The organism is Stenotrophomonas sp. Steno-Z10-BAI (genome assembly GCF_056393115.1).
The window spans coordinates 57,197-114,867 of record NZ_JBWJOZ010000008.1 but is presented as its reverse complement, the minus strand read 5'-3'; the positions used below and the strand labels follow the sequence as shown (position 1 = coordinate 114,867).

45 protein-coding genes (2 of these 45 running past the window's edge) are annotated in these 57,671 nt (G+C 65.7%); 15 read left to right on the top strand and 30 right to left on the bottom strand.

What is annotated here, in order from left to right; translation table 11 throughout:
- The 5 genes in view from pelA to AC06E9_RS17375 are tightly spaced (at most 37 nt apart) and all read right to left on the bottom strand, a layout consistent with a single transcriptional unit that may run on beyond the window.
- Positions 1 to 1,015, bottom strand: the 5' portion of a protein-coding gene (gene pelA / locus AC06E9_RS17395) for a pectate lyase (RefSeq protein ID WP_478056506.1). The gene continues 143 nt to the left of window position 1, outside the view; the window shows 1,015 of its 1,158 coding nt (coding positions 1–1,015); the start codon lies at positions 1,013 to 1,015; its stop codon lies beyond the left edge, outside the window.
- Positions 988 to 2,271, bottom strand: coding sequence for a TRAP transporter large permease (locus AC06E9_RS17390; protein WP_121043820.1), 1,284 nt, complete (start codon positions 2,269 to 2,271; stop codon positions 988 to 990). The genes pelA and AC06E9_RS17390 overlap by 28 nt, the downstream gene beginning before the upstream one ends.
- Positions 2,272 to 2,274: 3 nt before the next feature.
- The gene (locus AC06E9_RS17385) at positions 2,275 to 2,805 is read right to left on the bottom strand and encodes a TRAP transporter small permease (RefSeq protein ID WP_121043817.1); all 531 of its coding nucleotides are present in this window, start codon (positions 2,803 to 2,805) and stop codon (positions 2,275 to 2,277) included.
- A 12-nt stretch (positions 2,806 to 2,817) separates the two neighbouring features.
- Positions 2,818 to 3,822: a TRAP transporter substrate-binding protein gene (locus AC06E9_RS17380; RefSeq protein WP_121043814.1), complete on the bottom strand. Its 1,005-nt coding sequence runs from the start codon at positions 3,820 to 3,822 to the stop codon at positions 2,818 to 2,820.
- Between the two features lie 37 nt (positions 3,823 to 3,859).
- The gene (locus AC06E9_RS17375; RefSeq protein ID WP_121043811.1) at positions 3,860 to 4,681 is read right to left on the bottom strand and encodes a 2-keto-4-pentenoate hydratase; all 822 of its coding nucleotides are present in this window, start codon (positions 4,679 to 4,681) and stop codon (positions 3,860 to 3,862) included.
- Between the two features lie 174 nt (positions 4,682 to 4,855).
- Between AC06E9_RS17375 and AC06E9_RS17370 the strand changes: the two genes are divergently transcribed.
- The 5 genes from AC06E9_RS17370 (at position 4,856) to AC06E9_RS17350 (ending at position 9,930) form a co-directional block, all read left to right on the top strand.
- Complete coding sequence (locus AC06E9_RS17370; RefSeq protein WP_121044027.1) at positions 4,856 to 5,824, top strand: alpha/beta hydrolase; 969 nt, start codon at positions 4,856 to 4,858, stop codon at positions 5,822 to 5,824.
- The gene (locus AC06E9_RS17365) at positions 5,817 to 7,439 is read left to right on the top strand and encodes a carboxylesterase/lipase family protein (RefSeq protein ID WP_121043808.1); all 1,623 of its coding nucleotides are present in this window, start codon (positions 5,817 to 5,819) and stop codon (positions 7,437 to 7,439) included. Before AC06E9_RS17370 ends, AC06E9_RS17365 begins: the two co-directional genes overlap by 8 nt.
- On the top strand, positions 7,439 to 8,302 hold the full coding sequence (locus AC06E9_RS17360) for a rhamnogalacturonan acetylesterase (RefSeq protein ID WP_478050137.1): 864 nt from the start codon (positions 7,439 to 7,441) through the stop codon (positions 8,300 to 8,302). Before AC06E9_RS17365 ends, AC06E9_RS17360 begins: the two co-directional genes overlap by 1 nt.
- 116 nt (positions 8,303 to 8,418) lie before the next feature.
- Positions 8,419 to 9,009, top strand: a complete 591-nt coding sequence (locus AC06E9_RS17355; protein WP_478056505.1) for a cysteine dioxygenase family protein — start codon at positions 8,419 to 8,421, stop codon at positions 9,007 to 9,009.
- An 81-nt stretch (positions 9,010 to 9,090) separates the two neighbouring features.
- The gene (locus AC06E9_RS17350; protein WP_478050136.1) at positions 9,091 to 9,930 is read left to right on the top strand and encodes a PhzF family phenazine biosynthesis protein; all 840 of its coding nucleotides are present in this window, start codon (positions 9,091 to 9,093) and stop codon (positions 9,928 to 9,930) included.
- A gap of 45 nt (positions 9,931 to 9,975) precedes the next feature.
- Here AC06E9_RS17350 and AC06E9_RS17345 read toward each other — a convergent pair whose 3' ends face one another.
- The 3 genes from AC06E9_RS17345 to AC06E9_RS17335 all read right to left on the bottom strand — a co-directional run bounded on the left by AC06E9_RS17345 (position 9,976) and on the right by AC06E9_RS17335 (position 20,162).
- The gene (locus AC06E9_RS17345; RefSeq protein WP_478056504.1) at positions 9,976 to 13,794 is read right to left on the bottom strand and encodes a LamG-like jellyroll fold domain-containing protein; all 3,819 of its coding nucleotides are present in this window, start codon (positions 13,792 to 13,794) and stop codon (positions 9,976 to 9,978) included.
- Positions 13,795 to 13,945: 151 nt separating this feature from the next.
- The gene (locus AC06E9_RS17340; protein ID WP_478056503.1) at positions 13,946 to 17,125 is read right to left on the bottom strand and encodes a TonB-dependent receptor; all 3,180 of its coding nucleotides are present in this window, start codon (positions 17,123 to 17,125) and stop codon (positions 13,946 to 13,948) included.
- A 262-nt stretch (positions 17,126 to 17,387) separates the two neighbouring features.
- Positions 17,388 to 20,162 (bottom strand): TonB-dependent receptor, encoded by a 2,775-nt coding sequence (locus AC06E9_RS17335; RefSeq protein WP_478056501.1) that lies wholly within the window; start codon positions 20,160 to 20,162, stop codon positions 17,388 to 17,390.
- A 271-nt stretch (positions 20,163 to 20,433) separates the two neighbouring features.
- On the opposite strand from AC06E9_RS17335, the gene AC06E9_RS17330 reads away from it, so the two are divergent.
- On the top strand, positions 20,434 to 21,450 hold the full coding sequence (locus tag AC06E9_RS17330; protein ID WP_478056500.1) for a sugar kinase: 1,017 nt from the start codon (positions 20,434 to 20,436) through the stop codon (positions 21,448 to 21,450).
- Positions 21,437 to 22,075 carry a bifunctional 4-hydroxy-2-oxoglutarate aldolase/2-dehydro-3-deoxy-phosphogluconate aldolase gene (gene eda, locus AC06E9_RS17325; RefSeq protein WP_088435287.1) on the top strand — a complete coding sequence of 213 codons (639 nt, stop codon included), beginning with the start codon at positions 21,437 to 21,439 and terminating at the stop codon, positions 22,073 to 22,075. Before AC06E9_RS17330 ends, eda begins: the two co-directional genes overlap by 14 nt.
- Before the next feature lie 19 nt (positions 22,076 to 22,094).
- Here eda and AC06E9_RS17320 read toward each other — a convergent pair whose 3' ends face one another.
- Entirely contained in the window at positions 22,095 to 23,978 is a 1,884-nt protein-coding gene (locus AC06E9_RS17320; RefSeq protein ID WP_461769741.1) for a sigma-54-dependent Fis family transcriptional regulator, read from the bottom strand.
- A 238-nt stretch (positions 23,979 to 24,216) separates the two neighbouring features.
- Here AC06E9_RS17320 and adh point away from each other — a divergent pair, with 238 nt between their 5' ends.
- The 4 genes from adh (at position 24,217) to AC06E9_RS17300 (ending at position 27,772) form a co-directional block, all read left to right on the top strand.
- Positions 24,217 to 25,746, top strand: a complete 1,530-nt coding sequence (gene adh, locus AC06E9_RS17315) for an aldehyde dehydrogenase (protein ID WP_121043786.1) — start codon at positions 24,217 to 24,219, stop codon at positions 25,744 to 25,746.
- Positions 25,747 to 25,832: 86 nt separating this feature from the next.
- Positions 25,833 to 26,861, top strand: a complete 1,029-nt coding sequence (adhP, locus tag AC06E9_RS17310; protein WP_046272245.1) for an alcohol dehydrogenase AdhP — start codon at positions 25,833 to 25,835, stop codon at positions 26,859 to 26,861.
- A gap of 81 nt (positions 26,862 to 26,942) precedes the next feature.
- Complete coding sequence (locus tag AC06E9_RS17305) at positions 26,943 to 27,320, top strand: DUF779 domain-containing protein (RefSeq protein ID WP_461769740.1); 378 nt, start codon at positions 26,943 to 26,945, stop codon at positions 27,318 to 27,320.
- 56 nt (positions 27,321 to 27,376) lie between these two features.
- Complete coding sequence (locus tag AC06E9_RS17300; RefSeq protein ID WP_152152778.1) at positions 27,377 to 27,772, top strand: hypothetical protein; 396 nt, start codon at positions 27,377 to 27,379, stop codon at positions 27,770 to 27,772.
- On the opposite strand, the gene ligD is transcribed toward AC06E9_RS17300, so the two are convergent.
- The 3 genes from ligD to AC06E9_RS17285 all read right to left on the bottom strand — a co-directional run bounded on the left by ligD (position 27,773) and on the right by AC06E9_RS17285 (position 31,773).
- Positions 27,773 to 30,334 carry a DNA ligase D gene (ligD, locus tag AC06E9_RS17295; RefSeq protein WP_461769739.1) on the bottom strand — a complete coding sequence of 854 codons (2,562 nt, stop codon included), beginning with the start codon at positions 30,332 to 30,334 and terminating at the stop codon, positions 27,773 to 27,775.
- Between the two features lie 6 nt (positions 30,335 to 30,340).
- A complete protein-coding gene (gene ku / locus AC06E9_RS17290; protein WP_152152782.1) occupies positions 30,341 to 31,282 on the bottom strand; it encodes a non-homologous end joining protein Ku in 942 nt (313 codons plus the stop codon).
- Between the two features lie 95 nt (positions 31,283 to 31,377).
- Positions 31,378 to 31,773, bottom strand: coding sequence for a hypothetical protein (locus tag AC06E9_RS17285; protein WP_121043771.1), 396 nt, complete (start codon positions 31,771 to 31,773; stop codon positions 31,378 to 31,380).
- Positions 31,774 to 31,917: 144 nt separating this feature from the next.
- Between AC06E9_RS17285 and AC06E9_RS17280 the strand changes: the two genes are divergently transcribed.
- Entirely contained in the window at positions 31,918 to 32,259 is a 342-nt protein-coding gene (locus tag AC06E9_RS17280; protein ID WP_102788774.1) for a hypothetical protein, read from the top strand.
- A 16-nt stretch (positions 32,260 to 32,275) separates the two neighbouring features.
- On the opposite strand, the gene AC06E9_RS17275 is transcribed toward AC06E9_RS17280, so the two are convergent.
- Positions 32,276 to 34,402: a TonB-dependent receptor family protein gene (locus AC06E9_RS17275; RefSeq protein ID WP_478056499.1), complete on the bottom strand. Its 2,127-nt coding sequence runs from the start codon at positions 34,400 to 34,402 to the stop codon at positions 32,276 to 32,278.
- Positions 34,403 to 34,578: 176 nt separating this feature from the next.
- Here AC06E9_RS17275 and AC06E9_RS17270 point away from each other — a divergent pair, with 176 nt between their 5' ends.
- The 3 genes from AC06E9_RS17270 to AC06E9_RS17260 all read left to right on the top strand — a co-directional run bounded on the left by AC06E9_RS17270 (position 34,579) and on the right by AC06E9_RS17260 (position 37,749).
- Positions 34,579 to 35,781 (top strand): amino acid aminotransferase, encoded by a 1,203-nt coding sequence (locus tag AC06E9_RS17270; RefSeq protein ID WP_282260103.1) that lies wholly within the window; start codon positions 34,579 to 34,581, stop codon positions 35,779 to 35,781.
- A 131-nt stretch (positions 35,782 to 35,912) separates the two neighbouring features.
- A complete protein-coding gene (locus AC06E9_RS17265; RefSeq protein ID WP_121043762.1) occupies positions 35,913 to 36,929 on the top strand; it encodes a class 1 fructose-bisphosphatase in 1,017 nt (338 codons plus the stop codon).
- Between the two features lie 109 nt (positions 36,930 to 37,038).
- Positions 37,039 to 37,749: a 2OG-Fe(II) oxygenase gene (locus AC06E9_RS17260; RefSeq protein WP_121043760.1), complete on the top strand. Its 711-nt coding sequence runs from the start codon at positions 37,039 to 37,041 to the stop codon at positions 37,747 to 37,749.
- A gap of 94 nt (positions 37,750 to 37,843) precedes the next feature.
- Here AC06E9_RS17260 and AC06E9_RS17255 read toward each other — a convergent pair whose 3' ends face one another.
- From AC06E9_RS17255 to dnaN, 17 genes are all read right to left on the bottom strand, one after another.
- Positions 37,844 to 38,164, bottom strand: coding sequence for a DUF4279 domain-containing protein (locus AC06E9_RS17255; RefSeq protein WP_147433926.1), 321 nt, complete (start codon positions 38,162 to 38,164; stop codon positions 37,844 to 37,846).
- Positions 38,165 to 38,672: 508 nt separating this feature from the next.
- Positions 38,673 to 39,635 carry an HNH endonuclease family protein gene (locus AC06E9_RS17250; RefSeq protein WP_147433925.1) on the bottom strand — a complete coding sequence of 321 codons (963 nt, stop codon included), beginning with the start codon at positions 39,633 to 39,635 and terminating at the stop codon, positions 38,673 to 38,675.
- Positions 39,635 to 40,966, bottom strand: a complete 1,332-nt coding sequence (locus AC06E9_RS17245; protein ID WP_183073824.1) for an AAA family ATPase — start codon at positions 40,964 to 40,966, stop codon at positions 39,635 to 39,637. The genes AC06E9_RS17250 and AC06E9_RS17245 overlap by 1 nt, the downstream gene beginning before the upstream one ends.
- Before the next feature lie 1,255 nt (positions 40,967 to 42,221).
- Positions 42,222 to 43,313 (bottom strand): PA0069 family radical SAM protein, encoded by a 1,092-nt coding sequence (locus AC06E9_RS17240; protein WP_121043751.1) that lies wholly within the window; start codon positions 43,311 to 43,313, stop codon positions 42,222 to 42,224.
- A gap of 286 nt (positions 43,314 to 43,599) precedes the next feature.
- The gene (locus AC06E9_RS17235; protein WP_121043748.1) at positions 43,600 to 44,343 is read right to left on the bottom strand and encodes a pyridoxine 5'-phosphate synthase; all 744 of its coding nucleotides are present in this window, start codon (positions 44,341 to 44,343) and stop codon (positions 43,600 to 43,602) included.
- Positions 44,344 to 44,347: 4 nt separating this feature from the next.
- Positions 44,348 to 44,608, bottom strand: a complete 261-nt coding sequence (locus AC06E9_RS17230; RefSeq protein ID WP_070474188.1) for a hypothetical protein — start codon at positions 44,606 to 44,608, stop codon at positions 44,348 to 44,350.
- 68 nt (positions 44,609 to 44,676) lie between these two features.
- Positions 44,677 to 46,137 carry a cardiolipin synthase gene (gene cls, locus AC06E9_RS17225; RefSeq protein WP_121044021.1) on the bottom strand — a complete coding sequence of 487 codons (1,461 nt, stop codon included), beginning with the start codon at positions 46,135 to 46,137 and terminating at the stop codon, positions 44,677 to 44,679.
- A gap of 115 nt (positions 46,138 to 46,252) precedes the next feature.
- Positions 46,253 to 46,666 carry an ExbD/TolR family protein gene (locus tag AC06E9_RS17220; RefSeq protein ID WP_046272258.1) on the bottom strand — a complete coding sequence of 138 codons (414 nt, stop codon included), beginning with the start codon at positions 46,664 to 46,666 and terminating at the stop codon, positions 46,253 to 46,255.
- A gap of 3 nt (positions 46,667 to 46,669) precedes the next feature.
- Positions 46,670 to 47,095, bottom strand: coding sequence for an ExbD/TolR family protein (locus AC06E9_RS17215; RefSeq protein WP_046272259.1), 426 nt, complete (start codon positions 47,093 to 47,095; stop codon positions 46,670 to 46,672).
- A gap of 57 nt (positions 47,096 to 47,152) precedes the next feature.
- A complete protein-coding gene (exbB, locus tag AC06E9_RS17210) occupies positions 47,153 to 47,911 on the bottom strand; it encodes a TonB-system energizer ExbB (protein WP_019184055.1) in 759 nt (252 codons plus the stop codon).
- A gap of 86 nt (positions 47,912 to 47,997) precedes the next feature.
- Positions 47,998 to 48,666 (bottom strand): energy transducer TonB, encoded by a 669-nt coding sequence (locus tag AC06E9_RS17205; RefSeq protein ID WP_088435269.1) that lies wholly within the window; start codon positions 48,664 to 48,666, stop codon positions 47,998 to 48,000.
- Positions 48,667 to 48,812: 146 nt separating this feature from the next.
- Positions 48,813 to 50,009 (bottom strand): heme biosynthesis protein HemY, encoded by a 1,197-nt coding sequence (locus AC06E9_RS17200; protein WP_121043745.1) that lies wholly within the window; start codon positions 50,007 to 50,009, stop codon positions 48,813 to 48,815.
- 142 nt (positions 50,010 to 50,151) lie between these two features.
- Positions 50,152 to 50,958 (bottom strand): M48 family metallopeptidase, encoded by an 807-nt coding sequence (locus AC06E9_RS17195; protein ID WP_121043740.1) that lies wholly within the window; start codon positions 50,956 to 50,958, stop codon positions 50,152 to 50,154.
- 73 nt (positions 50,959 to 51,031) lie between these two features.
- Complete coding sequence (locus AC06E9_RS17190; protein ID WP_282260073.1) at positions 51,032 to 51,883, bottom strand: CPBP family intramembrane glutamic endopeptidase; 852 nt, start codon at positions 51,881 to 51,883, stop codon at positions 51,032 to 51,034.
- A 73-nt stretch (positions 51,884 to 51,956) separates the two neighbouring features.
- Entirely contained in the window at positions 51,957 to 54,416 is a 2,460-nt protein-coding gene (gyrB, locus tag AC06E9_RS17185) for a DNA topoisomerase (ATP-hydrolyzing) subunit B (protein WP_282263488.1), read from the bottom strand.
- Between the two features lie 113 nt (positions 54,417 to 54,529).
- Entirely contained in the window at positions 54,530 to 55,627 is a 1,098-nt protein-coding gene (recF, locus tag AC06E9_RS17180; RefSeq protein WP_121043731.1) for a DNA replication/repair protein RecF, read from the bottom strand.
- 1,167 nt (positions 55,628 to 56,794) lie between these two features.
- Positions 56,795 to 57,671, bottom strand: the 3' portion of a protein-coding gene (gene dnaN / locus AC06E9_RS17175; RefSeq protein ID WP_121043728.1) for a DNA polymerase III subunit beta. 224 nt of this gene lie beyond the right edge of the window; 877 of the gene's 1,101 nt are visible here — the last part of the coding sequence; its start codon lies beyond the right edge, outside the window; its stop codon occupies positions 56,795 to 56,797.

Sequence of the window (57,671 nt, the reverse complement as noted above, 5' to 3'; positions counted from 1 at the left end):
CGCGGTTGGCCAGCAGCACGCCACTGTCGTGCAGGTCGTGGAAGCGCCCCCACAGCGGCGGCGCGCCCGCATCGGCGACCAGGCGGCGGTCGACCGTGGTGCGGTGGAACGCGAACTGTTCCGGCGTCGTTTCGAAGGTCTCCAGCCGCCACCCGGTCAACGCGTGGGTCTGGAACCACGCCATCGCGGCGTTGACCGAGACGACCACCTGCGGCGAAGGATCCGGGATCGACATCAGGTAGCGGACCACGCCGACACTCTCGTCGGTGACCAGCGCCGGCAGTTCGAATTTCCGCCCCTGCGCGGGCAGCAGGGTGGTGCGGTCGTACTGCCCGGCCCAGATCGTCGGCACGCCGTCCTGGCGCACCTGCAGGCGCAGCAGGCAGGCATCACCGGCGGTCACGGCCGCGTCCACGCGGGCACGTTGATCGGCGGTGATGAAGCCGAACGCCGGTTCACGCTGGATGCGCCGGAGCGTGGTCAGCACGCCGCTGGTGACGTCGTCAGCGAACGTGATGTGCCCGTGGTACGAGGTGCGCGAGGGCACCGAATGCGGCCAGCCGCCACAGCGGGGGACCTGCTCGGCGAGGATGAAATCCAGGCCGCGCACGGCCGCGTCGCGGTAGCGGGCATCGCCGCTGCGCGCGAAGGCCTCGGCCAGGTAGCTGACCTGGGTGTAGATGTTGCGGTTGTCGAAGCTGCCGCCCGGCGTGGCCTGGTCAGCCAGCACCTGTGCCTTGGCGGCATCGTCGAGGATCCGCTGCGGATCCTGGTTGACCGCCCAGCCGCCGCCATGGCGTTGCAGCGCCACCAGGGTGTCGGCGATCTGTCGGTACTGATCGGGGGCATAGCGCGGGTAGTCCGTGCCGTGCCCGCTCTGCCAATGGTTGATGCCGTCCTGGAAGCCGCGCAGCGGGATGTCCTGGCCCTGCGCCATGACGGCGCAGGGCAGGGCGATCCACAGCAGTACCGCGAGCCGCCGCACGCTTACGCGCGCAGCAGGGCGGGCAGCCACAGCGACATTTCCGGGAAGAAGGTGACGATCAACAGCACGCCCAGCGCAGCGAACCAGAACGGCCAGATCGAGCGCATGCTCTCACCGACGCTGATCTTGCCGATCGCGGTACCGATGAACAGCACCGAGCCCACCGGCGGTGTCACCAGGCCCAGGCCACCGGTCAGCACCAGCACCAGGCCGAAGTGGATCGGATCGATGCCGTAGGCCTTGGCCACCGGCAGGAAGATCGGCGTGCAGATCAGGATCATCGGCGCCAGGTCCATGAAGGTGCCCAGCAGCAACAGCATGACCACGATCATCAACAGCACCATGAACTGGCTGTGCGCGAACGACTGCAGGAAGTTGACCGCGGCCGACGGCACTTCCAGATACGCCAGCAGCCAACCGAACACGGCCGCCGTGGCGATCACGAACAGGATCACACCGGTGCTGCGCGCGGCATGGGTGACCGTGCCGAGGAACTCGCGCCAGTCCAGCTGGCGGTACAGCACGGTGGTCACCAGCAGCGCGTAGACCACGGCGATCGCCGCGCTCTCCACCGCGGTGAAGATGCCGGCACGGATACCGATGAAGATCAGCGCGACCAGGCCCAGGCCAGGCAGCGCCGAGACCAGGCGCAGCAGCACCGCACGCCAGCCCGGGAAGATCTCCACGCCGTAACCGCGGCGGCGTGCCACGAGATAGCCGGTGATCATCAGGACGACGGTCATCAGCAGCGCCGGCACGATACCGGCCGCGAACAGATCGGCGATCGACAGCCCACCACCGGCGGCGGCCGAGAACAGGATCAGGTTGTGCGACGGCGGTACCAGCAGCGCCACCAGCGCGGCGGTGATGCTGACGTTGACCGCGAAGTCGCGGTCGTAACCGCGCTTGACCATCTGCGGGATCATCGTGCCACCGACCGCCGAGACATCGGCGATGGCCGAGCCGGACACACCGCCGAAGAACAGCGAGGACAGGATCGACACTTGGCCCAGGCCACCGCGCATGCGCCCCACCAGCGAGGATGCCAGTGAGATCAGGCGCTCGGAGATGCCGCCGCGCATCATGATTTCACCGGCGAAGATGAACAAGGGAATGGCGATCAGTGAAGCCGAGCCGGTACCGGCGGAGATCTGCTGGACCAGCACCAGCGTCGGCAGATCCAGGTACCACAGGGTGGCCAGGGCGGCGGCGGCCAGCGCGAACGCGACCGGCACACCGAGCAGCAACAGCACCGCGAACACGGTGAAAAGAATCGTAATACCCATGACTCAGCGATCTCCCTCGGCAACGGCATCGGCCGGCCGTACAGCCAGCGCCATCTGGTTCGCGGCGAAGATCGCCATCAAGGCGCCACCGATCGACAGGGGCAGGTAGTTGATGCTCTGCGGCAGGTGGGCGCCGGCGGCCTTGATATCCAGGCCGTCCATCAGCAGCACGGCCGCCCACCAGGCGATGACCACGCCCAGCACGGCCACCACCAGCGCGGCGAACACGTCCACCGCACGGCGCAGGCCCGGGCCCATGTGGGCGGCCAGCAGGAAGAAGCCGAAGTGGCGGCGAGTATGCACGCCGGTGGCCGCACCCAGGCTCATCGCCGTGGCCAGCAGGAGCAGCGTGACCGGCTCGGTCCAGCTGGGCGAATCATTGATCACATAGCGGGCGAACACCTGCCAGCCCTGCACCACCACCAGGCCGAGCAGGGCGATGACGGCAATGTAGATCGCCACATCGGCGATCACGTTGAGCAGGCGCTGCGGCGCGGTGGGGGTGATGACGGTTTCGGAAGTCGAGTCGGACATCGCGTCGGAGCCTCAGGCGAAGTCGCGGATGCGACGGGTGAGGGCGGCCAGCTCCGGCTGCTGCAGGTAACGCTGCAGGAGCGGGTCGGCGGCCTTGCGGAAGGCCGGCATGTCGACCTCGTTGAATCTGATGCCGAAATCGGCCACGGCCTGGCGGGCGTTGTTTTCCGAGGCATCCCACTGCTCGCGCATCACCTGCACCGATTCACGTGCGGTCTCGATCACCAGGGTGCGGTCGGCCGGGCTCAGCGCATCGAAGCTCTGGCGCGACATCAGCAGCACGTCCGGTGCGTAGGAGTGATCGCTCTGCGACCAGTAGTGCGCGGCCTCGAAATGACGGCTGGAGTGGAAGCTGCGCATGTTGTTTTCCGCACCGTCGATCATGTGCGTTTCCATGCCCGAGAAGGTGTCGCCCAGCGACATCGGGGTCGGGTTGGCACCGAGCAGGCGCATCAGCTGGATGAAGATGTCCGAGGAGGCCACGCGCAGCTTGAGGCCGTGCAGGTCCTTGGGCTCCACGATGGGGTGCTTGGTGTTGTAGAAGCAGCGCGCACCGGAATCGTAGATGGCCAGGCCGACCAGATCGCGCGTTTCAAAGCCCTGCAGGACCGTATCGGCGACGCCGCCATCGAGCGCGCGGCGCATGTGCGCCACCGACTCGAACACATACGGCAGGCACAGGCCCTGGGTCAGCGGAAACGCGTTGTTGAGCGCGCCGGAGTAGACGCGGGTGATATCGATGGCGCCGAAGCGGGCCATGTCGATCGCCTCGGACTCACGGCCGAGCTGGCCGGAGTGGTACTGGCGCAGCCGCAGCCGGCCGCCGGTTTTTTCTTCCAGCGTCTTCCCGATCCATTTCACCGCGGTGACGGTGGGGTAATCGGCGACGTGGACGTCGGTGGCGGTCAACAGCTGCGCACCGGCCGGTGCGGCGTTGGATGACCGCGAACAGGCTGTCAGCGCGGGCGCGGCAAGCGCGCCCAGACTGGTAGCCAGGAAACTTCTGCGAGTGAACATCTGCGCCCTCCCAAGCGTGCTCGCCATGTCCGCGCGGTTATCCGGCGGCGATGGCCTTGCAGGTAATGTCGCCGTAGCCGACGAAACGGATCAATGCTTGCTGGCCCACGGCGATGTCGTGGATGCCGGTGGCGTTGCCACTGGCGATCAGATCGCCGGCCTTCAACGGCCGCCCACGCTGCGCCGAACGCCCCAGCGCGAACGCATAGGCGGTGCGCAGGCCACCGGGCAGCAGGGTCGCGCCACCGGTGCCGACCACCTCGCCTTCGATGCGGGTTTCCGCACGCAGGTCGGCGTCATCCAGGCGCGTCCAGTCCGCGATCTCGGTGCCCAGCACCAGGCCGTTGTTGTTGCCGAAGTCCGACACCACCACGCGCGGGCCGAGCTTGTTGATCGTCGCCAGCGGGCTGCTGGCCACTTCCACACCGATGAAAAGCCTGGCGGGCAGCGCCTCGGCCTCTTCGGGGGTCCAGTGCAGCTTGTCCGCCGGGGCGTCTTCCTGCAGCTGGATCACGTACTCGGCCTCGACCGCGCCGAACCCGCCGACGAACACCGGAATCTCGACTGTTCCACCGGTAGCATTCCAGAGCTGACGCGAGAAGATGGGGCCCAGCAGGCGATCATCGCCCGAGGCATCGCGGCGCTCGGCGGCGATGTAGCCGACCTTCCAGCCGACCACCTGGTCGTCCCACAGGCCGATGGCCTGGTCCTGTACCTGATAGGCGGTGACCAGGTCTTCCGGGATCGTTCCCGGGAAATCGGGCAGGGATTGGCCGTGTTGGCGGGCGCTGACGAAGTGCCGGGCGATCTCGCCCAACCCCTGGTCGGGCAGGTCCTGTTTGCCGTGGTCGTTGCTCAAGCGGGTCTCCCGGAAAAATTGTTGCACTGCCAATCGACAGCGGTTGGATGTGCTGTATATGGTAAACCGGTGTCATTGGCAATGTGCAGCGCATCAGAACGGCTGCCGGTCAGGCACGATGCCTGTTCCCATGCCCAAGGACGTACCCGGATGCGCCGCTTCCTCGCGTTGCCCATGCTGACTCTCCTGCTGCTGGCCGGCGGCCTGGCCCACGCGGCCGAGCGTGCCGTACCGGAAACCGAACCGGCCGCCGGCGCCCCCGATCGCATCGTGCTGTGGCCGGACGGCCAGGTGCCCGGCGAAGGCGGCCCGGCCACCGTGCCCAACGTGATCGAGCGCAGCCGCGATCCGGCGCTGACGGACCGCTACATCGACAACGTCAGTGCGCCCTACCTGGTCGTATACCGGCCGGCGCGCCCGAATGGCAGCGCCCTGCTGGTGGTGCCGGGCGGCGGCTATCAGCGCATCGTGCTCGACAAGGAAGGCACCGCGCTGGTGCCGGCGTTCGTCGAGCAGGGTGGGGTGACCCTGTTCGTGCTGCGTTACCGGCTGCCCGCCGGCCGCAGTGATCGCCAGGCCGCACTGGCCGATGCCCAGCGTGCGATGCGGGTGATCCGCGCCGATGCCGCGCGATGGCAGATTGATCCGCAGCGCATCGGGGTGATGGGTTTCTCGGCCGGCGGGCACGTTGCCGCGCGGTTGAGCAACGGCTTCGATGCACCGGCCTATCCGCATCGCGATGCCATCGATGCGCTCAGCGCGCGGCCGGATGTCGCGCTGCTGATCTACCCGGTGATCGACATGGGCACGCATGCGCATACCGGCTCGCGTACCCGTCTGCTCGGGCCGCATCCGGATGCGGCGCTGCAGCAGCAGTTTTCGATGCAGGATCAGGTCCGCGCCGATACGCCGCCGACCTTCCTGGTGCATGCGCAGGACGACAACGTGGTCTCGGTGCACAACAGCCTGGTGTATTACCAGGCGCTGCTGCGCGCCGGTGTCACCACCGAAATGCATCTGTTCCCGTTCGGCGGCCATGGCTTCGGCGTGCGCATCCCGGCCGGTTTGACCGCCGCGCAGTGGCCTGAGCTGGCGCTGCGCTGGATTCCCTCGCGCCACACGGAGCCCGCGCGCCATGACTGATTCCCCCGCCGACCTGCAGCGGCGCCGTTTCCTGCGCGACAGCGCGCGCTATGCCGTGATGCTCGGTGCGACCAGCCTGCCCCTGCTGCCCGCCTTCGCGGGCGTGCCCGGCCCGCGCCACGATGCCGCGCCGCTGGCGCGCGTGCGCAGTGGCCGCGTGCGCGGGCAGCAGGAGCAGGGCATCCACGTGTTCCGCGGCCTTCCCTACGGCGCCGATACCGCCGCCCGGCGCTTCCAGCCGGCCGTGCAGGAATCGGCCTGGCGCGGCGTGCGTGATGCGCTGGCGTACGGCAATGCCGCGCCGCAGGGCGGCAGCGAAGGGCCGGGCAGCGAAGACTGCCTCTACCTCAATGTGTGGACCCCGGCGCTGCGCGATGGCGGCAAGCGCCCGATCGTGTTCTACATCCACGGCGGCGCCTACAACAACGGCTCGGGCAGCGACCCGCTGTACGACGGCAGCGCGTTGTGCCGGCGCGGCGACGTGGTGGTGGTCACGGTCAACCATCGCCTCAATGTGTTCGGCTATCTGTACCTGGCGCAGCTGGGCGATGCGCGTTTCGCCGATTCCGGCAACGTCGGCCAGCTCGATCTGGTCCAGGCGCTGCAGTGGGTGCGCCAGCATGCGCCCGAGTTCGGCGGCGATGCGGGCAACATCACCGTGGTGGGGCAATCCGGCGGCGGCGCGAAGATCGCCACGCTGATGGCCATGCCCGCCGCGCGCGGCCTGTTCCAGCGCGCGTGGACCATGAGCGGGCAGCAGGTGACCGCGGCCGGCCCGCGTGCCGCCACCCAGCGCGCGCAGATCGCGATGCAGGCGGTGGGCGCAGCCGATGCCGACGCGTTGCGCACGATGCCGATGGAAGCGCTGCTGGCCGCCACCCGTGCGCGCGACCCTTCGCGCGTGGAGAACAGCAGTCTCTACGTCGGGCCGGTGCTCGACGGGCGTTCGTTGCCGGTGCATCCGTTCTGGCCGGAGGCGCCCGCGCAGTCCGCCGGGATTCCGATGGTGATCGGCAACACCCACGATGAAACCCGCGCTTTCCTCGGCAACGACCCGGCCAACTTCGCACTGACCTGGGAGACGCTGCCGGCCAAGCTGGAAAAAGAGCAGTACGTGGACCTGCTGCCCTCGGTGGTGATCGCCGAGTACCGCCGCCTGTATCCGCATTACACGCCTTCGGAAGTGTTCTTCGCGGCCACCACCGCCGGTCGTTCGTGGCGCGGTGCGGTGGAGGAACTGGAGGCGCGTGCGCGCCAGGGCGCACCCACCTGGGCCTATCAACTCGATTGGGGCTCGCCGCTGGACGGCGGCAAGTTTGGCGCTTTCCACACGCTGGATATCCCGCTGGTGTTCGATACCACCGATCGGCCCGGCTCGCGCACCGGTGACAGCGAAGCGGCGACCCGCGTGGCGGCCACGATGAGCGAGGCCTTGATCGCCTTCGCCCGCCATGGCGATCCAAATCACGGCGGACTGCCACGCTGGCAGACCTATTCGCTGGCCCGCCGCGAAACGATGCTGTTCGATACCCCCCCACAGCAGGCCGACGACCCGCGCGGTGGCGAGCGTCGCCTCTATCAGCAGGCCCCCTTCATTCAACGAGGTACGTTCTGATGCGGTGTACGTCCTGGCTGCTGGGCAGCGCGCTGTTCGGCCTGATGAGCGCGGCGCAGGCCGCCGTGGATCCGGCGGTGCTGGATCGCCCGGCCCCGACCCCGATCCGGGCCAGCAAGATCGTGCTGGTCGGTGATTCCACCACGGCCGTGCAGGGCGGCTGGGGCCCGGCCTTCTGCGCGCGGCACGTGACCTCGTTCCTGACCTGCACCAACCTGGCCCGTGGCGGCCGCAGTACCTACAACTACCGCGCCGAGGGCTCGTGGGCGCTGGCCGAGGCGGAGATGCGCACGCCCGGCTATGCCACCACATGGGTACTGGTCCAGTTCGGCCACAACGACCAGCCCGGCAAGCCGGGCCGCTCCACCGATCTGCAGCGCGAGTTCCCGGACAACCTGCGCCGCTATGTGCGTGAGATCCGTGCCGCCGGTGCGCAGCCGGTGCTGCTGACCCCGTTGACCCGACGCCAGTTCGCCGATGGCGTGCTGATCGATGACCTGGCCCCCTGGGCCGAGGCGGTCCGCGCCGTGGCGCGCGAGCTGGAGGTGCCCCTGGTGGACCTGCACGCGCGCAGCCGCGCGGTGGTACAGGCGCTGGGGCCGGTCGCGGCCATGCCGCTGGCGCAGGCGGCCGCCACGCCCGCCCAGGTCAGCGCAGCGCTGGAGGGCACGACTGTGGGCGCAGCGCCCGTGGCTGGCGCACCGGCCGCGCAGAACAACGCCGTCACCGAGCCCATGGGGCAGGCCAAGGTCGCGTTCGATTACACCCACCTGGGCCCGGATGGCGCGGCGCTGTTCGCCACGCTGGTCACCGAGGAACTGGCCGGGCAGGTCCCGTCGTTGCGACCGTTGCTGATTCCCTGATCGATAGGCGGACCCTTCGAATTCTTTCGAATAGATTGCTACGTCGGGGATTGTGGGTCGATTGGATGTGATTCAGGTCAAACACGCTGTTCACCGGGATCGCCTAGACTCGGGGCATGCAAGACCAATGCAACCCGTTTCCTCCGTTCCATGGCCGTGATCGATTGATCGCCGCCGTCGACCATGCCGTCCAGCACGAGCACGCGCACCAGATCGCCGCCACGCTGCGCGCGGCGTTGCGCGAGGCGATCGCCGACAGCCGCATCCAGCTGCCGGCCTGCGTGCACCACCCGATCGAGGATCACTATGCCCGCCGCGAGCTGTATCGCAGCCCGGAGCACGGCTACAGCATCGTCGCCATGAGCTGGGGGCCGGGGCAGGGCACGCCGCTGCACGACCACAGCGGGCTGTGGTGCGTGGAGGGGGTCTGGCTGGGCCAACTGGCGATCACCCAGTACCAGTTGCTGGAGCGCGACGGCGAACGCTTCCGTTTCCGCCCGGAGCAGCCCGTGCTGGGCGACTGCGGCAGTGCCGGCAGCCTGATCCCGCCGCACGAGTACCACACCATCCGCAACACCAGCGATGACGACCTGGCGATCTCGGTACACGTGTACCAGGGCGAGATGACCCGCAGCGCCGTCTTCGAACCCGAGGCCGATGACTGGTACCAGCGCCGCGTGCAGGTGATGGAAACCGACGCAGCCTAGGGTGCGACCGGGCGCAGCGCTCGACCCGACGCCGCGGTGCCGCGCATCATGCGCACTCCACCCGTTTCCCGACGTTCCGCCATGCCTACGCTGCCGTTCCAACAGGTCAATGTCTTCAGCCAGGATCCGCTGCGCGGCAATCCGCTGGCCGTGGTGCTCGATGCAGAAGGCGTGGACGACGCTCGCATGACCGCGTTCGCCCGCTGGACCAACCTGAGCGAGACCACCTTCCTGCTGCCGCCGACCGATCCGCAGGCGGATTATCGCGTGCGCATCTTCACCACGCTGGAAGAGCTGCCGTTCGCCGGGCATCCCACCCTGGGCAGCTGCCATGCGTGGCTGGCGCATGGTGGCGTGCCGAAGGGCGAGGAGATCGTGCAGGAGTGCGGGATCGGCCTGGTGCGGATACGGCGCAGCGCGTCCGGTCTGGCATTCCTGGCGCCGCCGCTGCTGCGCGGCGAGCCCTTGGCACCGGCACTGCGCGAACAGGTGCGCCGCGGTCTCGGCGTAGCCGCGGAGGACGTCGTGGACGCGCGCTGGGCAGACAACGGTACCGGCTGGCTGGCACTGCGCCTGCGTGATCGTGCGGCCGTACTTGCGGTCCAGCCGGACTATGCGCAGCTGGAGGGCGTGAAGGTGGGTGTGTTCGGGCCTTGGCTGCCCAGTGATGGAGACGAGGCCCAGTACGAGAGCCGCGCCTTCATTGCCGGCGACGGCGCGCCGGAAGACCCGGCCACGGGCAGCCTCAATGCCGGCATCGCGCGCTGGCTGCTGGCCACCGGCGAAGCACCGGATCGCTATGTGATCAGCCAGGGCACGGCGATCGGCCGTGCCGGGCGGCTGCGGGTGGAGCGGGTGGGCGATGCGTTGTGGATCGGTGGCGACTGTGTGACCTGCATCGAGGGGCAGGTCACGCTGTGAGCCAGACAGGGGCCGGGAGCCGGCAGCGCCATGCACCGCATGGCGTTACGGGTCCAGCGCCACCCCATTGTTGCGCTGGGTCACTTCGGCCGCACCGTCGGCCTGCATCACCCGTACGCGCAGGCCACCGCGATCCCCGGCCGGCAACGGCAGGCTGACAATCGTGGTCTTCGGCAGCAGGTCGCTCGGCGCCGCCAACCTCGGAATCTCGGCCCGGGCCAGCTCACGGCCCCTGGCATCTTCCAGCACTGCCACGCCCACACCGGTCGCGACATGGCCCAGGCTGTGCACGGTCACCTGCACCTGGCGCCCGTCCACGCGCACATCGCCGCGCCCGATGCCGAGGTCGGGCCGCTGTTCGACCGGGGTGCCAGCCTGCACCAGCTCGAACTCGAACACCTGGCTCTGGCCCGGCACGAACCGCAGCGTGGTCGAGGCACTGCGTTCCAGGGTGAGATCACGCGTGGTGGCCTTGCCGTCGATGGTGTCATCGCCGTTGCGGTCCACGCCGCTGGTCATCCGCCATTGCCCGGCGGTGACGTTCCAGGTGCTCATCTCCGCCTCCACCGCGTGCTTGCCCAGGTTGTAGGCGATCACCTTGAAGCGGTCCGGCGAGGGCGCGTGCACCAGCAGCGCGACCTGCTCGGCGGCCTGCGGCTGGGCGAAGCGCCAGCTCACGGTGTGGCCCGGCCAGCTCTGGTTGCGCTTGAGCGCGATGCCGCCCAGGCGTGCACGCTGCAGGAATTCGCTTGGCGCTTCGACACGGTCGGACCACCAGTGGCCTTCGGTGTTCATGTATTCGCGCTGCGCCTTGGCCTGGATGCCGTCGGCATGCAGCGCTTCCAGATACTTCTTGTCGCCGGTGGCCTGCCACGCCATCAGGCTGGCGAAGCCGGTGCTGCCACCCTCGGCATCGCTGATGAAGCGCGGGTTCCATTCGGCGCCGCGGCCGAGGGCCTCGACATAGTTCTCGCCCAGGTTGGACAGCGCCCCCGGCCCACCGCGCTCGACGCGGTAATCCAGCGCCTTGAGGTACTTGTCATCGCCCGTCCAGCGCCATGCCGCCCAGAAGGTATGCATGATGTCGCCGCTGCCCGAGCCGTTGTTGAGCTCACCGCCGCGGGTCTTGCCGGTTGCCCAGTTGATCTCGTTCGGCAGTGCCCAGCGGCCCTTGTCGTCGGTGTAGGCGTGGGCGAGATAGCCATCGGCCAGGCCGGTGACCAGCTTGCGGCCGGTCGGATCGGCGTTGTACTGGCCGATCAGGAACGCCGGGTGCAGCACCGGGAAGGAATACGGCTTCTGCCATTGCCAGTTCGGTTCGCGGTAGACCTTGTTGCCGCCGAACCAGTTGCTGGAGAACAGCAGATGGCCCTGCGGGTTGGGCAGGATGATGCGTTCGTCGAACGCCTTCACCGTTTCCATCAGGCGCTCGATGGTGAGCGGATCGCCCCAGTTGAGGTAGAGCATCGCGCTGTTGGTGTTGATGCCCTCCTCGTAGGAATGCAGTTCGTCGGTCTCGATGGTGCTCAGGCCGTTGCTGAACATGCCATTGCGGTACACCGCATCGGACAGCGCGGTCAGCGAGGCATTGAGCTTGTCCGGCTGCACGCCCATCAGGGCCAGCCCCGGCCACTGCTGGGTCAGGTCGGAATCGTCGGAGATGCCGCCGCCGAAATCACCGTAGGCGATCTGGCGGTTATCGATCCACCACTCGATGAAGCGACGCACGTACTTGAGATCTTCGGTCTGCCGGAACGCCCACAGCGGCACGCCGTTGGGTGCCGCGGGCTGGGTGAACGGCGGTTTGCCCTGGCTGTTGTAGCTGATGTAGTTCCAGTACAGGCGGCCGAGCTCGTGGTCCGGGTCCACCCGCAGCAGGTCGCCGAGATCGGCGTACACGCGCGCGTACAGGCGCTGGCGCTTGGAAGTGGTGTGTTCTTCGACCAGGAAGCCCCAGTTGTCGCGCACCTGGTTGAAGCGGTCGGCGATGTGTTCTTTCTTCGCCTCGTCGCGGTCCTTGTAGACCATGCGGATTTCCGCACCGTCCAGCGAGGTGGCGTTGAACCCCGGTGCGGCCGACGCGACGGAGATCCACAGGCTGTCGGCGGTCAGGATGCGATCGCGCAGGTCCAGCCACAGCGTGCGCTTCTGGCCCGGCTTGACCGAGACCGACACGTCGATCATGTCGCGCGCCGGCCACAGCGGGTCCTTGATGCGGATGTTGAGCGGGATCAGGCCGTCATGGGTCGCGGGCAGATCCAGCTTCGGCAGATCGATCGCGATGCCGTCCAGGCCGTCATGCATGTTCTCCCAGCTGTGTGCCCAGCTGCGGATCAGCGGCTGTGCGGCTGGGGCGTCGCTCACGCCGGAAGGGATCAGCACGTGCACGATCGGCATCGGCTGCGCGGGCAGCGTATCGGCCGTGCGCTTGCGTGAGCCGGCGCCCTTGGGCAGCGCCATCACCGTGCTGCGTTCGGCAGCCGGGTAACGGCCCTGGATGTACTCGCGCAGCGCCGCGATGTTGGTGTAGTCCGGCAGGGCCTGGCTGTCGATCAGGTAGCGCTGCTTGACCGTGCCCTCCGGCTCGGCGGCATCGCTGACCTGGTACGCCCAGATTTCCTGGATCGGGGTTTCCTGCGCGGTATTGCGGAAGTGCAGCACGCCGCCCGCCTGCGCAGGGATCTGGTTGACGCTGCGGACCACCCCCTGCGGGCGCTCGAACAGGGCCTGCGCTGGCTGGCCGTCCACACTGTGGCTCAACCCGCCGAAGGCGGCGCCGCGCACTTCGATGCGGTTGACGGTCTCACCGGCCGGCAGGGTCAGGTCGAGCTGCTGGCCACCCTCTACATAGGTATTCCAGTCCGGCAGCTGGAAGTAATCGTTGCGGCCCGGCAGCCGTGAACGGTTGTAGACACCCGGCCAGGTGGTTTCGGCGATGCCGTCGGTCGCCTTCCACATCCACTGCTTGTGGTCCTTGGTATCGGCGAATTCGATCTTGCGGATCGTGGTGGTCGGCGCGGTCAGCGCCGGCGGCGGCGCAGCGTCCCAGCCATGGCGATGGCGCCAGGCGCGCATCGGATCCGGTTCGGCCACTGCCGTGCGGGGCGCGGCATTGCGGGCCAGCGCGGCCATGCCGGCTGGGTCGAGCAGGCGGTCATAGACGCGGATCTCGTCGAAATCGCTGCCGCGCAGGAAGTTGTAGCGGCTCTGCACCTGGTAGGGGGCCATCACGCGCGCGGCCAGGCCGAGCTGATCGAGTGCGGCATCGTAGTCGGCGGTGGTCTCCTGGCGGGCGACCTCCCTGCCATCCACGTACAGCCGCACGCCGTGGTTCTCATCCCAGCCGAAGGCGATGTGCTGCCACTGTTGCGGCGAGGGGTTCTGGTCGAGCTTGAACGACACGCGCGTGCGCGCCAGGTTGGCATCGGTGACGAAGGCATCGAAGCCGTGGCCATTCCAGTCGATGCGCAGCCAGGCCATGTCCCAGCTGCTGTGGTCGGCATAGCCGACCCGGAAGATCACGAACGGCGCTTCACCCACCGCATAGCGCGAGCGCCAGAAGAAGCCGAGTGTGCCGCGCTGTGCCTGGATGTTGCCCGGTGCGTTCCAGGACAACACGCCATCATCCGCCCATTCGATCGCGCTGCCATGCGCGCCGTTGGGCACCCGCTTCACCTTGTCCACGAAGTTGGGGACCGGGTCACCCACAGCGGTATCGGCCTGCAGACTCTGGTCGGCCGACACGTGGAACAGCAGCTGCGGTGCGGTCTGCGCCCAGGCGGTACCACTGCCGGCGAGCAGCAGCGCCAGCAGGCTGGCGGACAGGCGGGAGGGACGGATCAAGGGGGCGACAGGGCGATGCATGGGACCTTCCTTTCGACAGCAGAAACAGTACAGCGGAACCACCAGCGGGCGTCAGCGGCTCACGGTGGCCTCCCGCCCCCGCACCGCGCCCGCCATCCCGGAGAGAAGGACAGGGACGGGCGCGATACAGGTGGCGGCAGGCGCAGCACGGTCAGAACTTGTAGCGCAGGCCGAGGTAGTACTGCCGCCCGGTATGCGTGTAGCGGTCCGGCAGCGACAACGCCGAATCGACATAGCGCTCATCGGCGGTGTCGAGCAGGTTGATCGCTTCGAAGGTCAGCGAGAGGTTCTTGTTGACCTTGTAGGACATGTTGAAATCCACGTTCTCCACGCTGTACTTGCCCTGCACATCAGCCGTGGCGAACTGGTTGCCGTCCAGGTCCCACACGTTCTCCTGCGACAGGATGGTGCTGATGTACGCGTCGCGGTAGCTGGTGGAGACGCGGGCGCTGAAGCGGCCGTCGTCGTAGTACAGCGTGGCGTTGTACGAGTTCGGCGAGAGATTCAGCAGGTCGTTCTCGGTGTAGGTGGTGACGATCGTGCTGCCGGTGCCCGAGCTGAACATGTATTTGATCTTGGATTCGACGTGCGTGTAGTTCAGCTGCACGCCGAAGTTGCGCCAGAAGCCGGGCAGGAAGCTGAAAGGCTGCTGGTAGGACACCTCATAGCCCTTGAGCGGGCCGCCCGGGGTGTTGAAGTAGCTCTGCACGTTGAACACGGTGTCCGGGCTGAAGCCGGTCGGCAGCAGATCCAGCGAGTAGCCCATGTCCGCCCAGGTGGTGAGCAGGCGGGTGCGCTGCACATAGCTCTCGATGTCCTTGTAGAACACCGCGGCCGACAGCAGCGCGCCTTCGTCGAAGTACCACTCCGCGCTCAGGTCGTAGTTGGTCGAGCGGAACGGATCGAGCTTGGGATTGCCCAGGTTGATCGAGTAGCTGCGGTCGTCATCGAAGTAGGCGGTGGGACCACCGCTGACGCTCGGCGACAGGTTGGACAGGGTCGGGCGGGCCATGGTCTTGGCCGCGCCGAAGCGCAGCACGAAGGTATCGCTCAGGTCCCAGGCCAGGTTCAACGAGGGCAGCCAGTCGTCGTACTTGTGGCCGACCCTGGTGCCGACCTGCAGGCGCTCGCCGGGATCGGCAGTGGCGCTGGCCACGCCGAAGAACGGCTCGCACGCCGAGGACAGATCATTGGCGTTGGTGGCCGTGCACGGCGCATAGCCATCGGCGGTGATGCGGGTCTGCACGTAGCGCACGCCCAGGTTGCCGCGGAACGCGCGGCCCAGCAGGTCGGTGTTGAAGTCCAACTGCAGGTAGCTGCCGTAGCTCTTCTCGTTGACGTCGAAGTTGTTGTTGGACGCCCCGAAGTGACCGACGCTGGCCAGGCGGTAATCACCGCCGAGCGTGCCGGTGTTGCAGTTGCAGTAGATGTCCAGCAGCTTGGCGATCTGGTTGAAGTCCGGCACCAGCCACGCGTTGGGCAGGTTGCCGTCCATGCCCTTGCCGAAGCCGCTCAGCGTGTTGCTCAGGTCACCCACGCCCACACCGGCCGGCAGCGCCTGCGACAGGCGGCCGTAGCTGATGTTGCGGTACTCCTGCGTGCTCATGTCGTAGTCCTTGTAGGCCAGACCGCCGCGCAGGGTGAAGGTGGGATTGATGTTGAACGTGAGGTCGACCTTGGCCGTGTCGAAGGCGTTGTCGACGTACTGCGGGTTCAGACGCACTTCGCTGATGTTGCCGCCACGCGCCGTGCCGTTGGCATTGACCGGCGTGCTGCCGTAGCCCAGCCACTTCCAGTTGTCGACCGCATTGAGATCAAACGGGAAGGACATCGCAGGCACCTTGCCGTTGCGCATGTCCAGCACGAAGCCATCGAGGTTGCTGTTGTCGAAGCTGACCATCGAGAAGACGGGCCGCTCGTAGTTGGATTCGGAGTGGCCGATCACCGCATCCAGGCGCACCGCGTCGTTGAAGCGATGTTCCAGGTTCAGGCTGAACTGCTTGAACTCGGTGCTCTCTTCGATCGCGGTGGATTCGGTGCGGAAATCCACGTTGTCGAACACGCCGTAGGTCAGGCGGTTCTGTTCATCGGCCTGTGCTTCGCGGACCACGATCTGGGTCTTGCCGCCGTACTGCGCGGTGCGGTGCAGGTTGGCGCCGATGGAATCTTCGCGCACGTTCTTGTCGAGCTTGGAATACAGCATGTCCAGGTTCAGCTGAGTGTCGTCGCTGACCTTGAACTGCAGCGCGCCGGTGACGCCCAGGCGCTCGATCTCATGTTCGGTGCGGATATAGCGCGGGTAACGCGGGATCCAGGCGTTGGTCGCGGTCTCGTAGGCGGCGATGTTCTCGGCCGTCGCCGCGGGGCGGTCCAGGCCGGGGCCGCAGTGGGTGGCATCGATGCCGTAGCTGCCCCAGCCGTTGCTGCGCGCCTGGTTGGCGGCGCTGCCGACACCGGCGGCGGTCTCGTTGGCCAGCGGATTGCGCGGGGTCTGCGGGTCGTAGCCGGCCGGGCTGCAGAAGCCGTAGGTGCCGTTGTTGGCCGCGGTGCTCTGGTTGGAGTTGCGGTAGTTGCCGTGCTCCCAGCGGACCGGGTTGTAGCCTTCCTCGAAGATGGTGCGCTTGCTGTAGGCCACCGACATCAGCGCGCCGACGCGGCCGTCGGCCCAGGTGTTGCTGATCAGCCCGGAGATGCGCGGGTCTTTATTCTTGGACAACTCGTTGTAGCCGTACTGGCCACCGAGCGATGCCTGGAAGCCCTCGAAGTCGAACGGGCGCGAACCGCGAAGATCGACCGTGGCACCCAGCGAGCCCTCGTCGGTCTGCGCCGACTGGGTCTTGTTGATCTTGACCCGGCTGAAGAGTTCAGAGGCGAAGGTATTGAAGTCGAAGCCGCGGCTGCGGTTGACGCCGGTGGTGCCGCTGCCGGCGGTGGACAGCGCTTCCAGACCGTTGATGCGCACGCGGGTGAAATCCGAGCCCAGGCCGCGCACGGAGATCTGCTGGCCTTCGCCACCTTCGCGATCGATCGAGACGCCGGCGATGCGCTGCATCAACTCGGCCAGGTTCAGATCGGGGAACTTGCCGATGTCTTCGGCGTAGATCGCATCGACCTGCTCGACGCTGTAGCGCTTTTCATCCAGGGACTGCTGCAGGCTTTCGCGGTACGTCGCTTTGACCTCCACTTTGTCCAGATCCACTGCATTGAGCGAGGCGGCCGCTTCGGGCGTCTGCTGTGCCGCGGCGATGCCGGCCACGCTCTGCAGCGCGAACGCGATTGAGACTGCAAGCAAGGTAACCGGTGTCTTTTTACGGGTGTCGAGTCGATCCATCGTGTGTAACCCCCTCCCAGGGTGCGCCGCCATGCGACTTTGATGTTGATGAGTCATGACGTCCGGCCTCCCCCGGAGCGTCTGTCGCGCATTGCCGCGTGACACCGCTGGTCATCCGAAACGTAACAAACCCTTCACGGGGCGGCATCTTGCGCCGCAGCAGCGTGCGTGTGCTGGCGAGGGTCGAGGGATGGCAACGATGGCGGCGTGCGCGCAGCCGGCGGCGTGATCGCTCACGCCGCCGGTGGGTACGGCCGTTGAATCAGAACTTGTAGCGCACGCCGAGCAGGAACTGGCGGCCGGTTTCGGTGTACTGCAGCGGCAGGCGACCGGTGGCCGGCGAGTAGACCCACTCGTCGGAGGCTTCGTTGGTCAGGTTGATGCCTTCCAGGCTCAGTTCGAGCTGGTCGCTGATCGTGTAGCGGATCGAGGCATCGAGGACCGTGGTGCCGGTCATGCCGTGATAACCATCGAGGTTGAAGCCGGTTTCCGTACCCGGTGCCTGGGTCAGGTAGTCATCGCGGTTGGTCGCCGAGACACGGCCGGAGAAGACCTTGCCTTCGTAGAACAATGTGGCGTTCCAGGAGGACTTGGACAGACCGGTCAGGTCGGTCTTCATCACCGGCTGGCCCGCGGCGTTGAGGTACTGGATCTGCGATTCCACCCAGGTGTAGTTCAACTGCACGCCGAGGTTGGACCACTTGCCCGGCAGGAAGGTGAACGGCTGGGTGTAGTTGGCTTCCACGCCGTGCAGTTCACCACCCGGGGTGTTGACCGGCCGGCTGTAGGTGAAGTCATCCGTGGGCGAGGCGCCGGTGCCGATCAGCAGCGAGGCAGGCAGGCCGCTGTCAGAGTACGGACGCACTTCGCGGGTGGTCTGCACGAAGCTCTCGATGTCCTTGTAGAACAGACCGATGCCGGCCATCGCGCCTTCGGCGAAGTACCACTCGAAGCCGAGGTCGACGTTGGTCGCGCGGATCGGCTCCAGGTCCGGGTTGCCGCTGGAGACGGTGCGTGCACCACCGGCCACGGCCACCGTTGCGCCAGGCGTCAGGCTGCCCAGGCCCGGGCGGCTCATCACTTTGGCCGCGCCGAGGCGGATCAGGAAGTCCGGGCTGACTTCGGCCACCAGGTTGAACGAGGGCAGGGTGTCGTTGTAGGTGCGGTTTTCGGTAGTGGCGACCGTACCGGTGGCCAGCGTGGACAGGCCGGTGGAGCTCTGCTTGGTGCGCACGTAGCGCACGCCCACGTTACCCGACAGCGGCAGGCTGCCCAGTTCGGTGGAGAACTCGCCCATCAGGTAGGCACCGCGGTCCTTCTCTTCGACGCTGCGCACGTTGTTGGCACGCGGGGCGACGGCGAAGATGCCGCTGTTGCTGTAGATGTCGAACTGATCGGCGATGGCGTTCAGATCCGGCACCACCCAGTTGGACGGGCTGCCGTTGATACCCTTCAGGCCGGCCTGCGCGGTCATGTCCACCGGCACGATCTTGGTGCCATCGGCGAAGTTGGGCACGGCCAGCTCGCTGGCGCGGCGCAGTTCGGTGGTCTTGAAGGTGTAGTCCTTGGCCAGCACGCCACCCTTCAGGCGGAAGCCGGGGCTGATGTTCCAGTTGAAATCCAGCTGGCCGGTATCAAAGTCGTTGTCCACGTACTGCGGACGCAGGCGGATCTCGGCCAGTTCCCAGCCGGCCGGGTTGGTCGGGTCGATACCGTAGTTCAGCGTCGGGAACCGGCTGTTGCCCCGGTAGTCGTAGCTGTAGTTGTCGACGTCGTACTTGTCCATGATGACCGTGGTCTGCACCGGGTTCTCGTGCTTGGAGCGCGAGATGCCGATCTTTCCGGACAGGGTGAAGTCGTCACCGAAGCGGTGCTGGCCGTTGAGGCTGAGCTGCTTGAACTCGGTGCTCCACTCGTCGTGACGGTTCTCCGAGCGGATGTCGACGTTGTCGAACTCGCCGTAGACCAGGGCGTTGTTTTCGATCACGCCGTTCTTGACGATCATCGACGGCTTGCCGTCGCGGTCGGGGCGACGCAGCGCGCCGGTGGCCGAATCGCGGTTGCGGCTGAAGGAAATCGCCTCGATGTAATGTTCATCGCGGGTGGCGTCGATCTTGGAGTAGAGCGCATCCAGCGAGAACTCGGTGGCGTCGCTCGGCTTCCACTGCAGGGTACCTGTCACGCCCAGGCGCTTCTGCTCATGTTCCATCTGCACATAGCGCGGGAAGCGCGGGTGGTAGACATCGGCCGAACGCGCCGCGGCGAACGGCGAGGTGGCGCTGAAGCCGCCGTTGCTGGGGCCATTGGCCCAGCGGCCGGTGTTGGAGCCTTCCTCCAGCGCCTGGCGCTCGGAATAGGCCACCGACAACAACGCACCGAAGGTGCCATCGGCAAAGGTGTTGGAGATCAGCGCGGCCATGCGCGGGTCGGCCTTTTCGGCCATCGCGTTGTAGCCGGCCTGGCCGCTGGCGGCGAAGGTGAAGCCGTCATAGTCGAACGGGCGCGCGGTGCGCAGGTCGACCGTGGCCCCGAGCGAGCCTTCCTCGACATCGGCCGAGGCGGTCTTGCGCACCAGCAGCTGCGAGAACAGGTCGGAGGCGAACACGTTGAAATCGAAGCCACGGCCGCGGTTGGTGCCGCCGCTCTGGTCACCGGCGCCGACGGTGGTCAGCGCTTCCATGCCGTTGATGCGCACGCGGGTGAAGTCCGGGCCCAGGCCACGCACCGAGATGTTGCGGCCTTCGCCGGCCTCGCGGGTGATGACCACGCCGGGGATGCGCTGCAGCGATTCGGCCAGGTTCAGATCCGGGAACTTGCCGATATCCTCGGCCACGATGGCATCGACCACGCCGGCTTCGCCGCGCTTGATGTCCAGCGCCTTCTCGACACTGGCGCGGTAGCCGGTGACGGTGACGGTATCCAGGTCGGTGGGGTTGGTGCCCGCATCCTGGGCCAGCGCGGTACCACTCAGCGCCAGGCCGATCGACAATGCCAGCAAGGTAACCGGTGTCTTTTTCTGCGTGTTCTGGACTTGCATGTTTTCCCTCTCCCAAGGTGCTACATGAAACAGCTATCCAACGACATGTCAGTGCAATGACACCGCTGGTCAGGGCGGACGTTAACAGCCCGTTACTGATCCGGCATCTTGCACCGCAGCAGACCTTGAATGTCCCGCAGACGCTTGCAGGACAATGGTTCCGACATTCGGGACAGGTGGACGGGGCGGCGTCCATCGCTAGAATGACACCGCTAGCCATTGCTGCGGGGCGTCCTTGCGGCGTCCGCAGCCCTCACAAGGATCCAGGACCATGAGTCGTGTTGTCTGTTTCGGAGAGTTGTTGCTGCGCATGAGCGCACCCGGCCGCGAGCTGCTGCTGCAGCGCGGCCAGCTGGCGGTCCACGCCGGGGGCGCGGAGGCCAACGTCGGTGTCTCGCTGGCCCATCTTGGGCATGCGGCGGCGGCGGTCAGCACGGTGCCGGCGAACCCGTTGGGCGAGTTCGCGCTGGGCGAGCTGCGCCGGCATGGCGTGGACACCAGCGCCGTGCGCCGCACCGACGGCCGCATGGGCCTGTACTTCCTGACCACCGGCGCCGTGCAGCGCGCCAGCGAAGTGGTCTACGACCGTGCCGATTCGGCCTTCGCCAACAGCAGCGCCGCCGATTACGACTGGGACACGCTGCTGGCCGGCGCCGACTGGCTGCACCTGTCCGGGGTCAGCCCGGCGCTCAACCCGGCCATGGCCCAGGCCACGCTGGCCGCGGCCCGTGCGGCTTGCGCGCGGGGCGTGAAGGTGTCCTTCGATGGCAACTTCCGCCCGTCGCTGTGGGCGCGCTGGCAGGGCGATGCGCCCGGCATCCTGCGCGAGCTGTTCGCCTGCGCCGATCTCGTCTTCGCCGACTACCGCGATATCGGCGTGGTGCTCGGCGCGGAGTTCGAGCAGGCCGATGTGCGTGAGCGCGTCGACGCGGCCGCGGCGCAGGCCTTCGCCGCGTTCCCGCGGTTGCAGTGGATGGCCTGCACGCAGCGCACGCCGCACAGCGTGGACAACCACGCACTCGGGGCGATGCTGATCGGCCGCGACGGCGCCCGCGCGGTGGCGCCGACCCGCGAGATGATCGGCATCGTGGACCGCATCGGCGGTGGCGATGCCTTCGCCGCCGGCATCCTGCATGGCATGATGCGCGGCTTCGCGCCGGACGCGATCGTGCGTTTCGGCCTCGCCGCAGGCTGCCTGAAGCACTCGATCCCCGGCGACTTCAACCCTGTCAGCGAGGCTGACATCATGGCCCTCACGGGCGAGGAGCGATTCGATGTCCGGCGCTGATCCGCGCGTACGCGCAGTCCTGAAACTGGCCCCGGTGATTCCGGTGTTCACCCCGGAAAACGTCGACGATGCCGTCGAGGTCGCACGCGCACTGTTCAACGGCGGCCTGCCGGTGATCGAAGTGACGCTGCGCACGCCGATGGCGATGGACGCGATCCAGGCGATGGTGGAGGCGGTGCCCGATGCCGTGGTCGGCGCCGGCACCGTGCTGACCGCCGCGCAGATGGAGAAGGTCAAGCAGGTGGGCGGGCGCTTCGCGGTGTCGCCGGGCGCGACCCCGCGCCTGTACGCCGCCGCCCGCGATACCGATCTGCCGTTCCTGCCGGGCGTGGCGACCTCGTCGGAGCTGATGCTCGGCCTGGAGCACGGCCTGGATACCTTCAAGTTCTTCCCGGCCGTGCAGGCCGGCGGCGCGGCCATGCTGTCGGCATGGAACGGCCCCTTCGGCGATGTGCGCTTCTGCCCGACCGGCGGCATCAGCGCGCAGACCGCACGCGATTTCCTGCACCTGCCCAACGTGCTGTGCGTGGGCGGGTCCTGGCTGACCACCCGGGCGCTGTTGCAGGCCAGGGACTGGGCCGGCATCGAGCAGCTGGCGCGCGATTCGGCCGCGCTGGTCGGCTGAGCCCACACGGCCTGCCGTCTCAGTGACGGCGGGCCGTCGCCCCGACACGGCGATACAGCGTGCTGCGGCTGATGCCCAGCGCGCGCGCCGCCTGGGCGACATTGCCATGGCTCGCGCGCAGTGCCTCGCGCATCGCGGTTTCGGTCATCGCCTCCAGCCCCTCGGCCGCGGACGGCATCACCGGGGCAGGCGCGGCCTGCAGATAGGCCGGCAGCATCGCGTGCCCGATCACCTCACCCGGATCGCTCAGCGCCACCAGCGTGCGCAGGCAGGAACACAGCTGCCGCAGATTGCCCGGCCAGGCATACCCGGCCAGCGCCTCCAGCGCCGCGCTCGCCAGTTGCCGGCCCTGGCCGAGCCGTTGCCACAGCCCCTGCACCAGCGCCGCGCGTTCGGCGTGCTCGCGCAGGGCCGGCAGGCGCACGCTGTGGTCGGCGATGCGGTAGTAGAGGTCGCTGCGGAAGTCACCGGCGGCCATCGCCTGATCGAGATCGCGGTGGGTAGCGCAGATCAAGGCGAAATCCAGTTGTACCGGCTTGCCGCCACCCAGCGGTGACAGCGTGCGCTCCTGCAGGACGCGCAACAGGCGCGGCTGCAGCGCCAGCGGCATATCGCCGATCTCATCAAGGAACAGCACGCCGCCCTGGGCCTGGCGCAGCAGGCCGGTATTGCCGCTCTTGCGCGCCCCGGTGAAGGCACCTTCCTCGTAGCCGAACAGCTCGGCTTCGATCAGGCCTTCCGGCAGCGCCGCGCAGTTGACCGCCACGAACGGTTTGTCGGCACGCGTGCTGCGCCGATGCAGTTCACGTGCGAACACCTCCTTGCCGGTGCCGGTCTCGCCCTGCAGCAGCACGGGCAGCTGCGCATCCAGCACGCGGCAGGCGCGCTCGAGCACCTGCTGCTGGGCCGCGTCGAACAGGGGGCTGGCATCCGCCCGCACCGCCGCTGCGGCGGCACGCGCGGGTGCGGCGGGGGTCGGACGCGCGGGCAGCGGCGAGCGGACCGTGGCGCCGCCGGCAGGGCTCACGTGGCCGTACAGCGCGCGGCCCTGGCGATCCACCAGCGCGCCGTCATCATGCAGCCGTGAGGTTGGACCATCGAACAGCGCCTCGTAGGGCGCCCTGCCGATGTCGCCGTGGTCCAGCCCGAACAGGGCCAGCCCGGCACGGTTGGCGGCCACCAGGCGGCCATTGCGGAAGCCCAGCACGCCTTCGCGCGCGGTACCGAGCAGGCCGGCGTCGTGATGCAGGCGGACCACCTCGCAGTCGCCCAGTCCCGCCTCGAAGTAGCGGTGCTCGATATGCGCCACCGCCTGCCGTGCCAGCACGCGGGCGTGCAGGTGCTGCTGGCGCGCGTCGCCGGAGATGTCGAGCACGCCCACACGCTGCCCGTACGGATCGAAGATCGGTGTTGCCGAACAGGTCAGGATCGCGTGCGGCGCGAAGTAGTGCTCGCCGCCACGTACCTCCACCGAGCGACCTTCGACGATGGCGGTGCCGATCGCGTTGGTGCCCACCGTGGTTTCATCCCACCGCACGCCTGGCATCAACGCCACCCGCCCGGCTTTGTCGAGGAAACCCGGGTTGCCCTCCGCATCCAGGATCCAGCCGGCTTCGTCGGTCAGCAGCGCGATGCTGCCGGTCGCGGCGATGTCGGCGGCCAGGCCATCCAGCTCCGGTCGCGCCAGCCGCCACAGCGTTTCCTGGCGCTGGCGCAGCTCGCGCAGGCGGGCGTCCGGCAGCGGTTCGACCTCCGGCTGTGCATCGACCGATAGCCCGCCGCGCTGGCAGCGCTGCCACGACTGCAGGATGGTGTCGGGCACGCTGCCGACCGGCGCCGCGCCACGCTCGAAAAAGGAGCGTCGCGCATTGCCGACACGGTGCTGGAGCGGGAGCTGGGACACCTGGATTCTCCAGTGTCGCAATCTGCGACAGTTGTAGCGGGGCCTGTTCCGATAAACACCACACCCGGCGTTACCGTGCAATGACCGGCCGTGGTGCACCGCATCAGTTTCCGAGCCCCGCTCCAATCGGTACGCCGGGTGACGCCTTGCCGCACTGCACCACACGGAACCTGGCATCGTCCTTGCGCCATGGAACAGACCCTTATCGGGCCTGTCCACCGCCATCCGGAGATGCACCATGAATGCCGTCACGTCTGCCAAGCCGCACGCCACCGACCCGCAGTCCATCTTCAAGCCGCGCTACGGCAACTACATCGGCGGGGAGTGGGTGGCCCCGCGCAGCGGCCAGTATTTCGAGAACACCACGCCGGTGACGGGCAAGGTGTTCACCGAGGTCGCCCGTTCCAACGCCGAGGACATCGAAGCGGCGCTGGACGCCGCCCACGCGGCCAAGACCGCCTGGGGCCAGACCTCGACCACCGAGCGCGCCAACATCCTCAACCGGATCGCCGACCGCATCGAGCAGAACCTCGAGCTGCTCGCCCATGCCGAAACCTGGGACAACGGCAAGCCGATCCGCGAAACGCTCAACGCCGATGTGCCGCTGATGGCCGATCACTTCCGCTACTTCGCCGGCGCGGTGCGCGCGCAGGAAGGCAGCCTGTCGGAGATCGACAAAGACACCATCGCCTACCACTTCCACGAGCCCCTCGGCGTGGTCGGGCAGATCATCCCGTGGAACTTCCCGATGCTGATGGCGGCCTGGAAGCTCGCGCCCGCGCTGGCCGCCGGCAACTGCGTGGTGCTCAAGCCGGCCGAGCAGACCCCGGCGTCGATCCTGGTGCTGATGGAGGTGATCGGCGATCTGCTGCCCAAGGGTGTGCTCAACGTGGTCAACGGCTTCGGCGTGGAGGCGGGCAAGCCGCTGGCCTCCAACCCGCGCATCGCCAAGATCGCCTTCACCGGCGAGACCACCACCGGCCGCCTGATCATGCAGTACGCCAGCCAGAACCTGATCCCGGTGACGCTGGAACTGGGCGGCAAGTCGCCGAACATCTTCTTCGCCGATGTCATGGCCGAGGACGATGACTTCCTCGACAAGGCCGTGGAGGGTTTCGTGCTGTTCGCCTTCAACCAGGGCGAGGTCTGCACCTGCCCCTCGCGCGCGCTGATCCAGGAATCGATCTACGAGAAATTCATGGAACGTGCGCTCACGCGCGTGGCCGCGATCAAGCAGGGCAATCCGCTCGATCCCAACACGATGGTCGGTGCGCAGGCCTCCTCCGAGCAGCTGGAGAAGATCCTTTCCTACTTCGACATCGGCCGGCAGGAAGGGGCGCAGGTGCTGATCGGCGGTGAGCAGGCCAAGCTGGAGGGCGACCTGGCCGGCGGCTTCTACGTGAAGCCGACCGTGTTCAAGGGCCACAACAAGATGCGCGTGTTCCAGGAAGAGATCTTCGGGCCGGTGGTCTCGGTGACCACGTTCAAGACCGAGGAAGAAGCCCTGGAGCTCGCCAACGACACCCTGTACGGCCTCGGTGCCGGTGTGTGGAGCCGGGACGCCTCGCGCCTGTACCGCATGGGCCGTGGCATCCAGGCCGGGCGCGTGTGGACCAACTGCTACCACGCCTATCCGGCGCATGCTGCGTTCGGTGGTTACAAGCAGTCGGGCATCGGCCGCGAGAACCACAAGATGATGCTCGACCACTACCAGCAGACCAAGAACCTGCTGGTCAGCTACTCGCCCAAGAAGCTGGGCTTCTTCTGAGCCTGCCCCGGGCTTGATCCCGATCAAGGCGCCGGCATGCGGCCGGCGCCACAGTGCTGTCATTGGCCATCCACGGAGATCCACGCATGAACAAGACCATGAAGGCCGCTGTTGTCCGCGAGTTCGGAAAGCCGTTGCGTATCGAGGAAGTCGAGGTGCCGCGTCCGGGGCCCGGCGATATCCTGGTGAAGATCGAAGCCTGTGGCGTGTGCCACACCGACCTGCATGCGGTGGACGGGGACTGGCCGGTCAAGCCGAACCCGCCCTTCATTCCCGGCCACGAGGGCGTCGGCCACGTGGTCGCGGTCGGCGCCGGGGTCAGCCATATCCGCGAAGGCGACCGTGTCGGCATCCCGTGGCTGTATTCGGCGTGCGGCTACTGCGAGCACTGCCTGGGCGGCTGGGAAACGCTGTGCGAAGCGCAGCAGAACACGGGTTACTCGGTGAACGGTGGCTTCGCCGAGTACGCGTTGGCAAACGCTGCGTATGTCGGGCTGCTGCCCAAGGGCGTGGGCTTCATCGAGGTGGCGCCCATCCTGTGCGCCGGCGTCACGGTCTACAAGGGCCTGAAGGTCACCGATACCAAGCCCGGCCAGTGGGTGGTGATCTCCGGCATCGGCGGGCTCGGCCACATGGCCGTGCAGTACGCCAAGGCGATGGGCCTGAACGTGGCCGCGGTGGATATCGACGACGGCAAGCTCGCCCTGGCCGAGCGGCTGGGAGCGACGATCACCGTCAACGCGCGCAACACCGATCCGGCCGCGTTCCTGAAGAAGGAGATCGGCGGGGCACACGGGGCGCTGGTCACCGCGGTCTCGCCGAAGGCCTTCGAGCAGGCACTGGGCATGGTCCGTCGCGGCGGCACCGTCTCGTTGAACGGCCTGCCGCCGGGCAACTTCCCGCTGGATATCTTCGGCATGGTGCTCAACGGCATCACCGTGCGTGGCTCGATCGTCGGCACCCGTCTGGACCTGCAGGAATCGCTGGAATTCGCCGAGCAGGGCAAGGTGGCCGCGACGGTGACCAGCGATTCGCTGGAGAACATCAACGACATCTTCGCGCGCATGCAGGCCGGCAAGATCGAAGGCCGCGTGGTGCTGGACATGAGCGCGTAAGCACACGGCGCGCTGCCGAGCCATCGGCAGCGCCTGTTTCACGGTAGTGCCGGCCGCTGGCCGGCTCGGAGAGCCACGATCATGACCGACCTCCCGCTCCAGGTATTGGCCACCCTCCCGGCGCTGCAGCTGATCGAGACCCTGCAGGCACGCCACGGCGATCTGCTGTTCCACCAGTCCGGCGGCTGCTGCGACGGCTCCTCGCCGATGTGTTTCGCCCAGGGCGATTTCATCGTGGGCGACCGTGACGTGCGCATGGGCGAGATCGGCGGGGCGCCGTTCTACATCAGCCCCGCGCAGTTCGAATACTGGAAGCACACCCAGCTGATCATCGACGTGGTGCCCGGCCGGGGCGGCATGTTCTCGCTGGAAAACGGCGAGGGTGTGCGCTTCCTGGTCCGCTCGCGCTTGTTCAGCGATGAGGAGTTCGCCCAGCTCCAAGCCGCCGGCCGGGTCTGAAATTCCCTGCGGCAACCCGTCCATAATGGCGGCTCTCCCGCCGTGACGCCCCTGCCATGCCTGTGTGGTCCGCCCTGAAGAATCCACTGCTGTCGGTGCTGGCCGTCGTGTTCGCGTTCGCGGTGATGGTGCTGGTCAACAGCCTCGGTTCGTGGCTGGTGCCATTGCTGCGCATTCCGCCGGGCGGCGAGCCCCAGCTGGCCTGGGACCTGGCCTGGACGATCCTCAGCGGCATCGCCGCGATCGCCTTTGCCAGCCGTTATGCGCCGACCTGGCCCCGTAGCCACGGCGGCGTGGTGTGGGCGGTGATCGCGGCCGCATCGATCTACACCGCCTGGGATTTCGGCAGCGATTTCCCGTTCTGGTTCGTGGTGATCCTGCTGGTCTCGCTGCCGGTGCAGGCATTCTTGGGGGTGTGGGTGGGCACGCGGTTCCGGCCAGGGCGCGCCTGATCAGCTGCCAGGCAGCACCTGCTTCACCTGCTCGATGCCCGCCCACGGGTCCTGCTTCAACCGCTCCGCGCGCTGCAGCGCCTTCGCCATCGGGAAAGCGTCCGGCGCTGCGATGCGACCCAGTTCTTCCCAACGCAACGGCACCGCCACGCCGGCACCCGGCCGCGCCCGCAGCGACCACGAGCTCACACTGGTGGCGCCGCGCGCATTGCGCAGCCAATCGATGAAGATCACCCCGTCGCGCTTGGCCTTGCTCATCGTCGCCACGTAGCGCTCCGGTGCCTGCGTGGCCATGGCCTGCGCGAAGGCCTCGCAGAAGTCCTTGGCGTGCGCCCAGTCGGCCTTGGGCTGCAGCGGCACCACCACGTGCACACCCTTGCCGCCGGAGAGCCGGACGAAGCTCTCCAGCCCGGCTTCCTGCAGGCGCGCGCGCACATCGCGTGCGGCGGCCTTGATCTGGGTCCAGTTCACGCCTTCGCCGGGATCCAGATCGAACACCAGCCGGTCCGGATGTTCGGGATCCTCGACGGTGGCCCCCCAGGGATGCAGCTCCAGGGTGTTCATCTGCACCAACTGCAGCAGCCCCTCCACATCCTCGATGTAGAGGTAGTCCTCGCGCCCGCTCTTCTGCTCCAGCGGGATCGCCTTGACCGCACCGCCCAGCCCGGTGCCATGGTGCTTCTGGAAGAAGCAGGGCTTGTCCACCCCGTCCGGGCAGCGCAGCACCGACAGCGGACGGCGCGCCACCTCGGGCAGGATCCAGCGCGCCATGCGCCGGTAGTAGTCGGCCACTTCGCCCTTGGTGATCTTCGCCTTGGCGAACACCACGCGTTCGGGATGGCTGATCGCCACGGTGCTCTCTTCCTGCGCAGCCGCGGCCTTCTTCCGGCCGCTGGTTTTCGCCGCCGGGGCGGAGGCGGACGCAGCGACGGTAGTGACGTTGGCTGCCGCGCCCAGATCCTTCGGCTGTTTGTCTTCGCGCAGCCGCTTGAAGCTGGCCTGGCGCAGCAACCCTTCCTTGGCCCAGCCGCGGAAAGCGACCTCTGCCACCAGCACCGGCCTCACCCAGTGCACGCTGCGCGCGGTGAACGGCACATGCGCGGGCAGCTCCACCACCGCGTCCTTCACGGTCAGCGGCGTCAGTTGCTTGGTCAGCGCGCGCAGCGCGGCATCATCGAAGCCCGTGCCGACGCGGCCGACATAACGCAATCCGCCCTTGTCCGGGGTGGCCATCAGCAGCGAGCCGAAGCCGCTGCGCGATCCCTTGGGCTCGGTATAGCCGACGATGAGGAACTCATCGGTGTTCTCGTGCTTGATCTTGATCCAGTCGCGCGAGCGTGCGTTGACGTAGGGCGCATCGATCCGCTTGCTGATGATGCCTTCGAACCCGGCCTCGCCACTGGCGGCGAACACCGCCGGGCCGTGGTCGCGCACATGGTCGCTGTAGGCCAGGGTGTCCGGCTTGCTGCCCAGCAGATCCTTGAGCAGCGCCTTGCGCTCCAGCAGCGGCACCCGGCTGACATCCACACCGGCGATGCCCGGCATATCGAACACCACATAGCGCAGTGGCTGTTTCGCGGTGCCGTCGATGACCTTCTGCAACGCGGTGAAGTCACTGCGGCCCTGCGCATCCAGCACCACCAGTTCACCGTCCAGGCGTAGATCGCGCACCGGCAGCCGTTCGATCGCCTGCACCACCTCGGGGAACTCGTCGGTCCAGTTCAGCCCGCCACGCGAGCGCAGCGCAACCACGCCTTCGCGCACGTCGGCGAGCAGGCGATAGCCATCCCATTTGATCTCGTGCAGCCACTGCTCGCCGTCCGGCGCGGTGGCGCGATGGTCGGTCAGCTGCGGCTTGAAATCGTGCGGGTAGGGCCTCTCGCGTGCGCCTTCAAGCGCCAGCGCGCGTTTGGACCAGCGCGCATCGGCCTTGCGTGCGACGCGGGTCGTCACGGCCTTGGCGGGGGCGGTTTTCCTGGCCGGGGTGGCCTTCGTTGTGTTGGCAGCGGCGGCCTTCCTGGTGCCCGTGCGCTTGGCGGCCTCCGGTGGCGCCTCCAACAGATCATCGGCCTCCATATCCCTCGCCTCATCATCATCGCGTTTGATCAGCAGCCACTGATGCTGCTTGCCCTTCATCGCGGTGCGCACCAGTTTCCAGCCGCCCTTGAGGCGCTCGCCGTGCAGCACGAAGTCCACCTTGCCGGCCGCGATCGCCTCCAGGGGGTCGCCATCGCAGGCCCAGGTGCCGTGGTCATAGACATCCACATGGCCAGCGCCGTAGTGCCCGCTGGGGATATCGCCGGCGAACGTCGCATAGGACAGGGGATGGTCTTCCACCTCCACGGCGAGCCGTTTTTCGCCGACACGCAGCGAGGGGCCCTTCGGTACCGCCCAGCTCTTGAGCACGCCGTCAGCTTCGAGCCGGAAGTCGTAATGGCGCGAGCTGGCATGGTGCAGCTGCACCACGAAGATCGGCCGCCGCGCCGGCGCACCGCGGCGCTCGGCGTCCGGCTCGGGGGTGCCGTCGAAACGGCGTTTACGGCGGTATTCCTGCAGGGACACGGCGGCTTACCCGGCCTTGCGCGCGGGTGCACGCTTGGTGGTTTTCTTGGTCGCTTTGCCTGCTGTCTTGGTCGCCTTTTTGGCCGCCGTGGGTTTGGCGACCTTGGCCGTGGCCTTCTTCGCCGCTGTCTTTCTGGCGGCCGGCGTGCGCTTCTTGGCATCCAGGCTCTTCTGCAGCAGCGACATGAAGTCGACCACGTTGGTCGCATCGTCCTCGCGCGGGACCGGCTCTTCCTCCACCTTGGTGGTGCCGCCCTTGGCCTTGATCCGCTTCTTCAGCAACGTGTGCAGGCGCTCGCGGAATTCATCGTGGTACTCGTCCGGCTTCCACTCGCCGGACATCGAGGCGATCAGCTGCTCGGCCATGGCCGTTTCCTTGCTGTTGATGCGGTACTCGGACAGGCTGCCGCTGGGCAGCTTGTAGTCTTCCGGGTCCACCAGTTCCTGCGGATAGCGCAGGATCATCAGCACCAGCGCATCGCCGTGCGGCATCACCGCGCACAGGTACTCGCGGGTGCGCACCACGACCCGCGCGATGCCGACCTTGCCGGTGCTGCGCAGCGTTTCGCGCAGCAGCACGTAGCCTTTTTCGGCTTTCTTGGCGGGCACCAACAGGTAGGGCTTCTCGAAATAGCGCGGATCGATGGTGCCGGCATCGACAAACGTTTCCACCTCCACCGCCTCATGGCTTTGCGGTGCGGCCGAGCGGATGTCGTCTTCCTCCAGTACGACGTAGCTGCCCTTGTCGTACTCGTAGGCTTTGACGATCTCTTTCCACGGCACTTCCTCACCGGTATCGGCGTTGACCCGTTCGAAGCGGATCGGCTTGCGGTCGCGCGAATCGAGCATCCGGAAGTGCAGATCGACATTGCGTTCGCCGGACATCAGCGACACCGGGACATTGAGCAGCCCGAATGACAGCGTGCCGGTCCAGATCGGTCGGGCCATGGTGGCGCCACTCCAACGCTACAGGGAGGGCAGCTGTACCGCGCAGCACGTGAAACGCCTGTGTCCGGGCTGTGCAGGCCGGCTGCACGCCGCAGCTACTGCAGCAGGCCGTGCACCGCCGCGGCCGGCATGTGGTCCAGCGCCAGCCACGCGTCTTCGACCACGGCGCGGGCCTGGTGCCAGCCCAGTCGCGACTGCCCGCGCATCTGTTCCCAGTGCTCGGCCAGCTCGCCATCGGTGTCATCGGCACCGCGCGGCCAGTCCGCATAGTGCGTGGTCAGCGCGAAGGCGTAGGCGGGATAGAGGTCGCGCCAGCTGCGCCGGCCGTGACTGCGGCGCTGCTCGTAATCGCTGCGCATGTACTGCAGGTAGTCCTGTGCAACCGCCTGCGCGTCCTCGGCACGGTCACGGCGCGCACGGCGCCCGCTCCGTTCCGGCTGCAGGTAGGCGTTGAACAACGCGGGTGCGGCACGGCGGTCCAGGCGGGGCATGACACGACTCCGACAGCGGCGGGGCAGGCAGGAATAGACCCGCCACCGTTATCGAGCCGTGACAGATTCGTTGATGCACCGGGATTCGCGGCGACTTCACCCGCCGCGCGCTGTAGTGGGGTGCACAGCTACTGGAGAACTCCCATGCCCCGCGATCCCCTGCGCGACGCCACCGCCCCGGTCCCCGGCGAGCAGCGCGCCAAACATGACAATCAGGACGCCGAAGACCGCGGCGCCGGCATGTCCGTGCCCGACGACGCACCCGATCACCTGCCGGTGGCGGTTACGCCGGATCCCGTTCCGCGCGACCGCAAGGATTCGGCGGCCGGCGAGAAAGGCCCGGCCGGTCATCATCGCCGCGAAGATGAATACCAGCGCCGACAGCGCAAGGAGCACGCCAGCGACAACCAGGACGAGGCGCTGGAAGAGACCTTCCCGGCCAGCGACCCGACCTCACCGTTCGTGCCGGCCAAACCGCCCCGGTAGGTCCAGGTCCAGTGGATCAGGGCGCCCACTGCCACTGCAGGCCCACGTTGTAGCGGCGGTCCGGCCCCGGCTCGAAGAAGCGCTGGTTGCCGTCGTTGACGATCACCGAGCCGATGTAGCGCTGGTCCAGGGCGTTGTCGATCCGCGCGAAGGCACGCAGCGTGCCCTGTGCGGTGGTCCAGCGCCGCGATAGTTCCAGATTCAGCAGCGCGTAGCCCGGCGCGCGCTCGGTGGCCAGATCGTTGACCACGGTGTCGCTGGAGGCCACCACCTCGGCGGCCCACTGCCACGGGCCCGGGCGGTACTGCACCCGCGCGTTCCACTGCTGCCTGGGCACGCCGGGCAGGCGTGAGCCGGCGGTCACCGTGTTGCAGCCAGCGGCCGCGCACAGCGCGTACGGATCACGCACGGTGGCTTCGAGCCAGGTGTAGGCCAGCGAAAGATCCGCCTGCGCCCCCAGCGGCTGCACATAGCTGGCCTCCGCGCCCTGGCGGCGCGTGCGGCCGATGTTGCGGTAGGTGCTGCGGCCGCCGCTGTTGCTCGCCACGGCCAGCTCGTCATCGGTATCGGCGCGGAACAGCGCGGCTTCGACCTGCGCGCCATTCTGTCCATGCCACTTGCTGCCGACTTCCAGGTTGCGGCTGCGGGCCGCCGAGAGATCCAGCGCCAGCCCGGCCTGGCCATCGGCGCGATAGCCCAGCTCGTTGAAGGTCGGGGTCTCGAAGCCACGCCCGGCCGAGGCATACAGCCGCCAGGCATCGGTGGCGCGGAACACCACGCCGGCCACCGGGGTGGTCGCCTCGTAGCGACGCGACCCGCTGTCGTCGGGATTACCCGCGGTGATGTAGTGGTCGTTGGAGCGGAAACGGACCGTGCTGTGGCGCACCCCCAGCAGCAACGACCAACGCGGCGCCCACTGCCACCACGCCTGGGCGAACTGGTCCACGTTTTCGACCCGGTCGCTCTGGTCGCGGCGCAGGCGGCCCTTGATACCTACCTGATCACCCACGAAATTCTCGTAACCGCGGCGATCCTGCTGCTGGCGGTCGGCATTGGCGCCGATCACCACATCCAGCGGGCGACCGGCCCAGTCACCGTGCCACGCCCAGCGCGCGTCGAGCCCACCGTAATCGCCGTCCAGATCGATCACTCCGCCGGCATGCAGCGGGTTGGCCTGCGGCCCCGGCGGGATCGCCAGGTACTGCTCCACGCTGCGCTGACCGGCATAGCCCATCGCACGCCAGGTCTGCGCGCCTTCCGTTCGGGTGAACACCAGCCCGGCCTGGGCCTGGCGCACGGATTTGCGGGTGTTGTACTGGGTCGCCACGGCGGTGGCCTGGCGCGGGTTCTCGCGCACCTGCGCGCGGGTCAGGCCGAGCGGATCCTGTGCGTCGGGCGCATCGAAGTAGTTCAGGACCAGATCCAGCTGGCCGCCACCGACATCCGTGCCGAGCCGGGCGTTGAGCGACTCGCGGCGGGCCTGGCTGTGGTCACGCCAGCCATCGGTGCGGAAGTGGTTGGCGGCCACGTTGTAGCGGACCGGGCCCTGCACGCCGCGCAGCTGGGCGCCGGCGCTCACGGTGTTGTCGCTGCCGGTATCCACCCGCAGGCGCCATGGGTCGCCTTCGGCGCCGTCCGCGCTCCAGACCTGGACCACGCCGCCGGAGGAGTTGCCGTAGAGCGCCGAGAACGGCCCGCGCAGCACTTCCACGCGCTGCGCCGAGAGCAGGCTGGCGTGGGAGAGCTGGCCCTGGCCGTCGGGCATGGTGGCCGGTACACCGTCCACCAGCACGCGCACGCCGCGCACGCCGAAGGTCGAGCGCGCGCCGAAGCCGCGGATCGAGAGCTGGGTGTCCTGCGCGTAGTTCTGACGATCGCGGGCAACCACCCCGGGAATGCCGTTGAGCGCCTCGGAGAGCTGCGCCAGCGGCCCGGTGCGGTCCTCGTCCACCCAGACCGTGGTCAGCGAGGCCGGCAGGTCGATATCGGCCACCTGTGCCACGCGCGCGGCCTGGACCTGGACCGTGGGCAGCCGCTCGATCGGCGCGGACGGGGCGGGAGTGTTCTGGGCCTGCGCCAGCGATGGCAGCAACACGGCCGAGGCCAGCGCACAGTGGCGGGCCAGCGGGGTAAGACGGAGCATGCGGGGCGGGATCCTCGGTGAATGGGCGTGCCGCACGCCATGGTACGGAAGCGTACGTGACGACAGCCTCGGCGCCCTCGGCGGGGCTTTGTTACGATGGGTCGGTTTTGGCTGATTCTGCCGCCAACTCCGCGTCGCGCCACCCTCCCCCTTCCGTCATCCGAATGAGTACCGCCGTGTCCTTCTTTGCAAATGTGGAACTGGTCCCAGGCGACCCGATCCTGGGCCTGACCGAGGCTTACAACGCCGACAGCCGCCCGATCAAGGTCAACCTGGGCGTGGGCATCTATTACGACGAGAGCGGCCGCATCCCGCTGCTCCGCGCCGTGAACAAGATCGAACAGCAGCTGGCCAATGACGCCAAACCGCGCGGCTACCTGCCGATCGACGGTCTGCCGGCCTACAACCAGGCCACCCGCGAGCTGGTCTTCGGCAAGGACTCGCCGCTGCTGGCCGCCGGCCGCGTGGCCACCTCGCAGACCATCGGCGGCAGCGGTGCGCTTCGCATCGGCGCGGACCTGCTGCACAAGCTGTTGCCGCACGCCACCATCGCCATCAGCAACCCGAGCTGGGAAAACCATCGCGCGGTATTCGGCGCGGCCGGCTTCGACGTGGTCGATTACACCTACTTCGATGCCGCCACCCACGGCGTGGACTTCGACGGCATGCTGGCCGACCTGGCCAAGCTGCAGCCGGGCACCGTGGTGCTGCTGCACGCGTGCTGCCACAACCCGACCGGTGCCGACCTCACGGTCGCGCAGTGGAAGCAGGTGGCCGAGCTGCTGAAGGATCGCCAGCTGTTCCCATTCATCGACATGGCCTACCAGGGCTTCGACAAGGGCATCAGCGAAGACGGCGCCGCCGTGCGCATCATCGCCGAGGCCGGCATCGACAGCTTCGTGGTCGCCAACTCGTACTCCAAGTCGTTCTCGCTGTATGGCGAGCGCATTGGCGCGCTGTCGGTGGTCGCCCCGGACGCGAACGCGGCCAAGGCCGTGCAGTCGCAGGTCAAGCGCATCATCCGCACGATCTACTCCAGCCCGTCCAACCACGGCGCCGCGCTGGTGGCCGGCGTGCTCAACAGCGTTGAGCTGCGCCAGGTGTGGGAAGCGGAACTGACCGAGATGCGTGAGCGCATCCACGCCCTGCGTCATGGCCTGGTGGAGAATCTGGTCGCCGCCGGCGCACCGGAATACGCCTTCATCAACGACCAGGCGGGCATGTTCTCGTACTCGGGCCTGAGCCGCGCCCAGGTGGACCGCCTGCGCGACGAGTTCGCAATCTACGCCGTCGGTACCGGCCGCATCTGCGTGGCCGCACTCAACCAGGGCAACCTGGCATACGTGGCCAAGGCCGTGGCGACCGTCAGCAAGGGCTGAGCGATATCGCCCCTCTGAAGCAGAACGGCCGCCATGCGCGGCCGTTCTGCTATCTGGCGCCGCCCGCGCCTCGTAATGGCTCCGGCGAAGGGCGACAATAGGCGCTTCCCCTCTGAAGGCCGCCTGATTCCATGTCCCAGACGTCGCTGACCCGCTATCTGATCGAAGAGCAACATGCCGGCCGCATCAACGCCGATCTGCGCCAGCTGATCGCTGTTGTCGCCCGCGCCTGCACCAGCATCTCCATCGCGGTCAGCAAGGGCGCGCTGGGCGGTGTGCTCGGCGAAGCCGGTACCGGCAACGTGCAGGGCGAAGCGCAGAAGAAGCTGGACGTGATCAGCAACGAGATCCTGCTGGAAGCCAACGCCTGGGGCGGCCACCTCGCCGCCTGCGCCTCGGAAGAAATGGATCACTGCCAGCCGGTGCCCGACACCTACCCGCGCGGTGACTTCCTGCTGCTGTTCGATCCCCTCGATGGCAGCTCGAACATCGACGTCAACGTGTCGGTCGGCACCATCTTCTCTGTGCTGCGCTGCCCGCCGGGCACCGAGCAGCCCAACGATGCCAGCTTCCTGCAGCCGGGCACCGCGCAGGTCGCCGCCGGCTACTGCATCTACGGGCCGAGCACGCAGATGGTGCTCACCGTCGGCCACGGCACCCACGCGTTCACCCTGGACCGCGAGAAGGGCGAGTTCGTGCTGACCACGCCGGACATGCAGATCCCGGCGGACACCCAGGAATTTGCGATCAACATGTCCAACCAGCGGCATTGGGAAGCCCCGATGCAGGGCTACGTGCAGGACCTGCTGGCCGGCAAGGAAGGCGCGCGCGGCAAGAACTTCAACATGCGCTGGATCGCCAGCATGGTCGCCGACGTGCATCGCATCCTGACCCGCGGCGGCATCTTCATCTACCCGTGGGACACGAAGGATCCGTCCAAGGCCGGCAAGCTGCGCCTGATGTACGAAGCCAACCCGATGGGCCTGCTGGTCGAACAGGCCGGCGGCGCCGCCACCACGGGCCGCGAGCGCATTCTCGACATCCAGCCAGATCAGCTGCACCAGCGCGTGCCGGTGTTCCTCGGCTCGCGCAACGAGGTGGAGCAAGCCACCCGTTACCACCGCGAACACGACAGCGCGGTGGGTTGATTTCCTACACAGGGCTGGCCGTCCGGTCAGCCCTGTTGTGACGTGGCAACGGCGTGACATCGGCCACGGCAGCGGTCACCATCGGCCATTCGTGCCCACGGATGACCCCATGACTGCCGACGCACCGCTCGATTTCATCGAAGTAATCCACAACGCCGTCCCCAACGAGGTCTGCGCGGCCCTGCAGGCCCAGATGCGATCCAGTGCGCAGTTGCAGCCGGGCGAAGTGGGCAGCGGTGTGTTCCCGGAACTCAAGCACAGCAAGGATCTTCGCATCAGCGGGCGGCCCGAGTGGCGGCAGGCGGAAGCAGTGCTGCAGCAGGCGGTTTTCAAGGGTTTGCTGACTTATCTACGCCGTTATCCACAGGCCCTGATCTCGCCGTTGATGTTGCAGATCCAGGACAGCGACGGCCAACCGCGCCGGTTGGCAGCCGAGGATTTCCCCGACATGGACGACGCCACGCTGTCCGACCTGGCCCGCACCTGCCTGCGGCCCGGCGCCATCAATCTGCAATGGTATGCGGCGGGCGAGGGCGGCTATCCATACTGGCACTGCGAGCTGTACCCACGCGATCCGGCCGGCGAAACGCTGCACCGCCATCTGCTGTGGACGCTCTACCTCAACGACGACTTCGACGCCGGCGAAACCGAGTTCCTGTTCCAGGGCCGCAAGGTCGCGCCGCGCACGGGCAGCCTGTTGATCGCACCGACCGCGTTTACCCACACGCACCGGGGCAACCGGCCGCAGGGTGGGGACAAGTTCATTGCGACGAGCTGGGTTCTTTTCCAGAGTGCGCAGAAGTTGTTCGGTGGGAATTGAGCGCCCTGCCTGGTGATCGCCTCTTGCCGCGTTCAATCATCACGTGAGCGGACACAACCTGTGCGAAAGGGCGAGCCGCGCGTAGTTGTCGGTATCAGTAGATATCGACAGAAAGCTCCAACGAAAGACTGGCCAACTCGATCATCACGTGCGGCTCAAGGGTGAACCCGACCGAATCCTCTTTGAAGACACCGACAAAGAGTTCCGTGCGGCCACCGTCGAGCACGGTCTGCGCGAAGAATCCGCGATACCGCTCAATGCGCCTCAGCAGCTCACTCAGCACATCCGTAAAGACACCCGGTGTCTTCTCGACGAGCGGAAAGCCGCGGTAGGTGCAGCGGGTAGGGCCTTCAAGGCGATCGCCAAATGGAGTCCTCTCTTGCGTTCCAATGCTGTGACTGACCTCTGGTTTCAAGCATAGCGTCTCGCTGGCTACCTATAGCTTGGTGTAGATGAAGAAGTTGCCACCACCCTAAATCGCTTGTTCGGACTCCATTTACTACGCAACGAGCAGGCTCGCACTTGTGGCGTGCACCTTTCAGAGCAGATTGCCTCAGCTCTCTTTCGGGCTCTCCATCAATATAGCGTCAAGCGCTCTCCCCAATGGCTGCTGTTAGACTGAATACGAAGCATCATCCAATGACTTTACCGCTCTGAACACTCGTAAGCCGCCAGCTATCTGATTGCCGATTTGGCTTTGCGTCAATCGTACAATTTTAGTTGAATACAGTCTCAACCGCTTTTCGTTTATCTCTTCAGATGAAGCAAGAGCGACGCACTTAAGCCAAGGTCAGGCCCAAAGCGCATTCGCGCTACTATGCGCCGATTGCTCCGCCTTAGATGCAGTATCGCCGTAGCTTTTCCGAGAAAGGCAGACAGAGTTTCAAGCCGCGTTGCTGCACCGCGATCTTGGGATACGCTCACTAAGCTCCTAGGCGTCTTGAGAAGTCAGCGATCCACGTTTTCGCCATCTCCGAGTAAGGCGATGTTGGCTGAGCCATCTCCCGTATACGGCCAAACAATGTGTCCTGCACCAGTCGCAAACGACCTGGAATGTCAGAGACGGACGAGCCGCGCGGTCCAACCGACACGTGCCCCGACTCCAGATCCTCGATGATGCATCCGAGTTCCAACACTAGTGCCCCCATGAACTCCAGTTGGCGTAGCGAACGCGTTCGCTCTTGCACAAGGCCAAGCCTGTTCAAGCCATACACTTCGATCGACGTTTTTCCCCTTAGGCTTCCTCCGGGCGCTGGCCCAACCAATGCGAGCTGGCCCGCAGCAGCCACATGAAAGCACAAGTGTTGAGCTGGATCGTCGACAGATGGATCTAAAAGTAGAGGGTTTTCAGTGGAAAGAACCCCGGTCTCCGTACTAATGTGAAGGCTTCCGTCTTCTATCGGAAAATGATCCTGCTTACCTGACTGCACCCAGCTCCACCCGACTGACGCTGGTACAGTCGCTTTGATCAAAGTAATCGCGCAGGACGGATTCCACTGGCCGCGTCGCCGGTTGCAGTCGATGCAACTCGGCAGAAGATTCTCCCAACGCATAGCTAGCCACCAGTACCCGGGGTGATCTTTGACCCCATCGACGGATCCCTTCGGTCGATAGTGCTCAACATCCACTGGCGATGAAGCTGAATAGAACGTCTCGCAGTAAGCACATTTGCCATGGAAGAGGGTTGCAAGCGCGCGCTTCACCTCACCCTTTTTGTACGCAGAGTACTCAAAGGAAGGCTTGGGCTTCTGAGGCGTCTTGGCATTCTTGGCCCTCTTAGCGGCAGCTTGATGCGCCTTTGCACGCTGATATTCCGTTTTTCCCTTTTTGTCCTTCGCCACAAGACAAAGCGGGGCAGGCACGCTGCTGCGATTAACCTTGCGCATCAGCTTCCTCCGCGGAGAGCATCGATTATTCGCTTCTTAACGCTTTCCCTCAGCTGCGACATCTGGTTCGCCTGCTCTTGCGTACGCTGTTGCAAGTACTCCGCTACAGCTTCCTGCACAATGCGTTGAGCCTCCGACGTACCGACTGGCATTGCGGCTGAGACGTCATTCTTGAATGCATCAATAGTCTGTTGTTGAGCATCAGTGACATCCGTAGACGCCAGCAGACTGGAAATCTCTGACATCCTTGCTTCAACCGCAGGATCATCTGTGGAGTTAAGTTGGAATAGATCAGAGGTAAGAAGTTGCTCGATTCGAAAGCAGCTTACTGCAGGTACATCTTTGAGTATCTCTACGCGGCTACGCATACCTCTGGCGGTACGGCCACTTTTCAAGCGGGCACGGCGCAGGACGATTACTTCATTGTCATCCATACCGCGCAGACACAGCGGATCGTGCGTTGTCACAATGAAGGTCACGTTGGGAAGCGCTTGGCGAAGCGCACTTACAATCGCGATCTTCCATCGCGGATGCAGATGTGACTCTATCTCATCGATTAGCACTACCCCGCGTGACGTGTGCAAGCTTTCGAATTTCGGATTGAAGCGGCGATTCATCATTCCCTGCATGACATCGCAGGTCATCGCGAGCACGGAGCGAAAGCCCGAAGACGCCGTCTGAAGTGGCGTAGCGGACAAAGGGCGTCCTTGCTCATCAACGTCGCTCACAAGCAGGCATCGACGCTCACTTTGATCGCGGAGAATCACGTCGAATTCTCCTTCAATTGAGAAAACTGTGCGAAGCGCACGCGTCACCATTGCGAAACGCTCTTCGCTCAGGTCCAGCAACCATTTCTCAGGGTTCGGAAGATCACTGGCATCGAACAAATTGCGAATGTGTTTAGACGCTGAGCCTACCGGCGACCTCATTCCATATTTTCTGAAAGCGCCGTAGGCGAAAACAGGGATGGCATCTTCAGACTTGGCTGTTCTTTGATTGCTAAATGAGATGCCAAGTTCCATGTTCCGCGTGAGTAGTTTGCCCTCCTCTAGGAGTTGAAGTGAGATACTCGCGGAGGGAGGGGGGGATACATCGAATTCACCAAAGTGATCTGGTGACAGAATGAGCTGGCGATCGGGAATCCCTAGTGCGAGGTTCGCTTCTGAGCTGGCCAACGCCATCGTGATCGCTTCGAGGATAGAACTCTTGCCCGTTGCATTCTCGCCCAGGATTACAAGTGCAGGTGTTCTCTTGCCACCCTCTGCCGGATCGGAAGGAGCAGGAATCTCGAACCGGAGATGCTCGATCGATCGAAAGTTCTCGATTTCCACGGCTACCAATTGGGCTTGGCTTGGTCTACGCGCTGGAATTCGGGGTTCGGCTGGCGGGGGACTGAGGACTCGTTCTAGCCTCAGCTCACACTTATTAAATAGGTGAAAACCATCGGATCTACTGCAAAGACGAAGGAAGGTTTTTTTAATGTCTCTGCGCGAGAGAGATAAGTGGACACCGGTCTCTGCTGCCATTATAGCCGCCAATCTTCGGAGCAATAAGTACCATGTCCCGCCAAACTCCAACCCTTCAAACTTGAATAAATCCTCGGGCATTTCATTCACGCTTTTATACTGGAGCGTATTGCGTATTCTACCTAAGTGATGCATGTTTGCTTTTCGACGTGCCTCGACCAGGACGGGCCTATTTAGATTAAAGTGATTGATGGTTATGCTACCGCGCCGAGAGGCACCTTGGAGATCACCTTCCAATCCAATCCAGATATGCCTTTGGAAGTCCCGATCTTCGCATGGATCAAGCAATAGAGGAGATTCTCGTGGAGGGTACGAATCCGGAGGCCAAAGGCCGTTGTCTTGCTCCGAGTACCTGAAAAATAAGTCGTGATGCGGAACCTCCGCACGACCGCCATTCACCGGAAAGTACGCTGCTTCCGAGGGGCGACAGGAGCCGCATACTGCGTAGAAATTCTGCCAAGCCAGTTCCAGCCAGCAATAATATAGGTGGGCGTACTCGGATTTCTTGTATGGCTGTGCTTCTCCGATGGGACGGAACTGATAGTATTCCGTCTGACCAGCGGACTCACAGAAGGCGCAGCGACCGTTGAATAGCCTTTCGAGCGACTGTTGCATTCCTCCCTGCGTGAAGTTCAAAGAGCCTGTGGGCGGACTCGACTGGGCACGACGTTCGTCGCGCTGCTCCATGAAGTCACAGAGCGTCTTGCGCAGCAGTTTTGGAACACTTCCGAGAAGAGTCTGGGGGGGCGGCTCCGTACCGCGGTCAACGTACTGCATTCGCTCATCTTCCTTAAAGTGCAGGCCCGTTCAGCCCGGCCGGATAATGCCTTCCTTCGTCTCCTCTACGCAATCCCCGCTAGGAGTCCGAAGGGCTGGCTGTTGTCAGTGCAACAGAGTGCTTATATGGTTTGCACGCAATTTAAACAAGAATCAATCATCAGGGACGTCATTTACAGCGCTCTCCAGAGTCACTTCCCCTAACCGCTAGACGAGTAGCACTTTTAATCGAGAAGGAATTTTCATTGTGCTGACAGCGGCAAGTCAGGCTTTGTCTTAAACCTCAGAACAACGAGCCCTGCGGTGACTCCGCCCGCGGCGGCAACGGGCGCAGGAAGCGGGTGCAGTCCAGCTTCGGCCAATGGCTGTGCTGCGCGTCGAAGCCCAGGCGCTTGCGGGCCAGCTTGAAACGGTTGGACAGCAGATCGGCGTAGACCCCTTCGCCGCGCATGCGCGTGCCGAACTGGCTGTTGTAATCCTTGCCACCGCGCAGCTGGTTGATGGTGCTCATCACGTGCGTGGCGCGGTCCGGATGGTGGGTGTCGAGCCAATCGCGGAACAGCGGCGCCACTTCCAGCGGCAGGCGCAGCAGCACGTAGCCGGCGGTGGTGGCACCGGCATCGTGTGCGGCCTCGAGCACAGCTTCCAGTTCGGCATCGTTGATCCACGGGATCACCGGCGCGACCATCACCCCGACCGGGATGCCGGCATCGCTCAGGCGACGCATCGCGCGCAGCCGTGCATGCGGGGCCGAGGCGCGCGGTTCCAGTTTGGCCGACAGGTGGGGGTCCAGCGAGGTCACCGAGAAGTGCACGCTGACCAGGTGCTTTTCGGCCAGCGGCGCAAGCAGGTCGATGTCGCGCTCGACCAGCGCATTCTTGGTGATCAACGAGAACGGGTGCTGGGTTTCCAGCATCACCTCGATCAGCTGGCGGGTGAGTTTGAGCTTGCGCTCGATCGGCTGGTAGGCGTCGGTATTGATGCCCAGCGCGATCGGCTGCGGCACGTAGCCGGGGCGCGAGAACTCCTTGCGCAGCAGCTGCGGCGCATTGGTCTTGGCGAACAGCTTGGTCTCGAAGTCCAGACCGGGCGAGAGATTGAGATAGGCGTGCGAGGGCCGGGCGAAGCAATAGGAGCACCCGTGCTCGCAGCCGCGGTACGGATTGACCGACTGGCTGAAGCCGACGTCCGGCGACTTGTTGCGGCTGATGATGCTGCGCGCGGTCTCGGCGCGCACTTCGGTACGCAGCCGCGGCGCGGCGAACTCCTCGCTCTCGTCCGGCGCCCAGCCGTCGTCCATCGCTTCGCTGACGGTGACCTCGAAGCGGCCCGCCAGGTGCGTGCGGGAGCCCCGGCCTTTGATCGCAATACCCATCGTCAAAGGCTATCGCCGGGACGTCTCAGGGAATGAGACGTTGTGGCATCGGAACGGCGGGGATGGGAGATATCCATGGTTAGTAGTATTACTAACCACAGAGGTGATTGGAAGTGAAACCCGCGCCGGATAAGGTTCGCCGGAGGTGGGGACCGATTTGATCCCCCAGATTATCCACAGGGTCAGGGTGCGTGCCTGGCGTGCCATGTCACCCGGCGGCTGAGCCGACCAGCGCTCGGCTCCTACCGGATGCGGGGTACCTTGCGCGGCAGGGATATGCGCCGCATCACAGCAGCCGCAGATACCCCTTCACCGTGGCATCCAGCCCGGCGTACAGCGCCTCGCTGATCAGGGCGTGGCCGATCGAGACTTCCAGCACGTCCGGCACCGCCTGCAGGAACGCCGCCAGGTTGTCCTGCGACAGGTCGTGCCCGGCGTTGACGCCCAGGCCGGCCGCCTGGGCGCGGCGCGCTGCATCGCCGAACAGCGCCAGCATGGCGGTGGCGTCGCCGGCGGCATGCGCCTCGGCGTAGGGGCCGGTGTAGAGCTCTACGCGGTCGGCACCGATGGCCGCGGCTTGGGCGATGTCGGGGTTGCCTGCGTCCACGAACAGGCTGATCCGGCAGCCGTACGTCTTCAACGCGGCGATCAGCGGGCGCAGGCGCTGCGCGTCGCGGCCAAAATCGAAGCCGTGGTCGGAGGTCAGTTGACCGTCGCCATCGGGTACCAGGGTGGCCTGGGCGGGACGGGTCTGCGCGCACAGCGGCAGCAGCCCGGGGTAGCCCTCGCGCGGGGGCGCGAACGGATTGCCTTCGATGTTGAATTCCACGCCACGCTCGGCCGTCAGCGCGGACAGCGCCAGCACGTCCTCGGCGCGGATGTGGCGGCGGTCCGGGCGCGGGTGCACGGTGATCCCATGCGCGCCGGCCTCCAGGCAGGCACGGGCGGCCTGCAGCACGTCCGGGTCGGTGCCACCGCGCGAGTTGCGCAGGACGGCGATCTTGTTCACGTTGACGCTGAGTTGGGTCATGGCACTACGAGGGGTCGGATTCACCCTGAGCGGCCGGGGTACGCGCCTGAAGGGCGAGCTCCCGCAGCCGACGGAGTTCGTTGGGATCGGTGATGGCCGCGCGGGTGGGCTGCACATCGCCGAAGCGGGCCACGTAGAGGCCGCGGACCCACGCCAGCAGGAACACCAGGGTGCCCAGCAGCGACAGCGCCATCAGCCCCATGTGGGGGGTCTTGAGCGCCATGCCGAAACAGGCCAGCGCGAACAGCAGAAACAGCCAGTACATGTCGTTCTCCCCGATTGACCGGGCCAGTGTAGCGCTGGCGCCGGGTGCGGTTCCACGGGGAGCAGTGGCTACAGCAGCGGCGAGGCCAGGCGGGCGAACGCCTCGGGCACACGGTGCCGCCACAGCGAACGCTGGCGGTCGTTGTAGACCGGTGAGGCGCTGCTGTATTCGGCGAGCAGGATCTCGGCCAGCGCGGCAACGCGGCCGGTATCGCTGATCATCATCGAGAGCTCGAAGTTGAGCCGGAAGCTGCGGTGATCGAAGTTGGCACTGCCAACGATGCACACGTCATCATCGGCGATGAAGGCCTTGGTATGCAGCATGCGCGGGCCATACTCGTAGATCTTGACCCCGGCCTGCAGCAGCTCGTCGAAGTAGGAGCGCGCGGCCTGGGTGACGAACCAGGAGTCGCTCATCTTGGGCACCAGCAGGCGCACGTCCAGGCCGCCGAGTGCGGCCGAGGTCAGTGCCATGCGCGCGGCTTCGCCGGGCACGAAGTAGGGCGTCACCAGCCAGACGCGCTCCTTGGCTTCGTGGATCGCCGCCACGTGCAGGCGGTGGATGGTCTCCCACGACGAATCCGGCCCGGAGACCAGCACCTGCGCATTGATGCTGCCCTCGCTGCGGCTGGGCATGGTCTCCGGCCACAACTGCGCGATGTTGAAGCGCGCCGGCTCCTGGCCCGTGGCGTAGATCCAATCCTCGATGAAGACCAGCTGCAGGCTGCGCACCACGTGGCCACGCAGGCGCATGTGCAGGTCGCGATACGCATCCGGGCGGACGCTCTCGTCTTCCTCATCGGTGATGTTGATGCCACCGGTGAACGCCTGCAGGCCATCGATGATGACCAGCTTGCGGTGCGTGCGCAGGTTCAACCACGGCCGCTTGAACGGCTTGAGCAGCTGCCGGGGATGGAACCACACCACTTCGGCACCGGCATCCTGCAGCGGCTGCAGGAAGCGCTTGCGGATGGAGGAGGAGCCGACCGCGTCGAGCAGCAGGCGCACCCGTACCCCCGCCGCGGCCCGCTCGGTCAGCGCATCGCGCAGCGCGGTGCCGGCGTGGTCCGGATTGAAGATGTAGTACTCCAGGTGCAGGTGATCCTGCGCCTTGGCCACGGCGGCCAGCAGCGCGCTGTAGGTGGCCGCACCGTCGACCAGCCACTCCACTTCGGTCGCCGAGCTTGGCGACAGACCGGTCGTGGCCTGGGCGATCTTGGCCAGCTCGGTACAGTCCGCATCTGGTGGACAGACGCTGCTGTAGTGCTCCATGCCCGAGCGCGAACGGCCACGGCGAAGGCGCTGCCGCTTCACCTTCTGCGGGCCGAGCAGGTAGTAGATGAAGAGCCCAAGGTAGGGCAGGGCGGCCAGCGACAGGATCCAGCTCAGCGTGGCGACCGGCTCGCGCTTCTGCAGCATGATCCAGCCGGTCAGCCACAGCAGATAGAGAATGTAGGCCGCCACCATCAGGGGGCGCAGGTGCGGGATGGCATCGAGCCAGTCCCCGAAGACGTCGAAGGTTGCAAGCATGGCCGGATGATAGCGGGCGGCGTGGCGCTGGCGCGTATCCACGGCCGGCGGCACAAAAAAAACGCCCCTGTTTCCAGGGGCGTTTTCCAGTCGCGTCATGACTGCGTATTGCGTATTACTGCTGTACGAAGCCGATCTTCTTCATCTGAGCATTCTTCGCGGCAGCCAACACCTTGGCCATCACGTCGTACTCGGAGTCCGGGCTGGCATCGATGCGCAGTTCCGGCTGGTTGGTCGGATCGCGCTGCACTTCCTGTTCCATACGCTGCTGCAGTTCGCCCACAGCCACGGGGCTGTTGTTCCACGACACCTGGTTGCTGGCGTCCACCTTCAGCTCGATCGGCGGCGGCGGTTCGACCGTCACCGGCGGTGGGTTGAGCACGCGCTGCGGCAGGTCAACGGCGATCGGGTACGTCATGATCGGCGCGGTGACGATGAAGATGATCAGCAGCACCAGCATCACGTCCACCAGGGGCGTGACGTTGATGTCGGCCATGGGGCCTTTGTTACCACCAGTACTGAACGCCATGGCTTACTGCCCCTTTACTTTGGTGGCGACGAAGCCCACGTCGAGCATGCCCTGTTCCTGCGCGACCTTCGTCATCTCATTGATGACGCGCATCTTGGTGGTGCGATCACCACGCAGGTTGAGGGGCGGCTGCGGGGTCTGCTGGGCGGCGGTCGCCAAGCGCGACTCAAGAGTCTGCTTGTCGATTTCCTCGTCGTTCCAGTAGATCGAGCCGTCTTCCTTGACTGCCAAGGTGATCGGGCTCGCCCGCTTTTCAGCGTCTTCCGGATTCTGCACCAGGTTGGCCTCAGGCAGATCCACCTTGACCTTGTGGGACATCAGGGGCGCCGTGATGATGAAGATGATCAGCAGCACCAGCATCACGTCCACGAGGGGCGTAACGTTGATGTCGGCCATGGGGCCGCCGCTGTTACCACTACTGAAAGCCATAACGGGCTCCGTCTAGATCGTGTTGACTACGTTCTCGCTGGGTGACGCGCGTCGCTATTAGCGAACGCGCGAACCGGTGGCGAAGAAGTCGTGCAGGTCGTGAGCGAACGTATCGAACTTGCTGATCGTGGCGCTGTTGATCTTGCTGAAGAAGTTGAAGGCGAACACGGCCGGGATAGCCACGAACAGACCGATGGCGGTCATGATCAGTGCTTCACCCACCGGGCCGGCAACGGCGTCGATCGAGGCGGAACCGGTGGCACCGATCTTGATCAGCGCGCCGTAGATGCCCCACACGGTACCCAGCAGACCCACGAACGGAGCGGTCGCGCCGACGGTGGCCAGCAGGGTCATGCCCGACTGCAGGTTGTTGCTTTCGCGGGTCACGGCCTGACGCAGGGCGCGATCGACGAACTCCGAACGGCTCAGGTTTTCACCCAGGCCACCCGAGGTGCCGCCTTCCGAACGCTGGTGGTGCGCAGCAGCCTGTGCAGCGTCCAGAGCGATCTTGGAGAAGGGCTCCGAAGCCGGCTGTTCTTCCATCGCACGGATGGCGTCCTGGGCGTTCGGGGTATCCCAGAACAGGCTCACGACCTTGTCGGCAGCAGCCTTCAGACGGGTGGCGCGGAAGATGTTGATGACGGTCCAGTACCAGGACATGGCCGACATGATGATCAGGGTCAGCAGCACGACCCAGGAGACGGCGAAGTCACCCGGCTGGGTGGTCATCTCGTGGATCAGGTGCTCGAAGCCCATCTGCGACAGGGCGTTGGAGTTGCCCCCGGCAGCAGCGGCGATGAAAAGTTCCTGCAGCATGACGCTTACCTTTGTTGTGTGTGGTGATAAAGGGTATTGCTAGAAATAACCGCTAGGGTCGGTGGCCGGCGGGCCACCGGCCACTATCAGTTCAGCGCAAAGTTGACCGGGACGCGAACGCGACCTGCGACCTTCTTCCCGCCCGATTCCGCGGAACGGAAGCTCCACTTGCGAGCTGCGTCCATGGCGGCGCGATCGAGGTCACGGTTACGGCTGGACTTCTCGACCGACACATTGGTGACGTTGCCATTGGCATCGACGTCAATGATCAGGATGACTTCACCCTGGATACCAGCACGGAACGCGGCCGGCGGGTAACGCGGGGGGTTCATGTTCTTCGACGAGATGTCGACGCTTGCCTCAATGGTGCTCGGCGGCTGCGGCGGCGACGGCGGCGAAGGCGGCGTGACGATGTCGGTCGGACGCGGGTCCGGGATATCGACCACAGGAGCCTGCGGCGGCGGCGGAACCGGGGACGGCTTCGGCGGCGACAGGTTCTTGACCGGCGGCGGCGGGGTGTCATCCGGCGGCGGCGGCGGCGGCGGCGGTGGTGGCGGCGGCGGAGCGTCGACCAGGGTCACCATGATGTTGCGTTCTTTCTCCGCGACGGCCTTGGGAGCCACGGCGGGGATCAGAAGCATCATGAAGGCGGCGAGATGCAGTGCGATTACAAAAGCGATACCCACGATACGCGGCCAGGAGAGGCCGGTGTCATCGCGTTGTTCGTACCTGTGAACGACTAGTTGTTCCGTCATGCGCCAAGAGCTCATTAGTGGGGCCGGGATACCCGGGGACAGGTAGCCCATGATCAGCGGTGCATGACACCGCAGGAACCTCCAAGCTTATACCAATCCTGAGCGCCTGCGCATCACTTATGCAGGCGTTCAGGCGTTATTCCTACTTACTTCAGGTTGATGATTTTCTTGGCATCCGCCTGGTTCTTCACACCCTTCGCCAGCGCTTGCTGGGCGGCCTGCTTGGCCTCCGGAATGCGACCTTCCGAATGCAGCACGCGTGCCAGATTCAGGTAGGTCTCGCCGTCCTTGGAAAGCGGGGCAGCCTTCTGCCACGCCTCGATCGCCTTGTCCGTCTGCTGCGGGTCGGAGTAGTAGTACGCCTGGGCCAATGCCAGGTATACCTGATAATCCGGCTTCAGGATGTTTTTCTGCAGGCCATCATTGATAACGGCAATGACGTCCTTTTCTTTGTTCTCGCTGTTGGCGTAGATCGAGTACAGCTGCTTGTACTCGCGCTCGTCGGTCAGCTGGCCGGCAGCGTACAGCTTGGCCATGACAGCGCCGGCCTGGTCCATCTGGTCGGCCTGCATGTACATGCTGGCCAGATTCAACTGCACCTTCTTGTCGTTCGGGTTCTTGGCGGCCAGCGCTTCGGCCTGCTTGACCGCTTCACCGGTCTGGCCGGCTTCGGCCATGGCAGCCATCAGCAGCTGGTTCCAGTTGTCCTTCGGCTCGGGCGAGCCGGCGATGGCCTGCTGCAGCACCGGGATGGCCTCGGCATAGCGCTCGGCCTGGTACAGCGCCTGGCCCTTGGCGATCAGCTCTTCGGGCTTGTTCGACTTGGTCTCGGCGAAGTACTTGTCCAGCGTGGCCAGGCCTTCGTTGATCTGATCGTCCTGCAGCTGCAGCTGCCCGAGCATCAGCATCGACTGATAGTGGCCGTTGTTGTCCAGGCCGCCGAGCTGCAGCGCCTGCTCGAGGTACTTCTTGGCCGAGGCGACGTCGTCCAGCTGGTAGGCCGCCTGCGAGGCGAGCTGCGCGGCGAGCGACTTGTCGTAGGTGTTGGCGGCCGGGTTCGCCAGGATTTCGTCAGCCTGCGCGCGCGTCTCCGGGAACTTCTGGTCGTTGTAGCTGTCAATCATTTTCTGCAGCTTCGGGCCGACCTTGGCCGAGGACTTCTGCTCCGGCTCCTGGCGGGTCGCGTTCGGGTAGAGCACTTCGGCCTTGGCCTGCTTCTGCCCACCCCGCGCGCCACGCTCCGCCGAGCGGGCCTGGGCGAAGGCATCGGTGATCATGGCGCCACTTACAGCGGTCGCGATGAGGACGGAAAGGACGGCTTGCTTGTGGTTGCTGAAAATCATCTTTCACCTCGATCGAACCGCCGCAGCGGCATCAAAACGGACTGTCAGAAAAATCTGAGCCGCCAAACGTATCAGAAACTGATGGCGTGAGAAATCGTTTCCGATGCTGCAATACAGCATCTTTGGGCCATCTCCGGGCGCGTCAACCGCACTTCGGCCTGCGCCCGGCCGCCTGGGCTTGTTGGTATACACCACTCAGGGACGGCGCGTCTCGCTGAAGTTCGCGGATACGGTTGGCCGGATCGGGGTGAGTGGACAGCCATTGGGGCGAGCGACCACCACTGGCGGCCATCATGTTCTGCCACAGATCCACTGCCTGGGCGGGGTTGAAACCGGCCTCGGCCATCAGCCGCTGGCCGACGATATCGGCTTCGCTTTCCTGGGTCCGCGAGCCGGGCAGCAGGAACGCGGCCTGCGCACCGGCGCCGCCAAGCTGGCTGACGGTACTGGCCGCGCCCTCACCGTACGCGGCGCCCGCCAGCGCGCCCAGAACCGACAAGCCGGTCTGCGCCCCCATCTGGCGGGTGATGCGTTCTTCGTGGTGGCGGGAGATGACGTGCCCGATCTCGTGGCCGATCACAGCGGCCAGCTGATCCTGGTTCCTGGCGACCGTGAAGATGCCGGTATTGACCCCAACTTTGCCGCCGGGCAGGGCGAACGCGTTGGGCTCCTTGTCGACCATCAACGCCGTCTCCCACCGTACGCCACGGTACTGAGGCGGCAACTGGGCGACCAGCGCATTGACCACGCACTGCACGTACGCGGTCTGCTTCGGGTCCTTGCTGAGGGTTCCCTTGGACTTGGTCTCGGTGAACGCCTGCGCGCCCAGCTGGTCCAGCTCGGCCTGCGAAACACCGCCGACCATCTGGCGGCGGCCGGTAGGTGAGGTCGTGGTGGCGCATGCGCTCACCAGCATGGCGATGGCAATTCCCAACAGCACTGGTTTCATGTGCGATCCCCCCGTGTTCATGTGCGCAGTGTGGAACGCGGCGACGTAAATTTTCGTCAAGCCGCGTGATCGATCAATGGATGCCCAGGAACATCAGCGCGACCAGGGCGATGCCGTTGTTCAAGCCATGCGCGGCGATCGGCGCCCACAAGGTTCCGGTGCGTTGGTAGAGCCAGGCGAAGGCCGCACCCATGCCGCCATAGACGAGCCATAGCTGGGCGATTTCCCACGGGCCATTGGCACTGGTGCCGGGGATTTCATGTACCAGAGCGAAGGCCAGGCTGCTCAGCACGATGCCCAACACCGGGCGACCGGCCTGCCACAGGCGACCGAACAGGACACGGCGGAACAACAGCTCTTCATAGGCCGGCGCGAGCACGACGGCAAACAGGGCAAGGAACCAGGGGAAACGCGTGATTGCCTGTTCCATCAGCGCCAGATTGGTCGGCACCGGTTCGATGCCCCCCTGCTTGGCCAACCATGCGATCAGATTGCTGCCGATGATCACACCGGTGGCCACCAGCAATGTCCACCCCCATGTCGAGGGGCGACGTGCCGCCTGGAAGGACAGCGCACGTTCGGCGGGCGTGGCCCGGCGACGGAAGAAATACAGCACCAGCGCGGCACCACCGGTAGCAACGAGCGCCATCAGGATCTGGGCGAGCGCCCCGGGTTGGCCCAGCTGCTGGGCAAGACCGGCAACGGCCGAAGCATCCGCACCGTCACGTGCGGCCTGGTAGCCAACGATCGCACCGCGGTACAGCCCCCAGACCAAGCCGCTGATCAGGCTCAGCGACAGCAGCACCAGCACGCCAATGCCCAGGTCGATGAAGAAGCCCGCGAGCGGGGAACCCGGCTTGCGCGGCGATGACGGGACGGCAGGGGGTAGCGGAGGCGTCATGGACGCCGGGGGGGTAGCGGACATCGGATTCCTGGCATCGGGGGGCGATGGCCGGCCAGGGTGCAGGTCGCACCCGGCCGGCCCGTCCCCGATTGTGTCAGATATCCAGGTTGGCGACCTTCAGGGCGTTGTCTTCGATGAAGTCGCGGCGCGGCTCGACCACGTCGCCCATCAGGGTGCTGAAGATCTGGTCGGCCGCCACGGCATCCTCGATCCGCACCTGGAGCAGGCGACGGGTGTCGGGATTGACCGTGGTGTCCCAGAGCTGCTCGGGATTCATTTCACCCAGACCCTTGAATCGCTGGATCTGGCGGCCCTTCTTGGCTTCGTCCAGCAGCCAGTTGCGTGCTTCGGCGAAGCTGGCCACCTCGGCCGACTTCGCACCACGGCTGATCTTCGCACCGGCACGGACCAGGCCGTGCAGCAGGAGGGAAGACTGGTGCAGGGCACGCAGTTCACCGGTTTCAAACGCACCCAGCGGCAGCACCTGGATCAGCTGTTCGCCCATATGGCGACGCGTGACCAGCACCGCGGCCGGACGCTCCTCGGTGGGTTCCTGCAGTTCCAGCGTGTAGCGCGGCGAACCCAGGCTGCCCTGGTTGAGGCGGGTCGCCAGTGCGGCGAGGCCTTCGTCGGCGCCGGCCTTGCGCAGGTGCTCCAGATCCATCGGGGTGAAATCGATCAGTGCTTCGAGCACCTGGCGATCATAGCGATGGCCGTTGCGCGCAATGGTTTCCTGCGCTGACGCATAGGAGAGCAACAGCTTCTCCAGCGCGACGCCTTCGATGCCCGGCTCGCTTTCGGCCGGGATCAACGACGCGTTCTCCACCGCACTACTGGCCAGGTACGCGTCCAGCGCCGGGTCGTCCTTCAGGTACAGCTCCTGCTTGCCCTGCTTGATCTTGTACAGCGGCGGCAGGCCGATGTAGATGTGGCCACGCTCGATCAGTTCCGGCATCTGACGGTAGAAAAAGGTCAACAGCAGCGTACGGATGTGCGCGCCGTCGACGTCGGCATCGGTCATGATGATGATGCGGTGGTAGCGCAGCTTGTCCGGGTTGTACTCGTCCCGGCCGATGCCGGTGCCCAGCGCGGTGATCAGCGTACCGACCTGATCCGAGGCGAGCATGCGGTCGAAGCGGGCACGTTCCACGTTGAGGATCTTGCCGCGCAGCGGCAGCACCGCCTGGTTCTTGCGGTTGCGGCCCTGCTTGGCCGAGCCACCTGCCGAGTCACCCTCGACGATGAACAGCTCGGACAGCGCCGGATCCTTTTCCTGGCAGTCGGCCAGCTTGCCCGGCAGGCCGGCGATATCCAGCGCCCCCTTGCGGCGGGTCAGATCGCGCGCCTTGCGCGCCGCTTCACGTGCACGCGCCGCGTCCACGATCTTACCGGCGATCGCCTTGGCTTCGTTCGGGTTTTCCTGCAGGAATTCTTCCAGGCGCTGGCCGAAGGCACTTTCCACCGCCGGGCGCACATCCGAACTGACCAGCTTTTCCTTGGTCTGGCTGGAGAAGCTCGGGTCCGGCACCTTCACCGACAGCACCGCGATCATGCCTTCGCGCATGTCATCGCCGGTCAGGTTGATCTTGGCCTGCTTGGCGATGCCGTTCTGCTCGATGTAGTTGTTGAGCACACGGGTCAGCGCGCCGCGGAAGCCGGCCAGATGGGTACCGCCGTCCTTCTGCGGAATGTTGTTGGTGAAGCAGTACATCGTTTCCTGGTAGGAATCGGTCCACTGCAGCGCCACGTCCACCACGATGCCGTTGGATTCGCCGGTAACCGAGATCACGTTCGGGTGCAGCGGCGTCTTCAACTGCGCCAGATGCTCCACGAAGCTGCGGATGCCGCCTTCGTAATGGAAGTCGTCGCGGCGGCCATCGCCGCGCTCGTCGACCAGCACGATCTTGACGCCGGAATTGAGGAAGGACAGCTCGCGCAGGCGGCGGGCCAGGATGTCGTAGTGGAACTCCACGTTGTCGTGGAACGCCTTCACCGAGGGCCAGAAGCGCAGGGTAGTGCCGCGCTTGGTGCTGGCTTCGACCTGCTTGAGCGAGTTGACCGCAGCACCGTCAGCGAATTCCTGCTGGTAGTGGAAGCCGCCCTGGTAGATATCCAGCAGCAGCTTCTGCGACAGCGCGTTGACCACGCTGACACCCACGCCGTGCAGACCACCGGACACCTTGTAGCTGTTGTCATCGAACTTGCCGCCGGCATGCAGCACCGTCATCACGACTTCGGCTGCAGAGACTTCGCGATCGAGCTTCTTGCTCATCTGCTCGTGCTTGCCGGTGGGAATGCCGCGCCCGTTGTCCGACACCGAAACCGAGCCATCGGCGTGGATCATGACCGAGACATTGTCGGCGTGGCCGGCCAAGGCTTCGTCGATGGAGTTGTCGACGACCTCGAACACCATGTGGTGCAGACCGGTGCCGTCATGGACGTCGCCGATGTACATACCAGGACGCTTGCGGACAGCCTCGAGGCCTTCCAGGGCGGTGATGCTGTTGGCGTCGTAGTTGCCGCTATTTGCGGGGATGTTCTGTTCTTCAGTCATTGCGCTTGCCGTAGGCTCCGCAGGTCGGGCCGCCGCGGTGAGGCGGGGCGCCGAGTAATAAGGGGTTGCAACAGCAATTATACCAGCCGGGCACCGTGACCCCTGGGGGACCACTATGGCACAGCCAGGACCTGTCCATGTTCCACGTGGAACCGGGTGATATCTGTCGCGTCGACCAGCGCCGCCGGTACCTCGGTGGCGGTGATGAATATCTGCGCCGGGCCGGCCTTGAGCCGTTCCAGCACCCGCGCCTGGTGATGGCGATCCAGCTCTGACGAAAGATCGTCCAGCGCGATCACCGGCCATTCGCCGCGCTGCTCAGCATAGTCCTCGGCCTGCGCCAACAGGCAGGTGAGGGCGGTCAGTTTGGCCTGGCCGCGCGAAAGTGCATCCCGACCCGGGATGGTCTCGAATCCGACGCTCCAGTCGGCCCGATGCGGGCCGACCGAGGTATAGCCGGCCATCCGGTCACGTTCCCGTGCCAGCAGCAGCGCGTCGGAGAGCGATACCTCCTGCTTGCGCCACCCTGGGCTCAAACTCAGCGACTGGATCCCCAGATTGGGCGCCAGTACGGTGGCCAGTTCCACGGTCCGTTCCTGCAGCCGTTCGAGGTAGTGCTGACGGCGGGTGGTCAGCGGCTCACCTGCCTCGGCGAGCTCCCGGTCCCACGCATCCAGCGCGTGGGGGTGTCCACCCTGCTTGAGCAGGGCATTGCGCTGTTTGAGGGCCCGCGAGTACCGGCGCCACAGACCCATGAAGTCTGGTTCCACGTGGAACAAACCCCAATCGAGGAACCGCCGACGGGGCTCACCACCGCCACTCACCAGCGCGTGGCTGCCTGGCTCGAAGGTGACGACCGCCAGTGCGGCGCACAGCGTGCCCAGCTGAGCGACATCTTCCCCGTCCAGTCGGCCTTTCCATTCCTGGCCGCTGTGGCGAAGCCCGGCCTTGCGACGGGTCGGGGTATCGGCACCATCGCGCTGCTCATCCCATTCCACGAACACATCCAACGCCTCCCGGCCCTGGCGTACCAAGCCATCCCGGACACGGCCGCGAAAACTGCGTCCATACGCCATGACGTGCAGCGCCTCCAGGACACTGGTCTTGCCGGCGCCATTGTCACCGGTGATCAGGTTGATGCCCGGTTGTGGTGCCAGTTCGACGGTATCGAAGCGACGGACCTGGTGCAGGGACAAACGGCGGATGCGCATGCGGACGATCAACGCCGCACGGGGCGGCAGACGGGTAGGGGGAATCGATCAGCTTACTGCATTGCCCGGGTTCCACGTGGCCGGATGCGCCGCGCGCCACGGGTGGGTACCTGACCCGTCGCCGAGCGCGGAAGGAGCCGATCGGTCTGTCCCGGTGTTCAGCGCGGTGGCGGCTCGGTCTGCCATGCGTCCATTTCGGGTGGCGCCAACGGTCATTGGGACAGACAAGCGCGATGTCGGCCGCCGACGTCAGCGCCGCGGCCAGGACCGCCACGTGAAACCTCCGTTTACCGCCGCATGGCCCGCCGGAGGAGGCTGAATTTCTTCAAATCTGCGACCTACGCAGCACTGAGGTGCTGCAGATTTCAACGAATTTGCACCGTTTTTTGCCCGCCTTGCGAGCCAGGACGCGGCCAGCGCCCTGTTTTTTTTGAAATCTGGAGGTGAGGTCGAATCGACCCAACGCAGGAGCCCAAGCGACTCGCGCAGACCCAAACGAGACTGTCCACACCCGCTCTGTATGGCTTATGCACAGCCTATGGGCAATCTGTGGATAAAAAAGGCCTCTTGCACCACCGCGAAAGATATCCACAGGATCACCCCCAGGCTTAGACCCTGTTTTACCGGGGGTTTCGAGCCTATATTTCTCTTTAAAAGCAAACACTTAACCTACTTTTCAACCAAATCTGGCCCTACCACCACCACCAAGCTTTAGATTTATATACAGTTTTTAAAAGCATAGAGCTGTGATCCAGCGGTCTGAAAGCCGAGTGCAACAGCGCTTCGGAGCAGACGAGCAATTTGCGCAGTTCGCTCGGTTGACCCAGGCAGAATCGACAAGCGCGACAGCAGTCGATCGCCATTTTTCGCTGACCCCGTCTGGTGCCGCACCGAAGGAGCGGGAGCCGAACGTAGTCACCCTCTCGTCGGATGGAAGGCTTGAAGGCTCGTTGCCAACGTGTCGGTTTTGCTACTTGGCGTCCGTCCACGTGAGTTGGGCTGCCTCGGCAAACGGTCAGACCAACAGTACGGCGACGGCGAAAGCCCAAGCCCAAGCCCCCAGACAAATGCTCCACGTGGAACATCGTTTTCCCGCCCAAAAAGAAACCCGGCAATGCCGGGCTTCTCAGAACCACTCGGTTCCACGTGGAACCTGCGCGTTTCAGGTCACAGGCGCAGCGGCATCACGACGTGACGGGACTTCTCGCTGCTGGCCTCACGGACGAGCGCAGAGGAGTTCGAATCGCGCAGCTGGATGACGACGTGCTCGTCGCGGAGTGCGGACAACGCGTCCAGCAGGTAGTTCACGTTGAAGCCGATGGCCAGATCGCTGACCGTGGTATCGGCCTCGATCTCTTCCTGGGCTTCTTCCTGCTCCGGGTTGTGCGCGCTGATCTTCAGGTTGCCCGGCGAGACTTCCACGCGGATGCCGCGGTACTTCTCGTTGGACAGAATCGCAGCGCGCTGCAGCGAGGCACGCAGGGCTTCGCGATCAACCTTCACTTCACGATCGGCACCGATCGGAATCACAGCCTCGTAATCCGGGAACCGGCCGTCGATCAGCTTCGAGGTGAAGGTCACGTCATCGCGTTTGACGCGAACGTGGCTGCGGCCGACTTCCAGCTCGATCTCACGATCGCCGCTTTCCAGCAGACGCTGCAGCTCGGTCACGCCCTTGCGCGGCACGATGATCTGACGCTTGGCGCCGCTGGCTTTTTCCAGCTCGGTTTCGCACAGCGCCAGGCGGTGACCGTCGGTCGCCACGGTACGCAGGGCATCGCCACGCAGGTCGAACAGCAGGCCGTTGAGGTAGTAGCGCACGTCCTGCTGGGCCATCGCGAACGCGGTGCGTTCGATCAGTTCCTTCAGGGTCGCTTCGCCGATGGCCACGCGTTCGGTTGCTTCGACCTCGTCGACAGACGGGAAGTCGTTGGCCGGCAACGTTGCCAGGGTGAAGCGGCTGCGCCCGGCCTGGACGGTGATCTTGTCACCGGCCTGCGAGACCGTGATCCGGCTGCCGTCGGGCAGGGCGCGGATGATCTCG

Coding starts and splice junctions, on each gene's coding strand:
- AC06E9_RS17390 (WP_121043820.1), bottom strand. CDS start 2,271: ATGGGTATTACGATTCTTTTCACCGTGTTCGCGGTGCTGTTGCTGCTC.
- AC06E9_RS17385 (WP_121043817.1), bottom strand. CDS start 2,805: ATGTCCGACTCGACTTCCGAAACCGTCATCACCCCCACCGCGCCGCAG.
- AC06E9_RS17380 (WP_121043814.1), bottom strand. CDS start 3,822: ATGTTCACTCGCAGAAGTTTCCTGGCTACCAGTCTGGGCGCGCTTGCC.
- AC06E9_RS17370 (WP_121044027.1), top strand. CDS start 4,856: ATGCTGACTCTCCTGCTGCTGGCCGGCGGCCTGGCCCACGCGGCCGAG.
- AC06E9_RS17365 (WP_121043808.1), top strand. CDS start 5,817: ATGACTGATTCCCCCGCCGACCTGCAGCGGCGCCGTTTCCTGCGCGAC.
- AC06E9_RS17360 (WP_478050137.1), top strand. CDS start 7,439: ATGCGGTGTACGTCCTGGCTGCTGGGCAGCGCGCTGTTCGGCCTGATG.
- AC06E9_RS17355 (WP_478056505.1), top strand. CDS start 8,419: ATGCAAGACCAATGCAACCCGTTTCCTCCGTTCCATGGCCGTGATCGA.
- AC06E9_RS17350 (WP_478050136.1), top strand. CDS start 9,091: ATGCCTACGCTGCCGTTCCAACAGGTCAATGTCTTCAGCCAGGATCCG.
- AC06E9_RS17345 (WP_478056504.1), bottom strand. CDS start 13,794: ATGCATCGCCCTGTCGCCCCCTTGATCCGTCCCTCCCGCCTGTCCGCC.
- AC06E9_RS17340 (WP_478056503.1), bottom strand. CDS start 17,125: ATGGATCGACTCGACACCCGTAAAAAGACACCGGTTACCTTGCTTGCA.
- AC06E9_RS17335 (WP_478056501.1), bottom strand. CDS start 20,162: ATGCAAGTCCAGAACACGCAGAAAAAGACACCGGTTACCTTGCTGGCA.
- AC06E9_RS17330 (WP_478056500.1), top strand. CDS start 20,434: ATGAGTCGTGTTGTCTGTTTCGGAGAGTTGTTGCTGCGCATGAGCGCA.
- eda (WP_088435287.1), top strand. CDS start 21,437: ATGTCCGGCGCTGATCCGCGCGTACGCGCAGTCCTGAAACTGGCCCCG.
- adh (WP_121043786.1), top strand. CDS start 24,217: ATGAATGCCGTCACGTCTGCCAAGCCGCACGCCACCGACCCGCAGTCC.
- adhP (WP_046272245.1), top strand. CDS start 25,833: ATGAACAAGACCATGAAGGCCGCTGTTGTCCGCGAGTTCGGAAAGCCG.
- AC06E9_RS17305 (WP_461769740.1), top strand. CDS start 26,943: ATGACCGACCTCCCGCTCCAGGTATTGGCCACCCTCCCGGCGCTGCAG.
- AC06E9_RS17300 (WP_152152778.1), top strand. CDS start 27,377: ATGCCTGTGTGGTCCGCCCTGAAGAATCCACTGCTGTCGGTGCTGGCC.
- ku (WP_152152782.1), bottom strand. CDS start 31,282: ATGGCCCGACCGATCTGGACCGGCACGCTGTCATTCGGGCTGCTCAAT.
- AC06E9_RS17285 (WP_121043771.1), bottom strand. CDS start 31,773: ATGCCCCGCCTGGACCGCCGTGCCGCACCCGCGTTGTTCAACGCCTAC.
- AC06E9_RS17280 (WP_102788774.1), top strand. CDS start 31,918: ATGCCCCGCGATCCCCTGCGCGACGCCACCGCCCCGGTCCCCGGCGAG.
- AC06E9_RS17275 (WP_478056499.1), bottom strand. CDS start 34,402: ATGCTCCGTCTTACCCCGCTGGCCCGCCACTGTGCGCTGGCCTCGGCC.
- AC06E9_RS17265 (WP_121043762.1), top strand. CDS start 35,913: ATGTCCCAGACGTCGCTGACCCGCTATCTGATCGAAGAGCAACATGCC.
- AC06E9_RS17260 (WP_121043760.1), top strand. CDS start 37,039: ATGACTGCCGACGCACCGCTCGATTTCATCGAAGTAATCCACAACGCC.
- AC06E9_RS17250 (WP_147433925.1), bottom strand. CDS start 39,635: ATGCGCAAGGTTAATCGCAGCAGCGTGCCTGCCCCGCTTTGTCTTGTG.
- AC06E9_RS17240 (WP_121043751.1), bottom strand. CDS start 43,313: ATGGGTATTGCGATCAAAGGCCGGGGCTCCCGCACGCACCTGGCGGGC.
- AC06E9_RS17235 (WP_121043748.1), bottom strand. CDS start 44,343: ATGACCCAACTCAGCGTCAACGTGAACAAGATCGCCGTCCTGCGCAAC.
- AC06E9_RS17230 (WP_070474188.1), bottom strand. CDS start 44,608: ATGTACTGGCTGTTTCTGCTGTTCGCGCTGGCCTGTTTCGGCATGGCG.
- cls (WP_121044021.1), bottom strand. CDS start 46,137: ATGCTTGCAACCTTCGACGTCTTCGGGGACTGGCTCGATGCCATCCCG.
- AC06E9_RS17220 (WP_046272258.1), bottom strand. CDS start 46,666: ATGGCGTTCAGTACTGGTGGTAACAAAGGCCCCATGGCCGACATCAAC.
- AC06E9_RS17215 (WP_046272259.1), bottom strand. CDS start 47,095: ATGGCTTTCAGTAGTGGTAACAGCGGCGGCCCCATGGCCGACATCAAC.
- exbB (WP_019184055.1), bottom strand. CDS start 47,911: ATGCTGCAGGAACTTTTCATCGCCGCTGCTGCCGGGGGCAACTCCAAC.
- AC06E9_RS17205 (WP_088435269.1), bottom strand. CDS start 48,666: ATGACGGAACAACTAGTCGTTCACAGGTACGAACAACGCGATGACACC.
- AC06E9_RS17200 (WP_121043745.1), bottom strand. CDS start 50,009: ATGATTTTCAGCAACCACAAGCAAGCCGTCCTTTCCGTCCTCATCGCG.
- AC06E9_RS17195 (WP_121043740.1), bottom strand. CDS start 50,958: ATGAAACCAGTGCTGTTGGGAATTGCCATCGCCATGCTGGTGAGCGCA.
- AC06E9_RS17190 (WP_282260073.1), bottom strand. CDS start 51,883: ATGTCCGCTACCCCCCCGGCGTCCATGACGCCTCCGCTACCCCCTGCC.
- gyrB (WP_282263488.1), bottom strand. CDS start 54,416: ATGACTGAAGAACAGAACATCCCCGCAAATAGCGGCAACTACGACGCC.
- recF (WP_121043731.1), bottom strand. CDS start 55,627: ATGCGCATCCGCCGTTTGTCCCTGCACCAGGTCCGTCGCTTCGATACC.